At 70.7% G+C, this 57,671-nt stretch carries 42 protein-coding genes (1 of these 42 only partly in view); 29 read left to right on the top strand and 13 right to left on the bottom strand.

The annotated features are described in order from the left end of the window. The 3 genes in view from K8625_RS00695 to K8625_RS00685 are tightly spaced (at most 55 nt apart) and all read left to right on the top strand, a layout consistent with a single transcriptional unit that may run on beyond the window. Positions 1-278, top strand: partial view of a DUF1775 domain-containing protein gene (locus K8625_RS00695; RefSeq protein ID WP_223781552.1) — the 3' end only. The gene continues 445 nt to the left of window position 1, outside the view; 278 of the gene's 723 nt are visible here — the last part of the coding sequence; its start codon lies beyond the left edge, outside the window; its stop codon occupies positions 276-278. Positions 279-295: 17 nt separating this feature from the next. Then, positions 296-487: a hypothetical protein gene (locus K8625_RS00690; RefSeq protein WP_223781551.1), complete on the top strand. Its 192-nt coding sequence runs from the start codon at positions 296-298 to the stop codon at positions 485-487. A gap of 55 nt (positions 488-542) precedes the next feature. After that, positions 543-1,040 carry a hypothetical protein gene (locus tag K8625_RS00685; protein WP_223781550.1) on the top strand — a complete coding sequence of 166 codons (498 nt, stop codon included), beginning with the start codon at positions 543-545 and terminating at the stop codon, positions 1,038-1,040. Positions 1,041-1,047: 7 nt separating this feature from the next. Here K8625_RS00685 and K8625_RS00680 read toward each other — a convergent pair whose 3' ends face one another. After that, positions 1,048-1,995 (bottom strand): hypothetical protein, encoded by a 948-nt coding sequence (locus K8625_RS00680; protein WP_223781549.1) that lies wholly within the window; start codon positions 1,993-1,995, stop codon positions 1,048-1,050. Positions 1,996-2,146: 151 nt separating this feature from the next. On the opposite strand from K8625_RS00680, the gene K8625_RS44080 reads away from it, so the two are divergent. Next, positions 2,147-3,490 (top strand): thioredoxin family protein, encoded by a 1,344-nt coding sequence (locus tag K8625_RS44080; RefSeq protein WP_305070847.1) that lies wholly within the window; start codon positions 2,147-2,149, stop codon positions 3,488-3,490. 36 nt (positions 3,491-3,526) lie between these two features. Here the strand turns inward: K8625_RS44080 and K8625_RS44075 are convergent, their stop codons facing one another. Then, a complete protein-coding gene (locus K8625_RS44075) occupies positions 3,527-5,914 on the bottom strand; it encodes a YfhO family protein (protein WP_305070846.1) in 2,388 nt (795 codons plus the stop codon). Between the two features lie 84 nt (positions 5,915-5,998). Next, complete coding sequence (locus tag K8625_RS00665) at positions 5,999-6,445, bottom strand: hypothetical protein (protein ID WP_223748304.1); 447 nt, start codon at positions 6,443-6,445, stop codon at positions 5,999-6,001. Between the two features lie 304 nt (positions 6,446-6,749). Between K8625_RS00665 and K8625_RS00660 the strand changes: the two genes are divergently transcribed. The 19 genes from K8625_RS00660 (at position 6,750) to K8625_RS00570 (ending at position 41,196) form a co-directional block, all read left to right on the top strand. Then, positions 6,750-7,634 (top strand): RNA polymerase factor sigma-32, encoded by an 885-nt coding sequence (locus K8625_RS00660; RefSeq protein WP_141333508.1) that lies wholly within the window; start codon positions 6,750-6,752, stop codon positions 7,632-7,634. 600 nt (positions 7,635-8,234) lie between these two features. Then, positions 8,235-8,837 (top strand): Pvc16 family protein, encoded by a 603-nt coding sequence (locus K8625_RS00655; RefSeq protein ID WP_223781548.1) that lies wholly within the window; start codon positions 8,235-8,237, stop codon positions 8,835-8,837. Further along, complete coding sequence (locus tag K8625_RS00650; protein WP_223781547.1) at positions 8,834-10,273, top strand: hypothetical protein; 1,440 nt, start codon at positions 8,834-8,836, stop codon at positions 10,271-10,273. Before K8625_RS00655 ends, K8625_RS00650 begins: the two co-directional genes overlap by 4 nt. Positions 10,274-10,316: 43 nt before the next feature. Continuing rightward, positions 10,317-11,867, top strand: a complete 1,551-nt coding sequence (locus K8625_RS00645; protein WP_223748301.1) for a phage tail sheath C-terminal domain-containing protein — start codon at positions 10,317-10,319, stop codon at positions 11,865-11,867. 58 nt (positions 11,868-11,925) lie between these two features. After that, positions 11,926-12,378 (top strand): phage tail protein, encoded by a 453-nt coding sequence (locus K8625_RS00640; protein WP_046716005.1) that lies wholly within the window; start codon positions 11,926-11,928, stop codon positions 12,376-12,378. A 15-nt stretch (positions 12,379-12,393) separates the two neighbouring features. Then, positions 12,394-12,924, top strand: coding sequence for a phage tail protein (locus K8625_RS00635; RefSeq protein WP_046716006.1), 531 nt, complete (start codon positions 12,394-12,396; stop codon positions 12,922-12,924). A gap of 7 nt (positions 12,925-12,931) precedes the next feature. Next, positions 12,932-13,123, top strand: coding sequence for a DUF5908 family protein (locus K8625_RS00630; protein WP_223748300.1), 192 nt, complete (start codon positions 12,932-12,934; stop codon positions 13,121-13,123). Between the two features lie 2 nt (positions 13,124-13,125). Beyond that, the gene (locus K8625_RS00625) at positions 13,126-13,827 is read left to right on the top strand and encodes a LysM peptidoglycan-binding domain-containing protein (RefSeq protein ID WP_223781546.1); all 702 of its coding nucleotides are present in this window, start codon (positions 13,126-13,128) and stop codon (positions 13,825-13,827) included. Further along, the gene (gene vgrG / locus K8625_RS00620; protein ID WP_223781545.1) at positions 13,824-15,623 is read left to right on the top strand and encodes a type VI secretion system tip protein VgrG; all 1,800 of its coding nucleotides are present in this window, start codon (positions 13,824-13,826) and stop codon (positions 15,621-15,623) included. The genes K8625_RS00625 and vgrG overlap by 4 nt, the downstream gene beginning before the upstream one ends. Before the next feature lie 25 nt (positions 15,624-15,648). Continuing rightward, positions 15,649-15,951, top strand: coding sequence for a PAAR domain-containing protein (locus tag K8625_RS00615; protein ID WP_046716010.1), 303 nt, complete (start codon positions 15,649-15,651; stop codon positions 15,949-15,951). 6 nt (positions 15,952-15,957) lie between these two features. Continuing rightward, positions 15,958-16,383, top strand: coding sequence for a GPW/gp25 family protein (locus K8625_RS00610; protein WP_223748298.1), 426 nt, complete (start codon positions 15,958-15,960; stop codon positions 16,381-16,383). Between the two features lie 3 nt (positions 16,384-16,386). After that, positions 16,387-20,118 (top strand): baseplate J/gp47 family protein, encoded by a 3,732-nt coding sequence (locus K8625_RS44070; protein WP_305070845.1) that lies wholly within the window; start codon positions 16,387-16,389, stop codon positions 20,116-20,118. Between the two features lie 18 nt (positions 20,119-20,136). Next, positions 20,137-22,593, top strand: a complete 2,457-nt coding sequence (locus K8625_RS00600; protein ID WP_223781544.1) for a hypothetical protein — start codon at positions 20,137-20,139, stop codon at positions 22,591-22,593. Further along, entirely contained in the window at positions 22,590-27,785 is a 5,196-nt protein-coding gene (locus tag K8625_RS00595) for a contractile injection system tape measure protein (RefSeq protein ID WP_223781543.1), read from the top strand. Before K8625_RS00600 ends, K8625_RS00595 begins: the two co-directional genes overlap by 4 nt. Positions 27,786-27,789: 4 nt before the next feature. Next, the gene (locus K8625_RS00590) at positions 27,790-29,157 is read left to right on the top strand and encodes an ATP-binding protein (protein ID WP_223781542.1); all 1,368 of its coding nucleotides are present in this window, start codon (positions 27,790-27,792) and stop codon (positions 29,155-29,157) included. 92 nt (positions 29,158-29,249) lie between these two features. Continuing rightward, positions 29,250-30,860 carry a CocE/NonD family hydrolase gene (locus K8625_RS00585; RefSeq protein ID WP_223781541.1) on the top strand — a complete coding sequence of 537 codons (1,611 nt, stop codon included), beginning with the start codon at positions 29,250-29,252 and terminating at the stop codon, positions 30,858-30,860. 250 nt (positions 30,861-31,110) lie between these two features. Then, complete coding sequence (locus K8625_RS00580) at positions 31,111-32,952, top strand: OmpA family protein (RefSeq protein WP_223781540.1); 1,842 nt, start codon at positions 31,111-31,113, stop codon at positions 32,950-32,952. A gap of 13 nt (positions 32,953-32,965) precedes the next feature. Beyond that, positions 32,966-37,396 (top strand): DUF4215 domain-containing protein, encoded by a 4,431-nt coding sequence (locus K8625_RS00575; protein ID WP_223781539.1) that lies wholly within the window; start codon positions 32,966-32,968, stop codon positions 37,394-37,396. A gap of 104 nt (positions 37,397-37,500) precedes the next feature. After that, positions 37,501-41,196, top strand: a complete 3,696-nt coding sequence (locus K8625_RS00570; RefSeq protein ID WP_223781538.1) for a protein kinase — start codon at positions 37,501-37,503, stop codon at positions 41,194-41,196. A gap of 13 nt (positions 41,197-41,209) precedes the next feature. Here the strand turns inward: K8625_RS00570 and K8625_RS00565 are convergent, their stop codons facing one another. The 4 genes from K8625_RS00565 to K8625_RS00550 form a co-directional block, all read right to left on the bottom strand. Further along, the gene (locus tag K8625_RS00565; protein ID WP_223751397.1) at positions 41,210-41,569 is read right to left on the bottom strand and encodes a hypothetical protein; all 360 of its coding nucleotides are present in this window, start codon (positions 41,567-41,569) and stop codon (positions 41,210-41,212) included. A 173-nt stretch (positions 41,570-41,742) separates the two neighbouring features. After that, positions 41,743-43,362, bottom strand: a complete 1,620-nt coding sequence (locus K8625_RS00560) for a sigma 54-interacting transcriptional regulator (protein ID WP_223751396.1) — start codon at positions 43,360-43,362, stop codon at positions 41,743-41,745. Between the two features lie 220 nt (positions 43,363-43,582). Beyond that, entirely contained in the window at positions 43,583-44,332 is a 750-nt protein-coding gene (gene infC, locus K8625_RS00555; protein ID WP_223751407.1) for a translation initiation factor IF-3, read from the bottom strand. A gap of 219 nt (positions 44,333-44,551) precedes the next feature. After that, on the bottom strand, positions 44,552-45,109 hold the full coding sequence (locus tag K8625_RS00550) for a GNAT family N-acetyltransferase (RefSeq protein WP_223751395.1): 558 nt from the start codon (positions 45,107-45,109) through the stop codon (positions 44,552-44,554). A gap of 197 nt (positions 45,110-45,306) precedes the next feature. On the opposite strand from K8625_RS00550, the gene K8625_RS00545 reads away from it, so the two are divergent. Both K8625_RS00545 and K8625_RS00540 read left to right on the top strand, forming a co-directional pair. Continuing rightward, a complete protein-coding gene (locus K8625_RS00545) occupies positions 45,307-46,392 on the top strand; it encodes a nitronate monooxygenase family protein (protein WP_223751394.1) in 1,086 nt (361 codons plus the stop codon). Positions 46,393-46,532: 140 nt separating this feature from the next. After that, positions 46,533-48,305, top strand: coding sequence for a DUF6311 domain-containing protein (locus K8625_RS00540; protein ID WP_223781537.1), 1,773 nt, complete (start codon positions 46,533-46,535; stop codon positions 48,303-48,305). Between the two features lie 4 nt (positions 48,306-48,309). Here K8625_RS00540 and K8625_RS00535 read toward each other — a convergent pair whose 3' ends face one another. Both K8625_RS00535 and K8625_RS00530 read right to left on the bottom strand, forming a co-directional pair. After that, a complete protein-coding gene (locus K8625_RS00535) occupies positions 48,310-49,206 on the bottom strand; it encodes a bestrophin family protein (RefSeq protein ID WP_223781536.1) in 897 nt (298 codons plus the stop codon). Positions 49,207-49,279: 73 nt separating this feature from the next. Then, complete coding sequence (locus K8625_RS00530) at positions 49,280-50,329, bottom strand: serine hydrolase domain-containing protein (RefSeq protein WP_223781535.1); 1,050 nt, start codon at positions 50,327-50,329, stop codon at positions 49,280-49,282. A 99-nt stretch (positions 50,330-50,428) separates the two neighbouring features. Here K8625_RS00530 and K8625_RS00525 point away from each other — a divergent pair, with 99 nt between their 5' ends. After that, positions 50,429-51,010: a hypothetical protein gene (locus tag K8625_RS00525; protein WP_223781534.1), complete on the top strand. Its 582-nt coding sequence runs from the start codon at positions 50,429-50,431 to the stop codon at positions 51,008-51,010. A 61-nt stretch (positions 51,011-51,071) separates the two neighbouring features. Here the strand turns inward: K8625_RS00525 and K8625_RS00520 are convergent, their stop codons facing one another. Next, positions 51,072-51,494 (bottom strand): FixH family protein, encoded by a 423-nt coding sequence (locus K8625_RS00520; protein WP_223751389.1) that lies wholly within the window; start codon positions 51,492-51,494, stop codon positions 51,072-51,074. A 166-nt stretch (positions 51,495-51,660) separates the two neighbouring features. Between K8625_RS00520 and K8625_RS00515 the strand changes: the two genes are divergently transcribed. Both K8625_RS00515 and K8625_RS00510 read left to right on the top strand, forming a co-directional pair. Then, positions 51,661-52,290: a hypothetical protein gene (locus K8625_RS00515; protein WP_223751388.1), complete on the top strand. Its 630-nt coding sequence runs from the start codon at positions 51,661-51,663 to the stop codon at positions 52,288-52,290. An 11-nt stretch (positions 52,291-52,301) separates the two neighbouring features. After that, entirely contained in the window at positions 52,302-52,949 is a 648-nt protein-coding gene (locus K8625_RS00510) for an SCO family protein (RefSeq protein ID WP_223751387.1), read from the top strand. 27 nt (positions 52,950-52,976) lie between these two features. On the opposite strand, the gene K8625_RS00505 is transcribed toward K8625_RS00510, so the two are convergent. Then, positions 52,977-53,912 (bottom strand): LysR family transcriptional regulator, encoded by a 936-nt coding sequence (locus tag K8625_RS00505; RefSeq protein ID WP_223751386.1) that lies wholly within the window; start codon positions 53,910-53,912, stop codon positions 52,977-52,979. Between the two features lie 180 nt (positions 53,913-54,092). On the opposite strand from K8625_RS00505, the gene K8625_RS00500 reads away from it, so the two are divergent. After that, complete coding sequence (locus K8625_RS00500; RefSeq protein ID WP_223751385.1) at positions 54,093-54,353, top strand: hypothetical protein; 261 nt, start codon at positions 54,093-54,095, stop codon at positions 54,351-54,353. Between the two features lie 246 nt (positions 54,354-54,599). On the opposite strand, the gene K8625_RS00495 is transcribed toward K8625_RS00500, so the two are convergent. Further along, positions 54,600-56,327: a right-handed parallel beta-helix repeat-containing protein gene (locus K8625_RS00495; protein ID WP_223751384.1), complete on the bottom strand. Its 1,728-nt coding sequence runs from the start codon at positions 56,325-56,327 to the stop codon at positions 54,600-54,602. Between the two features lie 155 nt (positions 56,328-56,482). Further along, the gene (locus tag K8625_RS00490; RefSeq protein WP_223751383.1) at positions 56,483-57,469 is read right to left on the bottom strand and encodes an acetylserotonin O-methyltransferase; all 987 of its coding nucleotides are present in this window, start codon (positions 57,467-57,469) and stop codon (positions 56,483-56,485) included. Positions 57,470-57,671 lie beyond the last annotated feature (202 nt).

Below are 57,671 nucleotides of genomic sequence, written 5' to 3'. Positions count from 1 at the left end.
GAGACCACCAGCATGGCACCACGGACGCAGGCAGCGAGCCGCAGGCCGAGCCCGCGCCCGCCGTCTTCATCTACCCCGCGCGCACGCCGGGCTGGAACAAGTACGTCGTGCAGGAGCACGTGCATGACCTGAGCGTGTTCAAGGACGCGCTCATCGTCTGGTCGGGCAAGAGCGCGTACAGCGCCAACCCGGTGACGAAGGAGCTCATCGCGTCCGAGCCGGACACGACGCCGCTGACGGAGATTCATCCCGGCACGGAAATCTGGGTCAAGTACTGAGGCGGGAAGGAGGAACGATGAACCGCCATCTGTGCGCCGTACTCGCCGCCTGCGCCGTGCTCGGCGCGTGCTCGGACGACGACAAGAAGCCCTCGGGCCCGCAGCAGGACGCGGGCCCCCTCTCCACCCAGGGGCTCACGCCCTCCGCGCTGGAGCGCCCGCCGACGTCGGGGGGACTGCCCGCGGACCTGAAGCCACCCGGGCGATGACGCAGGACGCGCCCGCTTCCTTTCGAGGGAGCGGGTCCGCGATTATGACGGTCCCATGAACACACTCAGGGACTGGGGTCTTGGGGTCCTGCCATTCGCGGCGCTGGTCCTGCTCTGGCGATTCTCGGTCTGGCGCGAGCAGCAACAAACCCAGACGCTCTACCGCGCCGTCGACGAAGGGGCCGTGAGCGAGGTCCAGGCCCTGCTCGCGAAGCACGCCTTCCCGAACCTGCGCTCGGTGGTCATCGCGAGCGCCGTGGTCAGGGCCGTCGAATCCAGACAGCTCGCCGTGCTCGACTTCCTGCTCAGCCCCGAGCTGAAGCCCGTGTCGCTCACCCAGAAGCTCGGGTCCTTCCTTTACGACCAGTCGATGAAAGGGGGCTGGAGGGGCGTGGTGCTCTGGCGCTCACGTCACGCGCACCCGTTCCTGCCCTGGAGGGACCTGAGCAGGAGGGACAAGTTCCGGCTGAGGTCCATGGCCACCCGAGGTGCCGGGGAGGGGCCCTCGAAGGTCTTTCTTCGCCACCACTTCGGCCAATGGAAGGTCGTCTGAAACGACGTCAGAACTGTCCGGCGCGCGCCTGCTCGAAGGGCACGCGGTGCTTCACGTACATCGTGTCCATCATGTGGTTGCCGATGAGGTTCAGGTTGCCATCGGTGAAGCGGTGCACGACGGCGCCCTTGCCCGCGTCCTTCGCGAAGGCGATGGGGTCGAAGCTGCCGCCCAGGCCGGTGAGGGTGGGGACGGCATCCGCGTTGTTGATGTAGTGCACGTACTGGGGGCCGTCCGGGTAGCGCGTGGACGCCGCGCCGAAGGTCTCCACGCTCAGCTTGCCCATGAGCTTCTCGACCTGCGCGGAGGACATGCCGTCCTCGATGCGCAGCCGGCGCTCCACGTCGAACAGGGCGCGCGCGGTGATGAGGCCGCCCTGGCTGTAGCCCATGAGGTGGACCTCGCGGCCCGCCTTCAGCTCGCCGTAGACGGTGTCCGCCAGGGTGTCCACGGCGGGGTTCTTGCCCTTGTCCAGCTTGTCGCCCACGCACTGGGCCAGGTCCGCGACGAAGCCCTCGGTGGCGTTGTGGATGCCGATGACGCGCGCGTCCGCCTTCTCCGCGATGGCCCGCATCTCGCTGAGCTGGTTGGCGGCCGGCGTGAGGATGCCGTTGATGTAGAGGACGGTCTTGTCGGGGTTCGGGTTGTTCTGCGGCGTGACGCCGGGGATGTCCTTGAGCGGCGTGCCGGGCGGGAAGGTCTGGCCCTTGGCGCCCATCAGCTTGCCGTCCAGCGTCTTGTCCGGCCTGGCGTCGCCGCCGAACAGGCGCTTGACCTCGCTCAGGTGCGTGGCCTCGAAGACGTCCTTGCCCTGCTCCAGGAAGCGCGGGACCTCCTTCAGCCCGTTCTTCGCGGCCTCCACCAGCCCGCCCAGCGGGTTCTTCAGCGACGCGCGCTGGGTCTGCGACGGGGCGAGGGGCGTGGAGACGGGGCGGTTGCGGTCGATGGGGCTCATGAGGGGCTCCGGCCCATGGGGGTGCTGGGCGTTCCCATCATTTTCTCACACGGGCATCGGGAAGTTGCGTCGGGGCCCCACCTGCTGGGAACCGCGCCAGCACCCAGGGTGTCCGGGGACGGCATCGAGCCTGGCCAACCCTGGAGAATCCATGACGATGCGACCCGCCGTCGGCGCCCTGCTGCTGCTCTGGGGGTGCGCGACGTCCTCGACCACGACGCAGCGCGCCACGCCCCCTCCTGCACGGCCCGTCTTCCTGGAGGACGACTGGGAGGAGGCGCTGCGCGAGGCGAAGGAGGGAGGGCGGCCGCTCTTCGTGGAGGCGTGGGCGCCCTGGTGTCAGTCGTGTCGCTCCCTGCGCGCGACGGTGCTGACGTCCCCCGCGCTGGGCGCGTGGGCGGGCCGCTTCGTGTGGCTGACGATGAACACGGATGCGCAGAGCAGCCTGCCCTTCCTCCGGCGCTACCCGGTGGACACGTGGCCGACCCTGTTGGTGCTGGAGCCGGAGCATGGCGCGGTCATCACCCGCTCGCTGGGCGCGGTGTCCGAGCCCCAGCTGCTGGGCCTGCTGGCCCAGGCCGAGCGGACCTTCCAGCGCGGCCATGGGGACACGGAGCTGCTGGCGCGGGCGGATGAGCTCGCGCTCCAGGGTCGGCACGCCGAGGCGGCCCAGGGCTATGGGCAGGCGCTGACGGGGCTGGCGGCGGAGGACGCGCGGCGGGCGGGCACGGTGGTGTCGTGGCTCAAGTCCCTGTCGGCCTCGGGGTCGGCCGAGGAGTGCGTGCGGGTGGCGGAGAGGGAGCTGCCGGGACTTGCGCGCGCGGATGACCGCACGCGGCTGTTGTACGTGGGCATGGGCTGCGCGCTGGATGCCGACACCGAGGAGGCGCGAGACCGCTTCGCCGAGGAGGCCCGGCGGGGCCTCGACGCGCCCGAGGACGCGTTGAGCCCGCTGCAGCGCTCGTCGCTCTTCGAGCTGTCCTGTGAGGCGTACGAGCTGGCCGGGGACACGGCGGGCCTGCGAGGGATGACGGAGCGGTGGTGGACGTTCCTGGCGGCCCAGGCCCGGCACGCGAGGGGCGCCGAGGAGCGCGCCGCGCTCGACTCGCATCGGGTGATGGCGGCGGCGTTGAGGGACAGGCCCGACGAGGCGCTGGCCCTGCTGGAGCGCAGCGCGCGGGAGCTGCCCGGGGACTACAACCCGCCGGCCCGGCTGGCGACGTTGTACGCGATGGCGGGACGCCATGACGAGGCGCTGGCCTCGAGCGAGCGGGCCCTCGCGCTGGCGCCGCGAATCGCGCGGGGCACCGTGCTCGCAGGACACGCGCGCATCCTCCTGGCCCGGGGAGAGGGAGCCCGCGCGGAGCGGCTGCTCACCGAGGCCCTGGAGGAGTTGGACAGCACCCCCGGCATGCCCCGGGAGCATCTGCAGCGAAGGGCCCTCGAGCACGCGCTCCAGCGGGTCCGCGCGAGCAACGCCGCGCCGGCGAAGTGAGCCCCTGGGGCGCCGCGGAGCCGACGCGTCCGCGGGCTATGTCGTCGCCTTGCCCGTCGCGTGTCTGCCCATGCGCTCCAGCAGGACCCACGCGAGCAGCGTGCCCAGGGCGACGAGGAGCCCCAGGCGCAGCCCGGGTGTCCTGTAGCGCAGCTCCACCTGGTGCTGGCCCGCGGGGACCGCCACCGCGCGGACCGCGACATTGGCGGGGAGGATGGCCGTCTCCTGTCCATCCACCCACGCCTTCCATCCGGGCTGCCAGGCATCATTGATGACGAGCACCGCGGGCTCGGAGGCCTCCACTTCGGCGAGCAGGTGCTCGGGTGAGGGACGCTCCACGCGCACGGTGCCCGTCAGCCGCTCGGAGGCCTCGGGCAGGGGGCCGCCGGCGCACTCCACGACGGCGACATCGCGAGGCGGAAGCGGCCCCGTCAGCAGGAGACCCAGCGCCTCATCCTTCCCCGCGACACATCGGGGCCGGGCGAGCAGCACCCTCGCCAGCGCCTCCGGATGCTCCACCAGCTTTGTCTCGAACAAGGGGTCCTCGGCGAGCACCCGGACCGTGGGGGGCAACACCACGCCGGAGCCCGCGCGCGTGCTGTGCACCGAGAAGGGCGTGCCCAATCTGGGCGCGAGCTCCCCGTACCAGCGCGACACATCCCGCCTCAGCCCGCGCACCCGCACGCTCTCCCCGGGCATGTAGCCATTGGCGCTCTCCAATCCCCAGAGCGTCGCCGTGTCCGGGAGCAGCCCCGTCGTGAAGCCGAGGCTCAGCCGGCCGTGATGGTCGAGCCCCGGAACCGCCCTCGCGTTGCCGATGGCGCGGACCGACGACCCCACCCGCACCGGCTCGCCAGCGGGCACCCGCTCACGAATCCGGTCCGCGAAGGGCGGCGACAATTCCAGCAACTCCGCCGGCGCGAGCACGTACAGCGGCTCGTGCGCCCACACCAGCGCGCCCAGCTCCAGCGCCACGAAGACCCCGGCTCGCAGCCTGGCCGCCCCCCACGGCCAGGCCAGGGCCGCGCACGCCAGCGCGAGCCCCGCCGTCACCGCGCCCGCCCACACGACGTTGCCCGACAGCCCCCCCACGACGACTGGGGGAACCTCCGGCCAGCGCGGCGTCAGCACGCCACGCGTCCACCACCCGTCCGCCGCCTCCCCCAACGCCACCACGGCCCCCAGCGCGCCCAGCACCAGCCCCGCGCCCACGACGGCGCGGCGCGCGCCGTCCTCCACCAGGCAGTGCTTCCAGCCGAGCCCCGCCGCCACCGCCAGCCCCAGCGTGACGAGCGGCACCAGCTTCTCCGGGTAGCGGAAGGGGCGCCACAAGGGCAGCACCTGGTACACCCAACCATAGAGAGGGAGCGAGTCTCCCAGGCAGAGCGCGAGCAGGAGCACCCACGCCCCCGCGAGCACCCACGCCCTCGGCCGCCGCGCACAGGCCCAGAGCCCCGCCAGCGCCAGCACACACGCGGGCGCGCCCACGTAGATGGAATCCACCCAGACCCGGCCGAAGCCTCCCGAGGGAACGAGGTTCCAGACGACGAGGTCCGGGACGCCGCGCAGCCCGTGCTTGTCCGCCAGGTACGGCCCCATCAACAGCTCCCCCAGCCGCAAGGGGTGGAGCGAGAAGCGCTGGGCCTCCACCACCGAGCGCGCCCCCGGCTCGCCGGACAACACGAGCCCCGCGGCCGGGAACAGCTGCGGCGCGGACAGCAGCGCGCCTGTCACCACCAGCGCCGCACACGTCGTCACCCGACGCCGCCAGCCGCCCGCCTCGGGGTCCACCAGCGCCACCAGCACGACGAGCGCGTTCGTCATCGCGAAGCCCTGCGCGTCCCCCGCGAAGGCCACCAGCACCAACAACCCCGCCCCCACCGCCAGCCGTCGCGCCGAGGGCGCGCGCAGGAACCGGACCGCGCCCCAGAGCGCCGCGGGCACGGTGCTCGCCGCCAGCAGATAGGTGGGGTTGTTGGTGATGCACACCAGGTAGCCACTGAAGGCGAAGCAGCACGCGCCGAAGAGCGCGCCCGGTCGCGGCACGCCGTACTCGCGCAGGAGCGCCCAGACCCCGAGCATGGCCACCGGGTAGCAGGACAACACGGTGAGCTTCACCGCCGCGCCCAGGGGCAGCACCAGGTGGAAGAGCGACGTGGGGTGGAATGCGCCCGACAGGAAGATGCCCAGGAAGGACTGCCCGAAGCCGTCGTACGCGTACCACTCGGGCAGGTCGAACGCGGACACGCGCTCGGCCCAGAAGGCCCGCATCGGATAGAAGGCGCGCAGCGTGTCGCCCGCGATGAAGACGTCGCTCGAGAAGGCGGCCCGGGCGAAGAACCCCAGCGCCACCACCACCATCCCCGCGAACACCACCCAGGCGCGCCCGCTCGGGACGGCCGCCTGCTTCGATTCGTCCGTCATCGAGCCCCTGGCTTCAAGTCGTCCTCCGGACGCCAGACGGGCTCCTTCTTCTCATGACGCCCGGGCCACGGGTAGCCCCGCGCCTCAGTGCGGTGACGGAGGCAGCGGCTCCGGGGGTTCACCCGAGACCTTCTGCTCCACCTGTCTTCGCACCAGCCGCTTCGTCGCCGTCTCCTCATCCTCGGTGCGCTGACGCCGGCGCACCAGCCCCTGGCTCTCGTCCACGAACCAGAAGAGCACCCGGTAGAAGGCCGCGATGACGGTGACGAGCAACGCGGAGAGAAACCACCTCAAGCCCCACCCCACCCAGCCTCCCACCACCACGTCGATGGCGTACGTCCCCGTCAACGGCACCAGCACGAAGGCCACGTAGTGGGACACGCAGTAGGGACACGACACCAGATACCCCCACCACGTCTCCTTGCCCCCCAGCCGCGCCCGGAGCGGCGCGAAGATGCGCTCACGCGCGACGGTCTGCGACACCCCCATCACCACCGCCGACACCGCGAAGAGCTGGAACAGGTCCGCCATCCCCCCAAGGTGGCGACGATCCCACCCACCCGAGACGCCCCGCGCACAGCCGCCTCCCCGCTCGCCCGCGCTCCTCCCGACACCCACTCCCAGGCTCCGTCGACTGGAAGACAGTCGGAAGAGTCTTCGGATCCGCCCCCTGTAAAAACGAAAGAGGTCCGCCCTTAAGCACCCCTGGGCCTCGATGCAAACCCCTGGACTCATTGGAAAATGGCGCAAGTGGCCCGTGGCATGCGCATTGCGAAGGAGCCCACCCGTGCCGCCGAGGCGCGGCTCCCAACGGCCCCCTTCCCCGAGAGACGCCATGCAGGATTCTTCCCACTTCTCCTCCCCGGACTCCCTCTCCACGTACCTCTCGGAGATCAACCAGTACCCGCTGCTGACGCAGCCCCAGGAGCAGGAGCTGTCGCGGCGCTTCCGCAAGGGCGACCTGATGGCGGGCCACCAGCTGGTCACCAGCAACCTGCGCTTCGTGGTGAAGGTGGCCTACGAGTACCGCTCCTACGGCCTGAAGATGTCGGACCTCATCCAGGAGGCGAACATCGGCCTGATGAAGGCCGTGCAGAAGTTCGACCCGGACAAGGGCATCCGCCTCATCTCCTACGCGGTGTGGTGGATTCGCGCGTACATCCAGAACTGCATCCTGCGCAACTGGAGCCTGGTGAAGCTGGGCACCACGCAGGCGCAACGCCGCCTCTTCTTCAGCCTGGCGCGCACCCGCCGCGAGCTGGAGCGCATGGGCGCCGGCGACGCGAACATCGTCAACGCGGAGGAGATCGCCCGCAAGCTGAACGTGAAGGCCTCCGAGGTGCGCGAGATGGAGCAGCGCATGGGCGGGCGTGACCTGTCGCTCGACGCCCCCGTGGGCGAGGACGGCGACGCCACGCACCTGGACTTCGTCGAGTCCGCCACCGCCTCGCACGAGGACGAGGTGGCCGACCGCCAGCAGGCGGGCCTCACCCGGGAGCTGGTGCAGCGCGCCCTGCGCCGCCTGGACCCGCGCGAGCGCTTCATCATCGAGAACCGGGTGATGGGCGACTCCGAGATGACGCTCAGCGAGCTGGGCGAGCACTTCGGCTTCTCCCGCGAGCGCGCCCGCCAGCTGGAGATTCGCGCCAAGGACAAGCTCAAGGCGGAGCTGGCGCTGCTCATGGCCGACGCCGGCCTGGACGCCGCGTCGCTCGCCTGATTGCTTCCCATCGGCCCCTTCATCGGGGACGCTGAACCACACCGAGTCCGTCCTTCGAAAGAAGGGCGGACTCATTCGTTTGCGGGGCCCTACCTCCGTCCCCCCCCCGCCCGAACGCGCGCGCGGCCGACAATCCGGCCCGGGCGGCGCTGACTCACCCTCTCCCGTCGACGCCCGGGCCGCCCCACCCGACCCGCGCTGTCCGGGAACACCCGCCGCCCGGACCCTCCAGGTGCGCCCCGGCTGACGGGCCTTTGGCCCCGTGCGTCCCTCGGGGAGGGGAATGCCGCGCGTCGGAATCACCGCGCCCCGCCACCCCTCCCCGCGCGGCCTCCTTCCCCAGACGCCAAAGACAGACACGACGGGTTTCAACAGACATCCTCCCCGCCACGTCTGCCCAATCCCCCTCGTTTGACACACAGGCTTTACCTGTTACTGTGACTTCACTCCGCGAGCAGAACCCTCGCGTGAGCGCATTCAGCGGCAACGACGTCGCGCCCTCTTCCGGTGCGCCCTCGTGAAGAAGCCCGGCGGCCCTCCGGGTCTCACTCCACCTTTGAAGACAGACGTGCCCCGGGGGCGCGCTGAGAGAGGTATGTCTTGGGCAAGATTGGAGGCACCTTGGAGCTCATCCGCGCGCGGCTGGATGAGTTCATCCGCAACGCGGAGCTCGCACCCCGGCAGGAGCCCTGGGTGGTGCTCTCCAACCTGACGGACCCCGAGGGCCGTCCGGCCGCGCCCGCACGTGACGCGGTGGTGATGTACCTGGCCAACCTCCAGCACGAGACCATCATCAGCACGTACAACCGCAACGCCCCCATGTCGCAGGACACGTACGGCATCGTCTCTCCGCCGCTCTACATCGACCTCTTCGTCCTCCTGTACGCCAACTTCGAGGACCAGGCGTACGCGGTGGGCCTGGAGGCCATCTCGCAGGTCATCAGCTACTTCCAGCAGACGCCCTGGTTCACCCAGCAGAGCCTGCCCGGGCTGGACCCGGACATCGACAAGCTCACCTTCGAGTTCGTCAACCTGGACCTCCTGGGCCTCAACCACCTGATGGGGCTGGCGGGGGTGAAGTACCTGCCGTCCGTCTTCTACAAGGTCCGGATGATTCCCTACCGGGGCACGGCCATGCAGGCCCAGGTGCCGGCGGCCAAGGGTGTCGAGGCGCCAGGGCAGCCCCGGGAGCAGGAGCCATGAGCCGCGCCCGCCGCGCCTACGAGCGCGCCCTGGACGGCCCCTCGCGGCTGAGGCCCGGCCCCCGGCAACAGCCCGGCCCCGCGCCCCACGGCAACGACGGGCCCGCCCGCCGCTACGCCTACGAGCGGCTGGTGACGGTGGACCTGCGCCACACGTACTTCAACGGCTCGGATGACCGCTGCCCGGTGCTGCGCTGCCAGCCCACGCCCGACACGCGGGTGAGGATGCGCGACTGGGGCCTGCTCTTCCTCGACGAGGGCACGGACTTCTCCGTGCTCTTCGACTCCAACCGCCTGGACGCCTTCTTCTCCGCGGTGGAGCGCAGGAGCCAGCAGGGACAGTGGACGTGGCTGTCCTTCGTGCTCGTCTCCGACACGCCCTACTTCGTCAACTTCACCGACCTGCCCAGCGACTTCCAGCCCAACCTCTACAACCTCTACTTCAACAACCTGGGCGCGCACTTCGTGGGCAGCCCCCCGTCCCCCACGGACCAGCCGCTCCACTGCGAGGGCGCCCTCACCCCGCCCATCCTGCTCAACCCCGGTGAGCACGTCACCGCCGACAGCCGGCAGCGCGTGGTGGGCACCCAGGTGCAGGTGGTGCTGGTGAGCGACGCGGTGGACCGCGTCGTGGTGATGGACGTGTCCGGGGAGCAGGTCCTCTGCAAGCCGTGCAGCATCCCCAGGTCCCTGCTGGCCCAGCGAACGCCCTACCTCATCACCTGCGCGCAGGTGGCGCAGGCGCGCGCGAAGGGGCCGGGGGAGGAGCAGCGCGTGGGCTCGGTCCTCTACCTGGACCTGGTCGCCGTACCAGAGGGGCTCTACACCCTGCGGCAGCTCGCCGCCGACGGACAGGTGCTGGACCAGGAGGTCGTCCTCTACACGCAGGCGTACCCCGCGCCGCTGGGCTTCATCGACCTGGTGCTGGCGAAGCCCTCGCCGCAGGACACGGGGCTGTATCCCCTGTGCGACGTGCCTCCGCAGGGAGAGGGCGCGCGCGTGGTCCCGCTGGAGCTGCAGCTGCGCTTCGAGCGGCGCAGCACGCGCTGGTGCTACTTCGTCGTCCCGCCCAAGGGTGTCACCTACGAGCAGCTGCGCCTGGTCGACACGGACACGTCCCAGCCCGTCACCTTCTCCGGCCCCGTCCCCGTCCCCGTCCCGGGCGCGGGGGTGACCCAGTGCTTCATCGCGGACCAGGACCTGCCGCTGCAGGAGCTCTCCAGCTTCATCTTCGAGCTCAAGGGGCTGAGGACCCAGGGCCTCTTCGAGAACACGCTGATGTCGCGCGTGCCCGTCGCCACGCCCGCGCTGGTGCTGCCCCGGAGCGGACCTGCGCCCGGCAGGCCCCGGAGCACGCGCCCCACCCGGCGCTCCGGTGACTCGCGGGCCGCGCCGGAAGCAACGCGCGACTACTCGGACATCTTCCTGAACCTCTGAAACCCCAGAGCAGCAGCAGCGCCACCCACGAAACGAGGACCCGATGGCCACCCGACCCGCACGCAAGACTCCCGGCGTCTATGTCACCGAGCTGGACGCCTTCCCACCCTCCGTCGTCGGCATCCAGACGGCGGTGCCCGCCTTCATCGGCTACACCCAGACGGCCCAGCTGAGCGGCAAGCCCGTGCTCAACAAGCCCATCCTCATCAACTCGCTGGCGGACTACCAGCAGGTGTTCGGCGGCGCGCCGGACCCGCTCTTCCGGCTGGAGGAGGTCACCGACACCGCCAAGCAGAAGGCCGGTGACTACGACTTCAAGGTGTACGACGCGGCCACGCCCACCTGGAAGTACTACAACCTGGTCAACTCCACCGGCACCCAGTTCAACCTCTTCAACAGCCTGCGGCTGTTCTACGCGAACGGCGGCGGCACCGCGTACATCGTCTCCGTGGGCGACTACACGGCCACGCTGGGCGCCGACGCGCTCAAGGGCGGCCTGGACGTCATCGCCGAGCAGGTGGGCCCGACGATGCTCGTCGTCCCGGACGCGGTGAACCTCACCACGCTGGCCGACTACCAGAAGGTCTCCTCGAAGATGCTCGACCAGTGCGGGCAGCTCAAGGACCGCGTGGCGCTCCTGGACGTGTGGGGCTCCGCCACCGTCACCAAGGACACCCTCACGCAGGTCATCACCGACTACCGCGGCATCCTCGGGGACAAGTTCCTCAACTACGGCATGGCGTACTTCCCCTTCCTGCACACCTCCGTGCAGGAGGTGAGCGACTTCGACTACCGGAACATCACCCTGGAGGCGACGCTCAAGGACATCCTCAAGCTGGAGAGCGCCAACCTCTACGCCACCAACCCCACGCGCAAGACGGCGGTGGACGCGGACATCGACAAGATTGGCACCGTCACGCTCGAGGAGGAGGTGCTGGCGCTCAACCAGAACCTCACCGCCGCGCTGCCCCTGCTCACGGACATGCTGCGCGTCATCACCGGCAAGGACGACGTGCTGCCGTCCAGCGGCGCCATGGCGGGCATCTACACGTGGAACGACACCAACCGGGGCGTGTGGAACGCGCCGGCCAACGTCAGCCTGACGTCCGTCACCAGCACCACCTTCAAGCTCAACAACGACCAGCAGGCGGACCTCAACGTCCCGGTGGACGGCAAGGCCATCAACGCCGTGCGCGAGTTCGTGGGCCGAGGCTCCGTGGTGTGGGGCGCGCGCACGCTGGACGGCAACAGCAACGACTGGCGCTACATCCAGGTGCGCCGCACGCTCGTCTACGTGGAGCAGTCCATCAAGAGCTCGCTGGACCGCTTCGTCTTCTCCGCCAACGACGGCAGCACCTGGGCGTCGGTGACGTCCATGGTGTCCAGCTTCCTGCAGGGGCTGTGGTCGCAGGGCGGCCTGCTCGGCGCCACCGCGTCGGATGCCTTCAGCGTGGAGTGCGGTCTGGGCAGCACCATGACGGCCCAGGACGTGCTCGAGGGCTACATGGTCGTGCAGGTCACCCTGCAGATGATCCGCCCGGCGGAGTTCATCGAGCTGACCTTCAAGCAGAAGATGGAAGGCGCCAGCGCGTAGCGCCTTCGTGCCGTTCCACGACTGATTCCACCCGATTCAAGCCGAACGAGGAGCCGCCATGGCAGGAGAAGTTCAGAACGACATCTGGCCGTTGCCGAAATTCTATTTCTCCGTGCAGCTCGGGGACGACACCTCCGTGAGCTTCCAGGAAGTGGATGGCCTGGAGACGGAGACGCAGGTCATCGAGTACCGGCACGGCAACAACCCCAGCTTCTATCCCATCAAGATGCCCGGCCTGGCCAAGGTGGGGAACGTGAGGATGCGCAAGGGCATCTTCGTGAACGATGCCCGCTTCTGGGACTGGTACAACGAAATCAAGATGAACACGATTGCCCGGCGGACGGTCATCATCAGTCTGCTGGATGAGCAGGGCGCGCCGAAGATGACGTGGACGCTGAACAACGCGTGGCCCACGAAGCTCTCCGGCACGGACCTCAAGTCCGAGGGCAACGAGGTGGCCGTGGAGACGCTCGAGCTCGCCTTCGAGACGCTGGTCGTCGCCGCGCCTTAATCCCCTCTCATCGCCATGTCCGAACCCTACTATCCGCCAGGCGCGTTCTACTTCAGCGTCTCCGTGCTCGGCTCCGCGACGCTGCTCGCGGCGGCGAGCGATCTGGACGCGTCGTTCCAGGAGATCTCCGGCATCGAGGCGCGCTGGGACACCGAGGACGTCACCGAGGGCGGCGAGAACCGCTTCATCCACAAGCTGCCCAAGGCGGCCCGGTACTCCAACCTGGTGCTCAAGCGGGGCGTGGTGACGCGGGACTCGTTCCTGGCGGAGTGGTTCGGACAGAGCGTGGGCTCGGGGCTGTCCCTGCCCCTGCTCCCGCAGAACATCCTGGTGCTGCTGCTCAACGAGGAAGGCCTGCCGCTGGTGGCGTGGGGCTTCGTCAACGCGTGGCCGCTGCGCTGGCAGGTCTCCCCCATGAGCTCGCAGGAGAACCGCATCCTCACCGAGTCCTTGGAGCTGTCCTACAACTACTTCGAGCGGGTGAACCTGGGCAGCCCGGCCTCCGTGGCCATCAAGCTGGCCCAGCTCACCTCTCGGTTGATGTGAGGCGCGCATGCCGCTCGAGGTCAACGAGGTGGGCATCCAGGTCAGCGTGAAGGGCGGCTCGGGCGAGGACGGCCTGGAGGTGTCCAGCACGCCGGTGGCGGACTGCAACCACGCGGAGGAGAAGGCGGAGAAGGAGCGGATGATGGAGGAGTGCGTGCGGCGCGTGCTCCAGGTGCTCAAGGCCCAGCGGGAGCGTTGACCATGGGGTTCTCCGGCAGCCTCGAGAAGATGATGGTCTTCGCCTACCAGAAGTCCGACTTCACGTCGGAGGTGGGCCGCTACACCGTGTACATCAACCCGGCGTCGTACTCGCACACGTACTGCGTCAAGTACAACGACGTGCAGCCGCAGGGCAGCAGCGGGGGCTCGCCGGAGTTCAACCGGATTCCCTCCGACACGGTGGAGCTGGAGCTGGTGTTCGACGGCACGGGCGTGGTGCCCAGCCCGCTGCCGGGGCTGATGCCCTTCACCGACGACGGCATCTCCGAGCAGGTGTCGAAGTTCAAGAACCTGGTCTTCACCTACAACGGGAACATCCACAGCCCCAACTACCTGAAGCTGTCGTGGGGCACGTTCCTGTTCAAGTGCCGGCTGTCGAAGCTGAGCATGACGTACACGCTGTTCAAGCCGGACGGCACGCCGCTGCGCGCCCGGGCCAAGGGGACGTTCCTCGGCTACAACGACGAGGTGGAGCTGGCGCTCCAGGCCCGGATGAGCTCTCCGGACCTGACGCACGTGCGCACGGTGAAGGCGGGGGACACGCTGCCGTTGATGTGCTTCCGCATCTACGGCACCAGCACGCTCTACCTGGAGGTGGCCCGGGTCAACGGACTGGTCGACTTCCGGCGGCTCACGGTGGGCTCGCAGCTGGTCTTCCCGCCGCTGAAGGAAGGCCAGACATGAGCACGCCCACTCCGGCGAAGGACGCGGGCGCCCTGACGACGTTCGCCATCCAGGCGAACGGGGCGCTCATCCCCTCCACGTTCCGCGTCGTCTCGGTGGACACGTGGCTGGGGGTCAACAAGCTGCCGCGCGCGAAGCTGGTGCTGTTCGACGGGGATGCGTCCACGGGCACCTTCCCCATCAGCGCGACGTCCACCTTCCTGCCCGGGGCGCGGGTCACCATCTCGGCGGGCTACGACGGGGACAACACGCGCATCTTCGAGGGCGTGGTGTGCCGGCAGGGGCTGGACATCGACGCGGCGTCGGGCTCGAAGCTGGTGGTGGAGCTGAGCGACGAGGCGCTGAAGATGACGCTGGAGCGCAAGAGCGGCTTCTTCGAGAAGGTGAAGGACAGCGCGCTCATCCAGACGCTGCTGTCGCGCAACGGGCTGTCCGGGAGCGTGGAGGCCACCACCGGCGTGCACGACGAAATCGTCCAGTACTACGCCACGGACTGGGACCTGATGGTGACGCGGGCGCAGCTCAACGGCCTGGTCGTCATGGCGGACAGCGGGAAGGTGACGGTGGCGGAGCCGGACACGCGCCAGGCGCCGGTGCTCGCGGTGGCGTACGGCACCACGCTGCTGGACCTGCAGGCGGAGCTGGACGCGACGACGCAGTTCGATGCGTCCTCCATCAAGGGCTACACCTGGGACGCGGGCGCGCAGAAGCTCATCGAGTCGGGGCCTCGCGCGGTGTCGGTGAAGGAGCAGGGCAACGTCTCCTCGGCGGAGCTGGCCAAGGTCTTCGGCGCGAAGAAGGTGGTGGTGCAGACGGGCGCGGAGCTGACGTCCACGGACCTCCAGGACTGGGCCTCGGCGGAGCTGCTCCTGTCGAAGCTGTCGAAGATTCGCGGCACGGCGCGCTTCCAGGGCAGCGCGCTCGCCAAGGTGGGCAAGACGCTGGAGCTGGGCGGGCTGGGGCCCCGCTTCAACGGCACGGCCTTCATCAGCGGCGTGCAGCACCACATCGAGGACGGGCGGTGGCTGACGACGGTGGACTTCGGGCTGTCCTCGCGCTGGTTCACGTCGGAGGCCCCGGACATCGCGGCGCCCGGGGCGTCCGGGCAGCTTCCTCCGGTCAAGGGGCTGCAGACGGGCGTGGTGAAGCAGGTGGCCAAGGACCCCGGCGGGGAGCTGCGCGTGCTGGTGGGGCTGCCGCTCTTCCAGGACCCGAGCCAGGGCGTGTGGGCGCGGCTGGGGATGTTCTACGCGTCCAAGGGCGTGGGCGCGCTGTTCTATCCGGAGGTCGGCGACGAGGTGGTGGTGGGCTTCATGAACGAGGACCCGAGAGACCCCATCATCCTGGGCTCCGTGTACAGCAAGCAGCGCGCGCCCGCGACGGCGCCGGACGAGCAGAACACGAAGAAGGCCGTGGTGACGCGCTCCAAGCTGGAGCTGTCGTTCGACGACGAGAAGAAGGTCATCCTCATCAAGACGCCCGGCGGCCACACGGTGAAGCTGGACGACACGTCCGGGGCCCTCTCGCTCCAGGACAGCAACGGCAACACGGTGTCGCTGTCCAAGGGGGGCATCGCGCTGGACAGCGCGTCCGACGTGAAGATTTCGGCGAAGCGCAACGTGGCGGTGAAGGCGGGTGGGAACCTGACGCTCGAGGCCACGGGGAATGTCTCCGTGAGCGGCGCGCAGGTGACGAACAAGGCCTCGATGAAGTTCGCGGCCAGCGGCAACGCGCAGGCCGAGGTGACGTCCAGCGGCGTCCTCACGGTGCGCGGCACGCTGGTCAAAATCAACTGAGTGCCGTGCCTGAAAGGAGTGCCTCATGCCTCCCGCAGCCCGACTCACCGACTTCCATCAGTGCCCCATGACGACGCCCGTGGGGCCCGTGCAGGTGCCGCACGTCGGGGGCCCCATCGCGGGCCCTGGCGCCGTCACCGTGCTCATCGGCGGGCTGCCCGCGGCGAAGGTGGGCGACATCGCCATCTGCGTGGGGCCTCCGGACGCCATCGTGAAGGGCTCCATGACGGTGAAGGTGATGGGGCTGCCCGCGGCGCGGCTGGGGGACAAGACGGCCCATGGCGGCACCGTGCTCGTGGGCCTGCCCACGGTGATGATTGGAGGGTGAGGCGCCATGGAGACCAAGGCCCCTTCGTTCCTCGGCACCGGCTGGAGCTTCCCGCCCACGTTCTCCCGGAGCACCGGCGGCGTGATGATGGCCAGCGGCGAGCTGGACATCCGCGAGAGCCTCTGGGTGCTCCTGTCCACGTCGCTGGGCGAGCGCACCATGCTGCCCAACTACGGCTGTGAGCTGCGGCAGATGGTGTTCCGCGGCGTGAACACCACGCTGACGCGGCAGATACAGGACTACGTCCAGCAGGCCATCCTCTACTGGGAGCCGCGCATCGTCGTGGACGCGGTGACGGTGCAGAAGGACGCCTCGGTGGACGGGCTGCTCTCCATCACCGTGTCCTATGTCGTCACGCAGACGAACTCGCGCAGCAACCTCGTCTATCCCTTCTATCTGCAGGAGGGGAGCATCCCGGTCACGGGGCCCTAGACCATGGCTCCGCTCGACAACAAGGTCGCCCTCAACGACGCGCCCAGTCAGCTCACGCGGTGGCTGCGCGCGCTGGAGGACGGGTATGCGCCGGTGGACGGGCGCACGCGCTCGGAGCTGCTCGACTTCGCGCCGCGCTTCGGGGCGCTCGTCTACTTCTATGACTTGAAGAACCAGCGCGACGGGAACTGGTCGGAGTTCTTCCTCGCGGACCCGGTGATGGTGCTCGCGTCCATCGACGCGCTGGACACGGACTCGGTGGAGGAGCAGTTCCTGCGCACGACGCGGGAGGTGGACCTGTCGCGGACGCCGGAGCGCGCCTTCCAGACGCTCTCGGAGGGCTTCGAGCTCATCCTCGGGCTCGCGCGTCGGTTCGACCTCTGGCTGCGCGGCGCGGGGCTGGGCGCGCAGGGCGAGGCGGCGCGGCTCCTGGGGCAGGACCTGGTGAAGGCCGTCGAGGGGCCGCTGTCTGGGGCGCTGCGCTCGCTGGTGAGCCTGGCGAAGGGCGCGGCCGGGCCGCAGGCCTTGGGGCGGCTCATCCGCTTGGACGTCGCTGGGATGTCGCCGCTCTGGGGGCTGGAGGACCTGCCGGCGGATGGCTCGGCGTATCGCGGCGCGACGAAGGAGGCGCGGGCGCGCTCGGCGATGGCGAAGCTGGAGCCGCTGCTGGGGGCCTTCCTGGATTCGCTCTCGCAGCTCCAGGGGCTCGCGCGGCAGGTGCTGCCCTCGGTGCTGGCGAATGGAGACCATCCTCCGCACCTGGCGCTCTACATGGCGTTCGTGCGGCTCTTCCGCACCGCGCAGGACACCGTCAACTCGGTGTCGGGGCGGTATGCGTCGTTCTATTACCGCGACGTGCTGCGCCTGCGACCTCGCGGCGCGCTGCCGGACAGCACGTACCTCACCTTCACGCTCGCCGATGACGAGGCGGTGCGAAGTGAGGTCGTTCCCCGAGGCACCCTGTTCCCCGCGGGGAAGCGTCCGGACGGCCAGGACATCCTCTTCGCCTCGGACACCGCGGTGGGCGTCTCGCGCGCCACCGTGGCCCGACGCCTCGCGCTGCGGGTGCTGAGCGGACCGCTGGTTCCGGAAGTCGCGGCGCCCGTCGAGGGCGCGACGCCACTCACCGTCGTCAAGCAGGTGCTCGTCTCGGAGATGCCGCTCGAGCCGGATGCAACGCCGGACCCGGCGGTGGAGCCCCTTCCAGGCTGGGCGACATTCGGCGCCGTGCGGGAGGGCGTCACCGCCACCACCGTCACCGGCCCCGCGACGCTCGGCTTCGCGCTCGCCTCCGGCTACCTGAGCCTGACGGGCGGCAGCCGCGTGGTGACGTTGAACGTGCCCCTCTCGCCCGAGTCCGCTCGCCTCCTGAGCTCCCGACTGGAGGCGCTCGCCGAGGCCACCGGCCTCGATGCGAGCACCGTGTTCCTGCAGGTGCTGCGCGAGTCGTTCACCCTCCAGGTCTCCATCGAGGAGGGCTGGCTGACGGTGGAGCGCTACGAGCCCATCCTCCCCGCGAATCTCGGGCCCGTGGGCGTGGTGCCCGTGGTCACGTTCTTCGGGCTCTGGTTCGAGCTGCCCCCGTCCGCGCCCGCCGTGGTGCCCAACGGCGCCGCGCCCGCGCCGGACCTGCCCATGCTGCGCGCCTTGCTGAACCCCGAGCCCGTCGCCCTGCGAAACGGCGTCGAGGTCCATCCCGTGTCGCTGCTCGACGCGGTGGCCTTCCAGAACCTGGAGCTGCAGGTCCACGTGCGCGAGCTGACGGGCGTGAGCATCGAGAACACCCAGGGCGAGGTGGACCCGAGCACTCCGTGGGCCCTCTTCGGTGCGTCGCCCGTGGTGGGCTCGTACGCGCGCCTGCGTCACACCGAGCTGTTCGTCAAACGCCTCGACACGCTCTCGCTCGCGCTCGACTGGTTCAACCTCCCCTCGGACACGGAGGGCTTCGCGGGCTACTACCGCGACTATCGCGTGGGGCCGGACGGGCTGCCGACGGAGGACCTCTTCGACAACACGAGCTTCAGCGCGGACCTGCGCGTGCTCCGCCCCGGCGCCTGGACGCTCCAGCCCCTCGTGCTGCCCGACGCGCCGCCGTGCCCCGGCTCTCCCCCGAGCGAGGACGCCCCCCGGGAGGGCGTGCGCTGCTGCCTCTTCCGCACGAAACCGGACTGCGACACGCCCCCGCCCGAGCCGCGCGGCACGCTGTGCCAGGACACCGTGCTGAAGCAGTTCGACGTGGCCCCCGGCACTCCACCCGACTACTACGACCCGGCGACGAGCGCGCTCGAGCTGCGGCTGGCCACCCCGTCGTATGCCTTCGGTGACTCGCTCTACACCGTCAACGTGCTGAACGCGGTGCTGGCGGAGCTGCCCGACGGCTCTCAACCCTCCACGAAGGAGTCGCGGCTCCTCAAGGACATCAAGTACCCGAATCCCCCCTGGCTGCCCCAGGTGCGGACGCTGGCAGTGCACTACTCCGCGCACTGCCTGCTCGACGAGGCGCGCTTCTTCCACCTGCTGCCCTTCGAGGGCTTCAAGCAGGTGACCGTCGACGCCCAGCGGCCCGTCGCGCTGCTCCCCCACTTCAAGGCCCCCGCGAACCTGTACCTCGGCTTCACCGGCCTGGACGAAGCCCAGGGCCTCACGATGCTGTTCCAGCTGAGCGGCACCTTCACCGGGACGGGCGAGGTCCCCACCGTGCAGTGGGAGTGGCTCACGGCGACGGGGTGGCGCCCGCTGCCTCCGGACCAGGTCCTCTCGGACTCGACGCGGGGACTGCAGGGCACGGGCATCCTCACCCTGGGCCTGCCCACCTTCACCTCGCGAGGCAGCACGCTGATGCCGAAGGTCGCCGACGAGGGCGACTACCAGTGGCTGCGCGCCTCCGTCCCACAGGAGGCGGACGACTTCCCCCGGACGCTCGCGCTCACGCCGCACGCGGTGACGGCGACGCGCAGCGCGCCCGGCGTCGATGTGGACACGCCCGTGCCCGCCGGGAGCATCACCCAGTCCGTGCAGGCGCTGCCCGACATCGGCGGCATCTCCCAGCCGATGGCGTCGTTCGGAGGACGTCCGCCGGAGACGGCGCACACGTTCGAGGTCCGCGCCTCGGAGCGCCTGCGCCACAAGGAGCGCGCGGTGCTGGCGTGGGACTACGAGCGGCTGGCCCTGGAGCGCTTCCCGTCCCTCTGGAAGGTGAAGGCCCTGCCCGCGCACGCGCCCCGTCAGTCCGGCGTGCCGGGCGCGGTGCTCGTGGTGGTGGTGCCCGGGCGCGACGCGTCGGCGTCGGCGGACCCGACGGTGCCCCAGGCCACGTCCGAGCTGCTCGAGCAGGTCGAGCAATTCCTCGCGGAGCGCGCCAGCGGCTTCGCGCAGGTCCGCGCCGTCAATCCCCTCTACGTCCGCGTGAAGGTGGACGCGGCGGTGCGCTTCCGCGCCGGAGAGGAGACGGGCGCGAGCCTGGAGCGGCTCGACCGCGAGCTCGTGGAGTACCTGTCCCCCTGGTACTTCGATGCGTCCCGCGCGACACGGCAGGGCGAGTACGGCTCGAGCGCGGACGTCTCCGACTTCATCCAGACGCGCCCCTATGTCGAGGAGCTGCTCTCGCTGGAGCTGGAGCACTCGCCGCGTCCCGAGACGCTGGAGTCCGACTGGTACTTCCTCACCTCGGAGACCCGGCACGCGCTGAGCGCCGCGGACGCGCCCGCCGCCCTGCTGGCCGCGGATGGCTACTGAGCCCTTTCGGAGCACACCATGGCAGAGCCCGTCACCGTCACCGCCACGCCGCCCACGAACGTGGGCCTGGACTACGCCGCGCTCGAGAAGGCGGGCACCGCGCTCCTCCAGGAGCTCTCGGGGAAGATATGGACGGACTACAACGCGAGTGACTCCGGCGTCACCACGCTGCAGCAGCTCTGCTATGCGCTCACGGAGCTGTCCTACCGCGCGACGTTCCCGCTCGCCGACCTGCTGGTGGACCCCGTCACGGGCGTCATCGAGCCCGCGCGACAGGGGCTCTTCCCCGCGCTCGACATCCTCCCGTGCGACCCGGTGACGGAGCGCGACTACCGCAAGCTGCTCATCGACCGCGTGCCCCAGGTCGCCAATGTCTGGCTCACCCCCGTCACCACCGGAGAGGTCCAGGGGCTCTACGACGTGAGGATTCTCGCGCCGGGGCGCGACGACTGCGCCACCGACGAGCGCTCCCCCGACGCCATCATCGACGCCGTCCGCCGCGTCTACAGCCGGCACCGCGCCCTGTGCGAGGACCTCCGCGACGTCTCGCTCCTGGAGCCGCTCGACGCCGTCGTCACCGCCGAGGCCAGCATCGACGAGCGTCGGACGCCCGAGGACATCCTCGCCGCGCTGTTCTTCCGCGTCGGCAACCTCCTCGCGCCCGAGCCGCGTCGCGAGTCACTCAAGTCCCTGCTCGACGCGGGCCGGACTCCGGATGAAATCCTGGAGGGGCCGCTGCTGCGCAACGGCTTCATCGCGGACGCGCAGCTGCAGCCCAAGGCGGCGTCCATCGCGCTCCAGGACCTCATCCGCGTCATGGCGCAGACGCCCGGCGTCTCCAGTGTCCGAGGGGTGAGCCTGCGCGCGGGTGGCCAGGTCGCCACCGGACCGGACGGCGCGCTGTCGGTGGCGCCGGAGCAGGTGCTGCGGCTCGACACCCGCACGGACGCGAAGCGGGGCGGGTTTTCGATTCGGCTCTTGCGCAACGGCGTGGAGGTGAAGCCCCATCCCGCGCGCGTGCGCCGTGAGCTGGAGCGCCTGTGGGCCGAGCAGCGCCGCACCTATCCGCTGGGGAGCCAATACGAGGAGTACCTCGGCATGCCCCGAGGTCAGCGCCAGGACTTCCGCGCGTACACCTCCATCCAGACGCAGTACCCCATGGTCTACGGCATCGGGTCCGCGGGCCTCCCCGAGGGCGCACCGCCGCTGCGTCAGGCCCAGGCGCGCCAGCTCAAGGGCTACCTGCTCGTGTTCGAGCAACTCCTCACGGACTTCTTCGCGCAGCTCGCGCACGTGCGGGACCTGTTCTCCGGCGACCCGGACCTGCAGCGGACGTACTTCTTCCAACTGCTCACCGACGCGGTTCCGGATGTGGAGCCGTTGCTCGCGGAGCCTTCGGAGGGAGGGGACTCGCCGGGCTATGCGCTCGGACTGGAGGAGCTGGTCGCAAGCCAGGACCCCGTCACCGCGCGCCGCAACCGGTTCCTCGATGTGCTGCTGGCACTCTGCGGGGAGCAACTGGACGAGGACTCCGTCGCGGGCACGTCGTGGGACGGCACTCCGGACGCGCTCCAGGCCGAGCGGGTGCTGCGCGCGAAGCTCGCGCTGTTCGAGCACCTGGTCGAGAGCACGCATTCGCGTGGACGCGGTATCGACGCGCTGGAGCGCCCCGGGCCGCGGAACGTCGCGGGCATGGCCATCAAGAGCCGCATCCAGCTGGGGATGCCCGTCGCGGACTCGCGCACGCTCATCGATGGGCTGGATGAGCATGGGTTGAATCTCTCGGACTCGGCGAGCACGGCGCCGGAGAGCCGCGCGCTGGCTCGATATGAGGACATGCTCGAGGAGCGCTTCACGCCCGTCGCCTCGCTGCCCGCGCCGGAGAGTCCTCCCGCGCCGCCCCTGCGCTCCCAGCTGCTGGGGGGCGAGTTCCTGAGCGCGGCGGGCGCGGTGGAGCACTTCCGCGTGGGGACGCTGCCGGGGGAGTCCTCGTTGTCCCTGGTGTGCAAGGCGCCTTCCGAGGCGGGCTGGCACCTGGCGGGGAAGTTTCCGACTGTGGAGAGCGCGGTGGCGCGGGCGCATGCGCTCGTGGAGCAGGCGCGCCAGCTCAACCGGCAACGCTCGCAGCTCTACATCGTGGAGCACCTGCTGCTGCGGTCCGCCCGGCGCGAGGGCGAGGACGCCTTCCCCTACAACTTCACGGTGACGGCGGTCATCTCCACGGCGACGGGCGAGTGGCGTGAGCCGGAGTTCCAGTCGTTCGCGCGCGAGGTCATCCGGAGCAACGCGCCCGCGCTGGTGGTCGCGGAGTGTCTGTTCCTCGGGTCCTCGCGCATGGCGGCCTTCGAGCGGCTCTACTGGGCCTGGAGGAATGCGCTCCGGCAGGCAGATGAGCCCGGGCTCTCGCTGGCCTCGGCGCGGCTGAGGGACTTCCTGGAAGCGGCGGCCCGTGAGTCCGGGGCGGACATCGCATGACGGGCTCGCGGCATCATCTCCGCAAGCAGACGCTGCGGGTGACCTTGGCGTCGGAGGAGCAGGCGCTGGCGCTCCAGCCCCGGCTGAGTGACTTCAACCGGCGTCGGCTGCTCGCCATCATCGAGAAGGTGTTCGACGCGGTGGATGTCCCCGGGCTGCACCTGCGCCTCGACCGACTCGATGTGGATTTGGGGACGGTGCCGTTCGACGACTTCGAGCAGGTGGTGGAGGAGCGGCTCTCCCTGCGACTCCAGGAGGCCGTGGAGCAGGCGGTGCGGGAGCGGCGCTCGTCGACACGGGCGGAGGACCGGCCTCGGACCGAGGAGGAGCTTCGGCTGGAGTTGCTGGAGCATTACCTGCTGCATGGCACCCTGCCCTTCTGGGCACCGCATGGCGTGGCGTTCTCGTTCGGCGCGCTCTTCGCCGAGCTTGCCCGGAGCTCTCCGGCCTCGCTGGTGCGGCTGGTGGGCAAGCACGCCACGCTCGGGCGGGTGTTGGACCGGTTGGTGTTGCAGCTCGACCAGCGGCAGTTGGAGCAGCTCGTGATGCTCCTGGAGCCGAAGCACGCGGCGTTGCTCATCGACTACATCGTCAGCCTCCAGGCGCTCCATCGCATCGAGCCGGTGTTGCCGCTGAGTGACCGGGCGCTGTCACGGCTGCTCTGGTCGCTGACGCTGACGTACCTGGTGAAGGACGCGGGCTCGCAGTTCAACCGCAAGAGCGCGTTGAAGCTCCTGCTCGAGGGGGTCTCGGAGAGCCAGGGCCTGGACTATCCGGAGCTGCTGACGACGCTGGACTCCGGGTTGGAGCAGGTGCGGAAGCGGCACCCGGTGCTGGCGTCGCTGTCGTCCGTCATCGGGGAGCTGGTGCGCGAGCTGCCGCTCCCCGAGGTCGAGGAGGTGGAGACTCCGGTGCTCGATGAGGAGTTGGCGACCACGGAGTCGGCGTCGGCGCGGTATGAGCTGGCGGAGGCGCTTCGGTATTACCTCCGGCATGGGGAGCTGCCGTGGGCCACGCTCGTGCGCATGCCGGAGCTGACGGCGGAGCGGATCGTCGCGACGCTGCCGGAGCTGCCTCGCTCGCTGCAACGGCGGGTGCTCGGTTGGGAGCAATCGGGTGGCTCGTTGGCGCGGCTGGTCCGGGCGGTGCGGCGGATTCCCGAGGAGGTGCTGTCGAAGCTGCTGGTGCGGCTGATGCCGCGCCCCGGAGATGAAGGGAGTCCGCTGCGCTCGGCGCTGCCCGTGTTCGCGGCGCGCGCCGAGGACAAGCCGCTGTTCTTCGCGCGCCTGCTCGTGGCGCTGCTGGATGGGAAGCCGGTGGTCCTGGAGGAGCTCTCGGCGACGCGGGTTCCGGGAGGCACGGAGGATTGGGGAGTTCGTGACGCGGACCTGTCGCGGTGGGAGGCACATGCACTCAAGTCCGCGCTGGTGAGCCGGCTTCGCTTCGGGGCGAAGGCAGGGCCGACGGTGGAGGCGTTGCTCGGCGCGCTGTTGACGTCGTTTCCCGAGGACAGTCGGCACTTCCTCCTGGCGCTGCGGGACACGGAGGACTTGCGGACGGTGCTCGTCGACCGGAGTGGGGAGGATGTTCTCGGCAGGGCGATGGACTTGCTGCGTCCGCGCGAGTCCCGGTCGATGCGGGCGTTGCTCCGGGCGATGAGCGAGCTTCCGGAGCGGGTGCTGCCGGGCGGAATCGAGGGTGCGCGGCAGACGGTGTTCCATGAGCTGCTGTTGCTGGGAGAGACGGCTCCGCTTTCCCGGAGCACCGTGAGCCGACTGCTGCGGAGACTGTTCGGGGCGGAGATGCCCCTGGAAGCCCAGGGGTTCTTGTCGCGCGTCATCGCGGACTGGGGCGCATCGGGAGGCGTGCTCCAGAAACATGCGGAGGTCTTCGGTGCGGCGCTCGACCACCTTCGTGAGCGAGGTGGCACGTCACATTCCGGAGACGTTGATGGTCCGCTCAGGGAGGCTCCTCGCGACGAGGATGGCGACGTACGGTGGCGCGCGGGCGAACGAGCTCCGCACGTTCATGCGGCCACGAGTTCGCGCACGCCGGACGGCATCCGTACCGACCACGGAGACTCGGCCCCTCGCGTGCAGATTGTTGAATCCGGCACCCACAGCCACTCGGTCGCTCTCTGGCGAGACGCGGCATCCTTCGACCGCGGCGACGCATCCTCGCTCGGAAAGAGCAGTGTCTCCGTCGACCACGCTCCGCATGGACAAGACGAAGCAGCCTTCAACCAAGGCGGCCCCACATCACGCGAAGAAGACACCGTTCCTCCGGGCCTCGGCCATGCGGCCTCGCGCAGACAGGACAGAGAATCCGTTGCCCGAGGAGCTCCAGCCGCAAACGAGCAGGCGGAGGAAGGTCTCGACCACGGCGACTCCGCTTCACGCGAGCACGGCAAGGTACCTATCGGCCACGAGTCCGACTCTCATGAACGAGCAGGGAGTTCTGACAGCCGCAGCGACGCACCTTCGCGTCCAGGCGACGCGGCAGCTATCGGCCACGAATCCGAATCGCACGAACGAACAGGGGCATCTGGCGATACACCTTCGCTCGCTGGAGACGAGGCATCCCTCGGCCACGAGTCCGACTCGTATGAACGAACCGGACGTTCTCGTAGCCGCAACGACGCACCTTCGCTCTTGAGCGACGCGGCATCCCCCGGCCACGACGTATCAGGCTCACGTGCTTATCTCAGCTGCAGCGACGCCGATTCGCTCGCTCGGGACGAGGCATCACTCAGTCATGACAGCTCAGACTCTCGTGGACTCGCCGGGACATCCCCCAGCTACACCGACGCAGCTTCGCGCGTGCCAAGCGAGGTACCCCTCCACGTCGAGGGTGCAGACTCGGGCGGACGAGCCGGCCCCCTTCTCAGCCACACCGACGCGGCTTCGCGAGCACCAAGCGGGGTACCCCTCCACTTCGAGGGTGCAGACTCGGGCGGACGAGCTGGCCCCCTTCCCAGTCACACCGACGCAGCTTCGCAAGCACCAAGCGGGGTGCCCCTCCACTTCGAGGGCGCTGCCCCAGGCGGACGGGCTGGCCCCCTTCCCAGTCACACCGACGCGGCTTCGCGAGCACCAAGCGGGGTGCCCCTCCACTTCGAGGGCGCTGCCCCAGGCGGACGGGCCGGAACACCCCTCAGTCACACCGACGCAGCTTCGCAAGCACCAAGCGGGGTGCCCCTCCACTTCGAGGGCGCTGCCCCAGGCGGACGGGCTGGGGCATCCCTCAGTCGCACCGACTCGGTTTCCCGTGCCCAAGTCGCGCCCGCTCCTGGCGATGACAGCGTCCGCTCGCACGAACAAACCCAGGAACTCCTCAGTCGCAGCGACTCAGCTCCGCATGCTCACGACGAGGCACCTTTCGGCCACGACGACCCCAGTTCGCACGAACGAACCCAGGAACTCCTCCGTCGCAGCGAGGCGTCCGCACGTGCGCGGACCGATGCGCTCGCCGTTCACAGCGACTCGGTCCCACCGGCGCGGGACTCGGCGCCTTTCAGCAACGACGGCGCAAGTCGGCACGCACAAAGCGAAGTCCCCTCCAGCCTCAGTGCCCTCGATGCGCGCGTGAGCGACTCAGCGCCTCCCAACGTCGACACGGGAGGTGCCGCGCATTCCGGGCCCGCGACACATCCAACGGTGCACCACACGGATGCACCACCTCCCGCGGCACACGCATCACTCCCCACAGAGCACTTCGCGCACGGCCACACGGACGCAATCGCCGCGACCGTGAAGCACGTCCATCACGAACGTGGCGACCTCCACGCAAGAGACACACAGCCCTCCGACACAGCCCCACGGGCGCGGGCCACACCTCTTCAACCCGGTGACACCTCCTCGCGCGCGGAGTCAGCCCCCCTCCATCGCCCCACCGCATCGCAAGCAAGCGGTCATCGGCCATCCACCGCGCGAGTTGCCCACCCGCTCGATGCGCCGCTGAGCCCCTCCGAGTCCGCCCCACTGCCTCCACGCCCTGGCACGCACGACAGTCCGGAAGCACGCGAAGCCCTCTTCGCCTTCCTGCTCGCCGAGAGCGCGGACCGCTACGCGGGACTCTCCGACGACGCCCTGCTCCGCCTGCTCCAATCACTCCTCGACGAATCCCCGGACGTGCTCCACGGCTTCATCCGCCGTCACGTGCACCGCCGCCACCTCCAGGAACACTGGGCCCGCATCCTCCCGGACCCGCTCCTCGCGCGCATCGCCGCGGTGCTCGCGCCGCGCCTCCACACCGCGCTCCTGTCCACCGTCGAAATCCTCATCGCCGCCTGGCAGGACGTCGCTCCCTCCGACGTGCCCTCCCTCACGGAGCGCTCCGCGTTCTGGCGCTTCGTCCTGGAGCTGCTCGGTAAACGCCCCGGAGCAAGCCTCGGACTCGAGCAACTCATCGCCGCGTTCCTCGAGCACTTCTCCACCCGCCTGCGCGGCGCCCACCCCACGCACCGGGACTCACGCGGCGTCGCCGAGCGACTCCTGGAGCGCGCCATCGAACTGGCCCACCACGAGTCCCTCCCCCGCCTGGCCGCCGTGCTCCACCAGCGGCGCTCCACCTTCCTCGCCGCCTGGACCACACCACCCCGCCCGCCCGCGCGCGCCACGAAACCCTCGCGTCAGCGCACCTCCTTCCAACTCGGCGCGGACGAGCACGGTGCCAACGACGGCAACCCCATCTACATCGAGAACGCGGGCCTCATCCTCACCAGCCCCTTCCTGCCCCACCTCTTCCGCGAGCTGGGCCTCACGCACGTGGATGACCAGGGAAAGACACGCCTGGACCCCGAGCCCGCCACGCGCGCCGTGCACCTGCTCCAGTACCTCGTCGACGGCCGCACCAGCGCCCCCGAGCCCCTGCTCGTCCTCAACAAGATTCTCTGCGGCCTCTCCGTCCCCACCCCCATCCCCAGCGGCATCGAGATGACCCCACAGGAGCAGTCCCTCTGCGACCGGCTCCTCAAGGCCCTCATCGCGAACTGGACCATCCTCTCCGGCACGTCCGTCGCGGGCCTGCGAGAGACCTTCCTCCAACGCGAAGGACGCCTCGAACAACTCGAGGACCGCTGGAAGCTCCAGGTGCAACGCAAGACGCTCGACGTGCTCGTCGACCAGGTCCCCTGGAGCCTCTCCATCCTCACCCACCCCTGGATGCCCCAACCCCTCTACGTCTCCTGGTAGCGCCATGGACCTCCGCTCGCCCTCCACCAACGCCGAGTGCCTCCGGGCCGAGGTCGCCTGGCTCACCCAGTGGCTGGACCTCCGACTCCAACAACACGCCGGAAGCCCCCTCCCCGCGCCGCTCCTCGACACCCTCCCGCCGCCCCCCCTCCCCACCCTCGAGGCCCCCTACGCCGAGCTGCTCCGCGAACTCCACTGCACCCCCGCCGAGCGACTGCTCCTCATCCTCGCCGCGCTGCCCCACCTCCAGCCCGCCGCGCTGGACCCGCTCTTCCTGCGCAACCAGGCCCTGGACCGCCGCTTCACCGAGTTCGGCGGCGTCGTGGGCCAGTCCCACGGCGGCATCCTCCCCACCGGCGAGACTGCGCTGTTCCTGCTCGCCGGAGACGACCTCCAGGCGCGGCTGACGCACCTGCCCCTCTTCCACCCCGACCACCCGCTGTTCGCGCGCCGCGTGCTGCGACTGGAGCGCCGTCACCCGGAGGAGCCCCCGCTGTCCGCCGCGCTCCAGCTCACCCCCGAGGCCCTCGAGCGCCTCACCACCGGCGCCCACTACCAGCCGCCCTTCGGCCCGGAGTTCCCCGCGCAGCGCATCACCACGATGCAGGGCTGGGAGGACCTGGTGCTCGACGCGCCCCTGCGCGACGACGTCGAGGACATCATCACCTGGGCCCGCCACCAGGGGACGCTCCTGGAGGACTGGGGCCTGAAGAAGCAGCTCAAGCCCGGCTACCGCACGCTCTTCCACGGCCCTCCCGGCACCGGCAAGACACTCACCGCGACCCTGCTCGGCAAGGCCACCGGCCTGCCCGTCTACCGAGTCGACCTCTCCAAGGTGGTGTCCAAGTACATCGGCGAGACGGAGAAGAACCTCGCCAGCCTCTTCGACCACGCGCAGCTCCAACGTTGGATCCTCTTCTTCGACGAGGCCGACGCCCTCTTCGGCAAGCGCACCGAGTCACGCAACGCCAATGACCACGCGGCCAATCAACAAATCTCCTACCTGCTCCAGCGCATCGAGGACTTCCCTGGCATCGCCATCCTCGCCAGCAACCAGCGCGCGCACTTCGACGAGGCCTTCGCCCGCCGCTTCCAGTCGATGATTCACTTCCCCATGCCCGGCCCCGCGCAGCGCCTGCGGCTGTGGGAGGCGTGCTTCAAGGACAAGCCCTTCCCGCTGGCCCCCGACGTGGACCTCGCGAAGCTCGCCCGCGAGCACGAGCTGTCCGGCGGCGCCATCATCAACGTGCTCCGCCACGCGTGTCTCAAAGCCGTCATCCGCATGCCCCAACAGCTGCGCGCCGCGGACCTCCTCCACGGCATCCACCGCGAGCTCCACAAGGAAGGCCGCTACACCCTCCCCTCGCGATGAAACCTGCTCAACACGCCGTGTCAGGGAACCTTGATTGACGAATCAATCCCTCTCTACCGTGAGCGACCCCTCGCAGTCCGGTGAGGTGCTCCATGGCGCAGCGTCTGCTCTCGCGGTGGTTCCCCCGTTCGTCCCTGTTCGTCGCATTGTTGATACCCGTCCTCGCGACGGCGGCGGTACCCTCGCCGCTCCCGGTTGCCCACGGCGTGCTCACGGCCGCGGCGACGACGGGCTTCAAGTTCGTGGACATCCCGGTGGGCGACGGGGTGGTGCTCAAGGCCAACCACATCGCCCCGACGACGCCCGGTCCCCACCCGGCCGTCGTGTTCATCTCCAGTTGGGGACTCAACGACCTGGAGTACCTGGCCCAGGCCAAGGCGTTGGCCGAGCGGGGCTACGTGGTGCTGTCGTACACGCCTCGGGGCTTCTGGGCGTCGGGGGGTGGAATCGACACGGCGGGCCCGGCGGACATCGCGGACACCTCGCGCGTGCTCGACTGGCTGGTGGCGAACACGCCGACGAACGCGGCGCGCATCGGCCTGGCGGGCGTGTCGTACGGCGCGGGCATCTCCCTCATCGCCTCCGGCTTCGACTCGCGCGTGAAGGCCGTGGCCGCGCTCTCCGGATGGACGGACCTGGTGGCGTCGCTGTACGGCGGTGACACGCGCAGGCCCCAGGCGGTGGCGCTGCTGGACCTGGCCGCGCGCTTCCTCGGCCGTCCCAGCCCCGAGCTGCGGACCCGCATCGACGACTACTTCGCCAACCGGGACATCGAGGGCCTCAAGCAGTGGGGGCGCCTCCGCTCCGCCTCCACCTACGTGGACCGCATCAACGCCAACGCGCCCGCCATCCTCATCGCCAACGCGTACGGCGACAGCATGTTCCCTCCCAACCAGCTCGTCTCCTTCTTCAGCCAGCTCACCGGCCCCAAGCGATTGGAGCTCGCGCCCGGGGACCACGCCGTCGTCGAGGCCACGGGCCTGGTCGGCCTGCCCAACCCCGTGTGGACCAGCGTGACGCGGTGGCTGGACCAGCACGTCGCCGGCATCGACACGGGCATCGCCAACGAGCCGCCGCTCGTCCTGCGCACCTACGACGGCGACGTGGAGGGTTATTCCACCTGGGCCGCTGTCTCCTCCAGCACCCAGCGCCTCGGCCTGGGCGCCATCCGGCTGCTCGATGGCACCGGCACGCTCGGAGGCGCCCCATCCACGAGCGGCGCGCGGACCCTCTGGGGCGGCGTCGATACCATCGCCGACGCGGGGGTGCCGCTGCTGACCAACGGTCTGCAGGCGCTGACGGGAATCCCTCCCATCGTGTGGCTGCCGGGCGTCAACCGGCTGCGCGCGGGCGTGTGGACCTCGCCGCCGTCCTCGCGCGAGCTGTCCCTGCGCGGCGCCGCCACGCTGCGGCTGCGCATCACCCCGACGACGGCCTCCGGGACCGTGGTCGCCTATCTCTATGACGCCGTGGGGGACTTCGGCGGCCTCGTCACCCACGTGCCGCTGAGCTGGCACGGCGCCACGCCAGGCACGCCGCTCGACCTGGACCTGGTGTTCCCCGCCACCGCGTATGACGTCCCGGCCTGGCATCAGCTCGCGCTCGTGGTCGACACCGAGGACCCGCTCTACCTCGGCGCCAACACCCTCAACGCCACGCTGACCGTGGGCGGACCCTCCTGGTTGGATTTGCCGCTGCGCTAGCGTGAGGTGTTCCCACCCTCTCGGAGGGGGAGACTCCGGAAGGGTATGCCAGCACCCGCCCCCTTCGCTGACACGTCAATGTCGCGTCGGTGCGGGCCAACGGACCTCCTGACACGTCAGCAAATCCTCGCAGGTCCTCGCGTCCCATTCGGTGACGCGATGGCCCGTGCCATGCAACTGTGCATACCCACACAGTCGTGGCAGAAGGCCGTGCGCGCGCTCAGTGCGACGCCCGGACGTGGAGGAACCCTTGAATTCTCGAAGTCATCATTCCCTGCTCGGAGGGCTGGCCGTTCTCTGGGCCCTCTCCGCTCAAGCGCAGGTCCAGCGGATTCCCAACCTGGAGCTGGAGCGGTTGCAGCTCAACCCCGGCGCCAAGGACAGCCTGGTGCTGTCCACCGGTGACTTGCTCCCGGACGGCACCTTCCGGCTGGGGCTCACGGCCCACTACGAGCGCAAGCCGCTGGTGCTGCTGCGCAACGACGATGAAGTGGGCACCATCATCTCGGACCGCGTGACGGTGCACCTGAGCGGCGCCTACGCCGTGACGGACTGGTTGGAGTTGGGTCTTCAAGTTCCCATCGTCTCGCAGTGGGGCCCGGACACGACGGCGCTCGGCTTCCAGACGCCGTCCACGCTCGCGCTGGGCACGCCGTGGGCGCAGGCGCGCGCGGGGCTGTTGTCCGAGGCGCGCGGTGGCCCGCTGGACGTGGGCCTGCACCTGGGCGCGGCGCTGCCTTTGGGCAGCAAGGACACGCTCACGCGGGACCAGGGCTTCGTCTTCACCCCCCGCCTGGGCCTGGGCAAGAAGGTGGGCGACGGCTGGCGCGTGGGCGCGGACGTGGGCGCGCTGGTGCGCACCAAGAAGTACGCGCTGACGCCCAACGCGGACCCGCTGCAGGACGAGCTGGGCGTGGAGATGAACGGCGGCGTCAACGTGACGGCCCACCTGTTCGGCCTGCGTGAGGAGCTGGTGGTGCGCGGCACCCTGCCGTTCGCGGACGCGCCCGAGTCGATGGAGGTGCTGCTGGGCCTGCGCTCGCCGGTCAAGGCGGGCACCGAGTTCTACGTCATGGGCGGCCCGGGCTTCGGCCGGACGCCCGGAACGCCCGAGTTCCGCGTGCTGGCGGGCGTCAACTTCGGCCCCCGCGACGATGCGCCCGCATGTGTCGCGGGCCAGCCCCACGAGCCCGCGCGCTGTCCCGACCTGGACGCGGACGGCGACGGCGTGACGAACGCGCAGGACCGCTGCCCCACCACGCCCGGCCTCGCCGAGCTCAACGGCTGCCCGGACGGGGACGACGACAAGGACGGCATCCCCAACCTGGCCGACAAGTGCCCCGCCCAGCCGGAGAACATCAACGGCTTCCAGGACGAGGACGGCTGCCCGGATGACCCGGACTCCGACAACGACGGCGTCACCGACTCCAAGGACGCGTGCCCGAAGGAGCCCGAGGACAAGGACGGCTTCCAGGACGAGGACGGCTGCCCGGACCCGGACAACGACAACGACGGCGTGCTCGACGCCAAGGACGCCTGCATGAACGAGGCGGGCCCGAAGGAGAACCGCGGCTGCCCGGACAAGGACCGCGACAACGACGGTCTGGTGGACCGGCTGGACAACTGCCCGGACGAGCCGGGACCGGTGAAGAACCACGGCTGCAAGCAGAAGCAGCTCGCGCAGATTGGCGAGGGCCAGATTCGCATCCTCGAGGCCGTCTTCTTCGAGAACAACAAGGACCTCATCAGCCCGCGCAGCTTCAAGCTGCTCGACGGCGTGGCCGCCATCCTCGTGTCGCACCCCGAAATCGAGAAGGTGCGCGTCGAGGGCCACACCGACAACACGGGCAAGGCCGACTACAACCTGGACCTGTCGCAGCGCCGCGCCGAGGCGGTGGTGAAGTACCTGGAGGGCAAGGGCGTCAAGCGCGAGCGGCTGGAGCCGCGCGGCTTCGGTCCCCAGAAGCCCATCGCGGAGAACACCACCAAGGCCGGCCGCGCCAAGAACCGCCGCGTGGAGTTCCGCATCGTCGGTGACGCCGATGGCGTCGAGACGAAGAGCGGCGAGCCCACCGACACCCTCGAGAAGTGAGGAAAGACCTTCCATGCCATCATCAGACACGCATCCCATCGCCATGAAGCGGGCCCGGACGGGCCCGTCCGTGGCCGCGCTCGCCCTGGCGCTCATCACCACCCTCACCGGCTGCCAGGAGCAGCAGCCCACCGCGCTCGTCTCGACCGAGGCGCCCCGCGCGCAGCGCTCCGAGCTGGCCGCCCCCGTCGTGGGTGACGGGCGCATCCAGCCCGGAGAGGAGTGCGACGACGGCAACACGGTGAGCGGCGACGGCTGTTCCGCCACCGGCACCATCGAGGCAGGCTACCTGTGTCACGTCCCCGGACGGGCCTGTTCGCTCGCGTCGCTGTGCGGCAACAACGAGGTCAACCCGGGCGAGGCCTGCGACGACGGCAACACGACGCAGGAGGACAACGGCTGCTCGACGACGTGTGATTTGTCCCTGTGCGGCAACGGCGCGTTCAACAACCGCCAGTGGCCCAACTTCGACCAGGAGGTCTGCGACGACGGCAACCGCACCGAGGGCGACGGCTGCAACCGGATGTGCGAGGTGGAGCCCGGCTTCGCCTGCTCCGGCACGCCCAGCCGCTGCGTGAGGGCGGGCATCGCCTTCTTCAACACCGGCGTGGACCAGAACAACCGCCGCCTGGAGTCCGGCGCGGACCCGCACTGGTTCTATTCCGGCACCACGACGGGCGCGGCCATCGGCGCGCGCAGCGCCCAGGACTGGCCGCAGGAGATCCAGACCGCCACCTTCATGGTGGCCCCGCTGGGTGCCCCCACCTGCGTCTACCAGGACTTCATCATCCCCTCGACGACGAACGTGGCGCAGTTCCGCATGCGCATCGCCACGTTCAACGACAACTCGTTCGACGGCGCCACCGTCAACGGGCAGGCCTTCACGCCCGTCACCGTGAGCGAGCCCCCGGGCTCGCCGTGGCAGAAGAGCATCATCCGTGAGTTCGGCACCACGGCGGCCTGGAGGACGGGCCTCAACCGGCTGGAGCTGTGCAACGAGAACGAGGCGTCGCCCCCCAACGCGTTCCGCTACCTCTTCGTGGACGCCTACGACGACCGCTGCGGCGACGGCGTGGTGTCCCCCCGCGAGGAGTGCGACGACGGCGACACGTCCAGCGGCGACGGCTGCAGCGCCACGTGCGGCATCGAGCCCGGCTACGGCTGCAGCGGCCAGCCCAGCTCCTGCGCGGCGACGTGCGGCAACGGCCTGCTCAACTCCGGCGAGCAGTGCGACGACGGCAACCTCACCCCGAACGACGGCTGCAACGCGTCCTGCCGCGTGGAGTCCGGCTACGCGTGCCCCACCCCCGGCCAGGCCTGCGTCGCCACGTGCGGCAACGGCGCGGTGGACCCGGGCGAGCTGTGCGACGACGGCAACAACATGTCCGGCGACGGCTGCTCGAGCGCGTGCCGCGTGGAGAACGGCTACGAGTGCTCGGGTGCGCCCTCCAACTGCGCGCCCACGTGCGGCAACGGCGTGCTCAACCCGGGCGAGCTGTGCGACGACGGCAACACGAACCTGGGCGACGGCTGCTCCAACGCCTGCACCCTGGAGCTGGGCTACACCTGCCCCACCGTGGGCCAGCCGTGCGTGAAGACGTGCGGCAACGGCACCGTGGACCCGGGCGAGACGTGCGACGACGGCAACCTGGACTCGGGTGACGGCTGCGCCACCGAGTGCAAGCCGGAGCCGGGCTACTCGTGCAGCCGCCCCGCCAGCGGCCCGTCCGTGTGTGTCGCCACCTGCGGCAACGGCGCGGTGGACGCCAACGAGGAGTGCGACGACAACAACACCGCCAGCGGCGACGGCTGCAGCCAGGGCTGCGCGGTGGAGTCGGGCTACCAGTGCTCCGGCGCGCCCTCCACGTGCACCACCGTCTGCGGCGACGGCATCCGCGCCGGCGCGGAGACGTGCGATGACGGCAACACCGTCGCGGGTGACGGCTGCTCGGCCACCTGCGCCGTGGAGCCGGGCTACAGCTGCCCGCCCCCGGGCAACGTGTGCAGCCAGACGTGCGGCAACGGCGTCGTGAACCCCGGCGAGACGTGCGACGACAACAACACCACCTCCGGCGACGGCTGCTCCAACACGTGCGCCCAGGAGCCGGGCTACACGTGCAGCGGTCAGCCCAGCACCTGCGCCACCACCTGCGGCGACGGCACGGTGGCCGGCGGCGAGGTGTGCGACGACGGCAATCTGGAGTCCGGTGACACCTGCTCGCCGCGCTGCCTGTGGTCCAACGGCCAGCCCTGCGCCGCGTCCGGCGTCTGCGACAGCGGCCTGTGCAACCCCTACTCGAACGTCTGCATCAGCGCCAACGTCTGCGGCAACGGGCTGTTGGACGAGGGTGAGCAGTGCGACGACGGTGACACCACCGCCAACGACGGCTGCTCGGCCACCTGCACCGTCGAGACGGGCTACAGCTGCGCGGGCCAGCCCTCCGCGTGCGCGGTGACGTGCGGCGACGGCATCAAGGCCGCCGCCGAGGCGTGCGACGACGGCAACACCACCGCGGGCGACGGCTGCTCGGCCACCTGCACCATCGAGGCGGGCCACGGCTGCAAGAACACCGGCGTGCACGCCCTCTACACGCGGCTGGGCCGCTCGCAGTGCACCAACGTGTCGGACATCGCCCAGCCGGACCTGGCGGCGCTCGCCGCCGAGGCGGCGCTCACCGTGCCGGGCCGCTACCGCGCGGCCTATGTCTCCGGCGCGGTGAGCTACTCGGGCACCGACAACTGGTACCCGGGCCTGTTCGGCTTCAACCACGTCACGGGCGCGGGGACCCAGCGCTTCACGCTGGGCCGCCTGCCGCTGTCGGGCCCGGCCTCCGCCACCCGCGACGCGGCGATGGGCCTGGGCTTCGGGCATCACCAGGACTTCGACGCGCTCTCGGGCGAGGTGCGCCTGGCGCTCGTCGACACCGACTGCGCCGACAACAACAACACGGAGACGCAGGTGGCCTACCGGGTGGACTCGCTGTCCATCTGCCAGCTCATCCCCGTGCTGACGGACCCGGCGCCGGGCGGTGTGACGGACCCGGTCATCGGCGGCACCGGCTCGCCGGGCTCCACCATCGACGTCTACGTCGACGGTGGCACCACGCCGGTGTGCACCGTGGTGGTGGACGCCGCCGGCCGCTGGACGTGTGACCTGGGCAACATCCCCGAGGGCACGCACTCGGTGGTCCTCACCTCCACGGAGGTGGGCGCCACGGAGACGGCTCCGCCGGCCACCATCATCGTCGAGCTGACCCCGCCGACGACGCCCGTCATCACGGGTCCGGCCAATGGCTCCACGGTGTCCACCGGCACGCCGCCCATCAGCGGCACGTCCGACCCGGGCACCACCGTCACGGTGCGCGAGGGCAGCACCGTGGTGTGCACGGCCACCACCGACGCCAGCGGCAACTGGAGCTGCACGCCGACGACGCCGCTGCCGGACGGCTCGCACACCCTCACCGCTACGGCCGTCACCCCGGAGGGCAGCCCTAGCGAGACCTCCGCTCCGACGACGTTCATCGTGGACACCACCGCCCCGGGCGCGCCGGTCATCTCGGGCCCCGCGGGTGGCTCCACGGTGTCCACCGGCACGCCGCCCATCAGCGGCACCTCGGAGCCCGGCGCCACGGTGACGGTGCGCGAGGGTGGCACCGTGGTGTGCACGGCCACCGCCGACGCCAGCGGCAACTGGAGCTGCACGCCGACGACGCCGCTGTCCGAGGGTCCGCACACCCTCACCGCCACGGCCACCGACGGCGCGGGCAACACCAGCCCGCCCTCGGCGCCGGTGACGTTCACCGTCAGCACCACCGTGCCCGGCGCGCCCGTCATCACGGGGCCCGCCAACGGCTCGGTGCTGGCCGACGCCACGCCCGCCATCTCCGGCACCGCCACGCCGGGCGCCACGGTGACGGTGCGCGAGGGCACCACCGTGGTGTGCACGGCCACCGCCGACGCCAGCGGCAACTGGAGCTGCACGCCGACGACGCCGCTGGCGGATGGCTCGCACGCCGTCACCGCCACGGCCACGGACCCGACCTCGGGCAACGAGAGCGGGCCCTCCAACGTCGACACGTTCCGCATCGACACGCAGGCGCCGGACACGTCCTTCAGCCGCACGCCGGGCGCAAGCTCCGGGAACACCGAGTCCCCGTTCGCCTACGCCTCCAACGAGGAGGGCGTGACGTTCGAGTGCAGCCTGGACAACGGGCCCTACGTCGCCTGCCAGGACACCTACGACGTCCGCGAGGGTGAGCACGTCCTGCGCGTGCGCGCCATCGACAGCGCGGGCAACGTGGACCCGACGCCCGCCGAGCACCGGTGGACGGTGCTCAACTCGCGCGCCTTCGCGGGCGGCGGTTGCAGCGCGGCGCCGGCCTCGTCGGCGGGCCTGGCCCTGCTGGCCCTGCTGGGCCTGCGCCGCCGCAAGGCGCGTCGGTAGTCCGTCTTCCAACGCCGGGGGGTCCACATCCCTTCCCCCAGTCCCCTGCCCCGGGGACTCGTGGACCTCCCGGCGGGTCTCCCCGCCTCGTCGCGCAACCCCGTATGCTGGGGGCCGTGGACAAGGCGGGGAAGACGCAGGAGAGGTACGAGGAGGAGCTGCTCCTCGCGCTGGACTACGGGCTCGTCTCCGCCCAGGAGGCGACCGCCCTGCGCGAGGAGGCGCTCGGCCTGGGCAGGAGCCCGCTGGAGCTGCTGCGCGCTCGCGGCGGGGTGAGCGAGCACACGCTGAGCACCCTGCGCGAGGAGCTGGGCCCCCCGTTGGAGGACACGGCCAGTGGGGGCGCCCCGCTGGAGGCCACCACGCTGGACCCGCGCACGCCCCCGGTGGCGCCCCCCGTCGCCGCCCTGGAGGATGACGCGAGCGAGGCCCCCGTCTTCCCGGTGCCGGACTGGAACCGCTACCAGCCGGTGCGCTTCCTGGGTCAGGGAGGCATGGGGCAGGTGTTCCTGGCGTACGACCCGCTGTTGCGCCGCAACGTCGCGCTCAAGTTCGTGAAGGGCGGAGACCCGGAGCTGGCCAGGCGCTTCCTGTCGGAGGCGCGGGCCCAGGCCCGGGTGCGCCACGAGCGGGTGTGCGAGGTGTACGAGGTCGGCGAGGTGCAGGGGCGCGGCTACATCGCCATGCGCTACGTGGACGGCCAGCCGCTCGGGCAGCTCGCCGCCACGCTCACGCCGGAGCAGAAGGTGCTCGTGCTGCGGCAGGCCGCCGAGGGCGTGCACGCCGCCCACCGCGCGGGCCTGGTGCACCGGGACATCAAGCCCGGCAACATCCTGGTGGAGCGCACCGAGGACGGGGGTTACGCGCCCTTCGTCATGGACTTCGGCCTGGCGCGCGACTGGCGCGAGGAGGCGGGCCAGAGCGGCGTGGTGATGGGCACGCCGCACTACATGGCCCCCGAGCAGGCCCGCGGGGACACGTCCCGGCTGGACCGGCGCGTGGACGTCTACGGGCTGGGCGCCACGCTGTACGTGCTGCTCACCGGCCAGACGCCCTTCGCGGGGAGCGGCCAGGACGTCATCACCCGCCTGCAGACGCAGGAGCCGCTGCCGCCGCGCGCGGTGGACCGGGACATCCCCGAGGACCTGGAGGCGGTGGTCCTCAAGTGCCTGGAGAAGGAGCGCTCGGCCCGGTACGACTCGGCGCGCGCGCTGGCGGATGACCTGGAGCGCTTCCTGGGCGGGGAGCCGGTGCAGGCGCGGCGGGGCGTGGGCTACCGGCTGCGCAAGAAGGCGCGCAAGCACCGCGTGGCCTTGAGCCTGGCGGTGGCGGCGCTGACGGTGGTGGCACTGGCGCTGGGGCAGGCGGTGGTGGCGCGCAAGGAGGTGGCCGAGCGCGAGCGGCTCACGCGCAGCTTCACCGAGCGGGTGGAGCGCATCGAGGCGGCCGCGCGCTACTCCTTCCTGTCGCGCCTGCACGACACGCGCGAGGACCAGCAGGCCCTGCGCGCCAGCATGGACGCGCTGGAGGTCGAGGTGCGCGAGGCGGGCGAGCACGCGGTGGGCCCCGGGCACTACGCGCTGGGCCGCGCGCTCCTGGCCCTGGGCGACGTGGAGGGCGCCCGGGCGCGGCTGGAGTCGGCGTGGCGCCACGGCTACCGCGAGCCCCGCGCCGCCTGGGCGCTGGCGCTGGTGCTGGGAGACCAGTACCGGGAGAAGCTGCTGCTGGACGTCGAGCGGAGGAGCCAGGAGCAGCGCGAGGCGCGCCGGCGCGAGCTGGAGCAGCGCTACCGCGACCCGGCGCTGGCCTACCTGCGCCAGGCCGAGGGGCCGGACGTGCCCGCGCCGCCCTTGTACGTGAAGGCCCTGTTCGCCTTCCATGAAGGCCGTCACGAGGAGGCCCTGGCGCACCTGGACGCCATGGGCAACACCTGGCCCTGGTTCTACGAGGCGCCCCTGTTGCGCGGCGACGTGCACCTGGCCCGCGCCACCGCGCGCTGGCACCAGGGCGACAGCGCGGGCTCCCAGGCGGACCTGGAGGCGGGGCGGCGCGCGTATGCCCAGGCCATCTCCACCGCGGAGAGCCAGCCGGACACGCACTACGCCCTGGGGCGCCTGGAGCTGGCGGCGCTCGTGATGGAGCTGTACGGCTCCGGCGACGTGCAGCCCCCGTACGAGCGGGGCCTCGCCGCCCTGGGACGCGCGCTCCAGGCCGCGCCCGGACACCACCGCTCGCTCATCGTGCTGTCGCGGCTGCACCGCCGGCTGGGAGAGCAGCACGCCAACCAGAACGCGACGGACGTGGAGGCGCTCTTCGGCAAGGCCATCGACGCGGCCAGGGCCGCGCTGAAGCTCGCGCCCCCCGCCGAGCGCGTCACGCTGGACCTGGCCATCATCCACCGGCTGTGGGCGCGCCACCTGCAGCGGCTCTCCCAGGACCCGCGCGAGCAGCTGGGCCACTCCATCGAGGCCTTCGAGCAGCTGGGGCCCGAGGAGCGCGACTACGCCTTCCACGCCAACCTGGGCGTGACGCATCAGGTGTGGGCCGACTACGAGAGCGGGCTCGGGCTGGACTCGCTGGAGCACCAGGGCAAGGCCATCGACGCCTACCTGGCCGCCATCCGCCTGCGCGACACCCAGGCCGACGCGTGGATCAACCTGGGCAACGCCTACCGCGCGAGGGCGGGCCTCACCCGGGCGCCGGACGCGCAGGGGGACCTCACCCGCGCGCTGGAGGCCATCCAGCGCGCGCTCGCCCTCAACCCGCGCAACGTCATCGCCTGCTACCAGGGCGCGGACGTGTCCGAGCAGCTGGCGCGCTGGCGCCAGGAGCACGGCCAGGACCCGAGGCCCGACCTGGAGCGGGCGCTCGCGCTCTACCGTCAGGGCCGCGACATCAACCCCAAGCTGCCCCAGCTCGCCAACGGCCTGGGCGCGGCCCTGCTGTGGTGGGCCGAGCAGCGCTGGGAGGAGGGCGAGGACGTGGAGGCGCTCCTGACGGAGGCGCGCGAGGCCTTCGAGCAGGCGCGCGAGGCGGCCCCCCAGCAGAGCTACGCCTACAACAACCTGGGCGAGGTGGAGGCGGTGCGCGCGGGCTTCCTCCTGACGCGCGGGCAGGACCCGTCCTTCGGCCTGAAGACGGCGGAGGCCGCCTACCGCAAGACGCTGGAGATGATGCCCGGCGACGCGGACATCTGGACCAACCTGGCCCGCGTGCACGTGCTCGCGGCCACGCACGCGCTGCAGGAGCGGCGCGACGTGGCGCCCCGGCTCACCCGCGCGCAGGAGGCGCTGGACCGCGCCCGGCAGCTCAACCCGCGCCTGGGCTACGCGTGGCGCTACCAGGGCGCCCTCTTCGACGTGCACGCGCGCGAGCGGGTGCGCCTGGGCACCGCGAAGGAGGAGGACTTCCGACGGACCGAGGACGCGCTCGCCCAGGCGGTGGCGCTGTCCCCCCGGCGCCAGGAGTACGTGCTGGCGTCGAGCGAGCTGGCGCTGGCCTGGGGGCGCTGGAAGGCGCGCCAGGGCGGGGACGCGACCGGGAAGCTGACGCGCGCCCTGGAGGGCGTCGAGCGAATCCTCGCCGCCCGGCCGAAGTGGGCCCGGGCACGGCTGCTGCGCGCCGGGCTCCTGTGGGCGCTGGCGGAGGGCACCGCCGTCCCGGAGCAGCGTCAGGCGTGGACGGCGCGCGCCCGCGAGGACGCGGAGCAGGCGCTGGCGAGCAACCCGCACCTGGCCTCGACGTGGAAGGCGCGGCTGGCACCGGACCTGGAGCTCTCCGTCCGGCCCGCCGCGCCCTGAGACCCACGCCCGATTACTTCTTCGGGTCCTCGGGCGGGTCCGTCGTCACGTCCAGGCCGCCCTTCTTCGTCTCCGCGTTGGAGCCGATGAAGCTCGCGGCCTGGGACGGCGGGGGCGCGGGAACCACGACGTCGAACGGGTAGAGGCGCTTGAGGCACGTCTGCGTCACCTGCTGGTCGCTCTCCTGCGCCAGCGGATTGGACGTGTCCAGGGTGAAGGAGCCCGGCCCCGAGAGGCAGGTGGTCCCGTCCTTGAAGACCACCAGGGCGGAGGAGATGCCTTGCAGCTTGAACTCCACCTCCTCGCCGTGCTTCACGATGTTCGAAGGGCTGTAGATGATGTCGTCGGACGTGATGGTGACGGTGACAGTCATGGGCCGTGACTCCTTCCGGGTTGGAACCGCAGATGCGCGGTGTGGGTTGCAGGCACCGTACCAGAGGCGACCGACGTGTCCGTCCCTCGGAGCGGGTGCTTCACCCGCGCACGGCGCGCGCACGCGGACACGTCAACGACGTGTCACCCCGGGGACTGACGTGTCCGGCGCGCTCACGCGTCCGACAGGCCCAGCTCGCGCACGCGGCGCTGGAGCGCGCGGCGGGAGACCTCCAGCCGCTGCACCATCTTGTCCAGGTCTCCCGCGCACTCCTGGAAGCAGCGGGTGATTTCCTCCGGGCTCAAGTCCCGCGCGGTGCGGATGAGCGAGCTCTTGTCGATGAGCACGTAGACAGACGGACGGGGGATGCCGAGGAAGTCCGCGGTGGCCTTGAGGTCCCACGAGCACGCGCGCAGCGCCTCGAGCAGCTCGTCCTCCCCCACCTCCGAGGGCTTGCGGCGCGAGGACTTCGCCTCCCCCGCCGCCTCGGGGACACCCGCGCCGGCCGGGGCCAGCACCCGCCCGGGCACCGGCAGCGACTCGGCGTCCAGCGTCTGCTCCAGCCGCGAGTCCACGCGCAGGCCGGGCAGGCCGCGGCTGCCGATGACGAGCTGCCGGGTGATGTTGCGCAATTGCCGCACGTTGCCGGGCCACGCGTAGCGCAAGAGCCGCACCGCGACGGACGCGGGCAGCCAGGGCGCCGCGCGCGGGTCCGTGGGCGACAGCCGCCAGCCCTCGCCCGTCGTCTCCAGCTCCTGCCGGGCGAAGTGGAGGAACAGCGGGCCGATGTCCTCGCGCCGCTCGCGCAGGGCAGGCACGCGCAGCTCGAAGCCCGCCAGCCGGTGGAGCAGCGGCGCCTTGAACAGGCGCTCCTCGATGCGCGCCTCCAGGTTGGAGTCCGTGGCGGCCACCAGCCGCACGTCCACCGGCACCGGCGTGTGCCCGCCCACCGGGTACACCTCGCCCGTCTCCAGCACGCGCAGGAGCGCGGCCTGCACCTCGGCGGGCGCCTCGCCCACCTCGTCCAGGAACAGCGTGCCGCCGTGCGCCGCGCGGAAGAAGCCGTCCCGGTCGCGGCTGGCGCCCGTGTACGCGCCGCGCTGCGCGCCGAACAGCTCCGCGGCCACCAGCTCCTTGGAGAGCGCGCCCAGGTTCACGCTGACGAACGGCCCCGAGCGGCGCGGCCCCTGCTCGTGGATGGCGCGCGCCACCAGCTCCTTGCCCGTGCCCGTCTCGCCGCGGATGAGCACCGGCACCGCCAGGTCCGCCACCCGCAGGATGTCGTCGCGAAGCTGCTGGATGGACTGGCTCTGCCCCACCAGCCCCAAATCCCGGTGGACCGACGGGGCGGCCGTGGACGCCAGGTGCAGCAGCAGCACCACGCGCTCGGCGAGCACCAGCGGCACCCCGGCCACCAGCTCCTCCTGGGTGAACTCCCGGCCCCCGGCCACCGACTCGCCGGCCACGCACACCTGGGTGCCATCCTCCGGCACCCGCAGGCGCAGCCCCCCCTGGGCCGCGGGCTCGAAGAGCACCGGCGTCCGGCTGAGGAAGGGGTCTCCCAACGGCAGCGCCAGCAGCCCCCCGGGCCGCGAGAAGTCCGGGGCGTTGCGCGACAAGGCCGCCGTCCGGCCCACGCTGGCGAGCACCTCCAAGAGGAGCTGCTCTCCGATGCGCTGGGGGTGGGGATGAGACACGACAGTCAGCGCTGGCACACTCCGCGGGGCCGTCGCGGGTGGGCCTTTCGTCTGCACGGCGGTCGTCGACATGTCGGCGGCGAGCTTCTGCTGCATGGGGCTGAGTTCGGTTTACAGGCGCTTCCAACCTATCAGCCTACACCGGCTCGACAGGGGTTGTTCGCCTGGACCGCTTTCACCGGACAACCCTGCGCCTGTCCGCCTCATGCCTCCCGCCGCGCCACCTCATTCCAGGGAGACTGGAAGAGGACCGGCGCGGCCCGGGAGCGTCTCCCCTACGCGGTGGAGGTCATCCACCGCGTGCGGGGCGTCTTCTTCAGGGGGTGGTGCCCGCCGGGGTGGACGCGGGTGCGGACGCGTTCTCCTCGGTGGTGGTGCTGGTGCTCGCCGCGGCGGGCGCGGCGGGCGTCTCGGCGGCGGGCTTCTCGGCGGAAGGCTTCTCCGCGGCGGCCTTCTCGCCGGGCGGCGGGCCGCGCTTGGCCTCGGCCGCGGCGGCGCGGACCTGCTCGCGGGCGCGCTGGGCCACCTTCGGGTTGGGCGCCAGAATCATGAACATCAAGCGCCCTTCCATCCGCGGCGGCTGCTCCACCACGGCGACATCCTTCAGGTCCTTCGCCACGTCGTCGAGGATGGCGGTGCCCTGCTCCTTGTGCGTGATTTCACGCCCGCGGAACTGGATGACGACCTTCGCCTTGTCGCCCTCTTCGATGAAGCGGCGCGTGTTGCGGACCTTGAAGTCGTAGTCGTGGTCCTCCGTCTTCGGACGGAGCTTCACTTCCTTCAGGTGGACCACGACCTGGGCGCGCTTGGCTTCCGAGGCCTTCTTCTTCTCCTCGTACTTGAACTTGCCGTAGTCCATGATCTTGCAGACTGGCGGCGAAGCCATCGGGCTGATCTCGACGAGGTCCAGCCCCTCGGAGCGCGACTTCTCGAGCGCGGCCTCGAGCGGCATGACGCCGAGCTGCTCGCCGCCCGAGCCGATGACGCGGACTTCGCGGGCGCGGATGCGGCGGTTGGTCCTCTGGTCGCGGCTCTGGCCGCGGCTGCTTCTCTGATCACGAAGAATGTTGCGCTCCTTCGAAGGGGTGTAGGACCTGCTACCCAAGGGTGTGGCAGGTCGCGAAGTTACGGCATGGCTCGGGTGAACCGAACCTCGAATCTAATCGCTCCCTTGCCCGGTGAGAAAGGGAGCTGGCGGGGTGAACACGCCCCCGGGGCGAGGACTAGCCCACCGGCGGACATAACACCAGGGCCCCCGTCGTGCCCTGGAATCCCACGCGTGGGGTCAGCCAATGGACGGAGCCGCGCGGCGGGCCCGCCACTCCTCGCGGGTCTGCCCCCACAGCTCCACCGTGGCGGCCTCGAAGGGGGCGGGGAGTCTGCCGGGCCCCCTCAGGCGCGAGCCCAGCCGGAGCGCCACCTGCTGGGAGGGGGCGTTCTCCGGGGCGATGGAGTGGATGATGTCCGTCCAGCCCAGGTGGTCCACCGCCCAGTCCATGGCGGCGCTGGCGGCCTCGGTGGCGTAGCCACGGCCCCACGTCTCCTTCAGCAGGGACCAGCCGACCTCGGTGCCGGGCCAGCCCTCCGGGCACCAGGGCCCCACCCGGCCAATCCACCGGCCCGTGGAGCGCTCCAGGACGGAGAACATGGAGAAGCCCTGGAGGGCCCAGCCTCCGGCCATCCCGCACATGCCGCGCCAGACGACGGAGCGCGGCTGCACCCCGCCGATGTGCCGCGCCGAGTCCGGGTCGGACATCAGGGCGACGAAGCCCTCGAAGTCCTCGAGCGCCGTGGGGCGCAGGATGAGGCGCGCGGTTTCAATCCTCGGTCCGGGTGCTTGCATGGTGTCCCTCGCGAAGAGCCAAGGCGCGGGAGGGTGGCACCCGCCCCCCACCGGGGCAAGCGCCGTGGCGGCCTGCTCCCACAAGGCGGGCTTCTTCGCGCCTTTATTGGAAAGGGGGCATGGCGGGCCGTCTACCCGGACAGGGCGGGGGCGCCTCGCTACGACAGGGCACCTGGAACGACGACGAGGGCTTTTCCATGTGGACCGACACGCGCGTGGCACGGAAGCTGGGGACCCGGCTCCCCCTGGTGCAGGGGCCGTTTGGCGGAGGGATGTCCTCGACGCGGCTGGCGGCGGCCGTGTCCGAGGCGGGGGGGCTCGGCTCGTTCGGTGCCCATCACCTGAGCGCCGAGAACATCGAGGCCACCGTCCGCGAGCTGCGGGGGCTCACCTCGCGCCCGTTCGCCATCAACCTGTGGGTGCCGCTGGAGGGTGAGAAGGCGCTGCGCCCGACGCCCGCGGAGTTCCAGGCGGCCGTCGACCGGCTGAAGCCCTGGTACGACGAGCTGGGGCTGGCGCAGCCCACGTACCCGAGCGCGTTCTCCCAGGACTACGAGGCGCAGGTGGAGGCGGTGCTCGCGCTCAAGCCGCCGGTGTTCAGCTTCATCTTCGGCATCCCCTCGGCGCGGGTGCTGGAGGCGTGCCGGGCGGCGGGCATCCTCACGGCGGGCACGGCGACGAACGTGGACGAGGGGCTGGCGCTGGAGGCCGCGGGGGTGGACCTCATCGTCGCCTCGGGCAGTGAGGCGGGAGGCCACCGGGCCTCGTTCCTCCGGCCGGCGGAGGAGTCCCCGGCGACGACGGCGCTGGTGCCCCAGCTGGCGGACCGGGTGAAGACGCCGCTCATCGCCTCGGGTGGCATCGCGGATGGGCGCACGGTGGCCACGGCGCTGGCGCTGGGGGCCGAGGGCGTGCAGGTGGGCACGGCCTTCCTCGCGTGCGAGGAGTCCAACGCGAGCGACGTCTACCGGCAGGCGCTGCGCCAGGAGTCCGCTCGGGGCACGGTGCTCACGCGCGTGTTCTCCGGACGCTACGCGCGCGGCATCAAGAACCGCTTCCTGCGGGAGATGACGCCGCACGAGCGGGAGGTGCCGCCCTACCCCATCCAGAACTGGCTCACCCAGCCGCTGCGCCAGGCGGCGGCCCGGCAGGGACGCGAGGACCTGCTGTCGCTGTGGGCGGGACAGAACGCGCCCCTCATCCGGCACACGCGCGCGGCGGCGCTGGTCGACTTCCTCGAGAAGGACACCACGCGTGTGCTGGGACGGCTCGCGGGACTGTAGAGGCCGGGCGCTCACGCCTCCGTCACCCGCGCCGGACGACGGGCCTTCAAGCCTCGTCACGACGACAGCGCCCGAGGTGGAGCGCTCCGCTGCCCGCCCCGCCTTGACGGGGCGGGAAGTCCCGTGCTCAAGCACCGCCCATGTCGGACGCGAGTGACTCCAGCACCGCCCTGTCCCCCGCAGCCCCGGCGTCCCCTCCCCCGGAGACGTCGCGCCGACCCCCCTTCGTCCGGTGGTGCGACGAGCAGCAGGGACCACTCCTGGCAGCGCTCGCGGGGCTGCTCACGTTCCTGGCGACCCTCGGCGCCGGAGCGCTCCAGCCTGGGAAAATCGGCTGGCTCATCCGCGACGACTTCAGCCAGCACCTGATGGGGTGGCTCTACTTCCGGCAGGCCCCGCTGGGCTTCCCGCTGGGGTCGACCCCCCATTACATCCATCCGCTGGGGACCTCACTCGGGTACACGGACTCGATGCCCTGGGTGGGCCTGCTGCTGCGGCCCCTCTCCCCGCTGCTGCCCACGACCTTCCAGTACGTCGGCCCGTGGCTGTGCCTGTGTCTCATGCTGCAGGGCGCGGCCGCGGCCTGGGTCGCCCAGCGTCTGGGCGCCTCCAAGCAACAGCAGGCGTGTGTCGGCGCGCTGCTGGTGCTGTCCCCCACGCTGCTGTCGCGGATGGCCCTGTCGCACGTCGCGCTCTGCACCCACTGGCCCCTGGTCCTGCTCGTGGGGTTGCACCTCATCCCCCAGCCAGACGCGCGCGCGGCACGCCAGGCCCTCTGGCTCGCGCTGGCGCTCTGCGTGTTCACCGCGGGCATCCACCCCGTCATCGCGGTGATGACGCTGCCACTCGCCATCTGCCTCTGCGTGCGCACCGCGCTGGAGCGACAGCTGCCCGTGAAGGTGCCGCTGCTCGCGGCCGTGGCGTGTGTCGCGGCCATGCTGGGGCTCTTCTTCGTGTTCGGCTACCTGGGCACCCGAACTCCCGTGGGCGCGGGCGGCTTCGGCGAGTTCTCCGCGGACCTCAACACGCTCTTCAACCCGCACGGCCACCACTACAACTGGTCGCGCCTGCTGCCCTTGCTGCCCCGGCTCGGGGGACAGTACGAGGGGTTCGGCTACCTCGGCGCCGGAGGGCTGCTCGGGGCCCTGCTCGCGGCCGTCCTGCTCGCGCGCCAGCCCACGCCGCACCTCGCGCTGTGGCGACGCTGGCTCCCCGTGAGCGTCTTGTCCGTGGGGCTCGCCTTCTTCGCCCTGTCCTCGCGGGTGACCTTCCTGGGCAAGGACGTCGCCGACCTGTCCGCGCTCTATCGGCCCGTGCTGCCGTGGGTCGAGGCGTTCCGCTCCTCGGGGCGCTTCATCTGGCCGCTCTACTACCTGGTGCTCCTGGGCGGAGCGCTGGTCCTCGCCAGGAGGCTGAGCCCCGCGCGTGCTCCCCTGCTCGCGGGCCTGCTGCTCGGCCTCCAGGTGATGGACCTCAACCTGGGCGAGGGCCGACAGGCGAACCAGGGCGCGGGCCGCTGGGGCACGCCCCCCTCTCCCGAGCTCACCGCGGCGTCGAAGGGACGCGAGCACCTGGTCCTCTACCCACCGCAGATGCATGACAGCTCCGGCCGTGGCTGCCGCGCGGGCCCCATGGACTACCACCGCTGGGCCTACCGCGCGTACCTGCTGGGCCTCACCTTCAACAGCGGCTACGTGACACGGCTCGACGACGCTCGCGCCCAGGAGTACTGCCTGGGCCTGGACGCGGACATCGCGGCGGGCCGGTTGGACTCGCGCACCGTCTACCTGTCCATCCCCGCGCGCGTGGCCCAGCTCCAGCGAATCCCGGGCACACGCTGTACGCCCGAGGATGGCCTCTGGCTGTGTGTCCGCGACGCGCCCTCGGACGCGGCGCCCGTGACGGGCCGCTGAGGGCTCACGTCGTCGGGGGCGGCTGCGTCGGCTGCGGCTGCGCGGGGATGATGGCCGTCAGGTTGGCGTAGATGGTGGAGCAGATGAGGTCCAGCGGCAGGTCGTTGTCGTCGTGGCCGAAGGGGTCCTCGATCTCGACGCCAATCTCCTCGATGCCGAAGAACACGTACGCGACGCAGAACGTGGCCAGCACCGTCAGCCCGCCCAGCGCGTCCAGCAAGGCGAAGGGCAGCGTGTAGCAATACACGAGCAGCGCGCGGCGCAGGTGCATCACGTACGCGAAGGGGATGGGCGTCTTGCGGATGCGCTCACAGCCGCCGAGGTAGTCGAGGAGGAGCTGGACGTTCTGGTCCAGCTGCATCTGCACGTACTCGGAATAGCGTCCCTCGCGGCGGCCGGCGTCGAGCAGCGAACTCAGCTTGCGTGTCACCGCGAAGGGCACGTGCTGGGCGCCCATCACCTGGGCCACCTCGTCCGCGGGCAGCTCCTGCGCCAGCGGGCCCAGCGACGCCTTGCCTCGCAGCGACGACGCGGAGGCGAAGGGGAAGGCCGCGGTCCACCTCAGAATCGCGGTGTAGAGGACGGGCTGGGACTGGAGGAAGACGCCCGAGGCGCGCGCCAGGTTGCGCGTCTCGTTGACGATGCCGCCCCAGAGCTTCCGGCCCTCCCAGAAGCGGTCGTAGGAGGAGTTGGTGCGGAAGACGAGCAGGAGGCTCAGCGAGATTCCGGCCAGGGTGTGCACCGTGGCGGGGATGGCCACCGAGCGGACGTGGGTGTGGAAGAGGGCGACGCCCAGGGACCACAGGACGCAGACCATGACTCGGGCCACGATTTCGCGGACCATCGAGCCCTTGAGGTAGTGGAAGTAACTCCACCAACGATGCGGGTCGTACTCAACCATGGTGTCGGTGGGCGTAACCTGCCACGCCCTCGTCATGAGGCCGCAACCTTTTTCGGAAGGGGTGTCGCGCCAACTACTCCGGCGGCTGTGCGATGAGGCGGGAGAGGAGCGCGAACCCCGGCCCCTCCAGGGGCACGCGCCCCCGGAGTGCGGCGAACAGCGACCACCCGTGGTCCGCCAGCAGCACCACGCCCGTATCCGCCGTGGGCGCCAGGCCGATGAAGCCCACATAGCCCCCCATGACCGACGAGCACCACGCCACGGTGTGGCCCCTCACCTGGGAGAGCGACCAGCCCAGCCCCATGCGCACCTTGCCCGCTTCCGCGCGGGGAACCCAGGTCATCGAGAGCGCACGCGCCAGGCCCGCGTCCTCGCGGCCGAGGCACGCGTCGAGAAACTTCAGCAGGTCGAGCGTCGTGGAGTGGAGCGCGCCGGCGCCGGGGAGCGCGGGGAAGGTCCATCCGGGCACGGGGCGGCCTCGCGCGGTGTGGCCCGGCAGGAGCCTGGGCGCCAGCTCCTCCGTCACGCGCGTCGAGGTGTCGTTCATCTTCAGCGGCTTGAAGAGCCAGTCGCGGAGCGCGTGCCCGTAGTTGACGCCCGCGCGGCGTGAGAGCGCATGTCCCAGCACGCCCATGCCGAGCAGGGACTCGGAGAAGGGGCGCGGGGGTGGAGCGGTCGGGTGGTAGCCGCGCAGGAAGTCGCCGAAGCGCTGGGCGGAGTAGTGACCGAACGGGTCCTCCGGTCGCGACTCGGGCGCGTCCAGGTTGGGCGGCAGGTGGGGCATCCCGGCGGTGTGGGTGGCCAGCTGCTCCAGGGTGATGCGCCCCGCGTCGGCGTCGGGAAGCAGCGCGCGGGGAATCACCTCGCCGAGCGTCATGTCCAGCCGCGCCTGGCCCTTGTCCACGAGCAGGGCGAGCAGCGCGCCGGTGAAGACCTGCGTGAGGCCGCCCAGGCCGAAGAGCGCCTCGTAGGCGGGAGCGTTGCCCTGCTTCCGGTAGGTCTGGACATGCCACTCACCGCGCCAGGTGACGCCGGCGCACAGCGATGCCGAGCGGTAGCTCCGCACATAGCGGCGGGTCTCCTCCTCGATGAAGTCGACGGCGATGGACGGGGGTGGGGTCACCAGGCTCCTCTACACCAAGGCCGCGGGGGTCCGCAGCGTCACTTCCCGGTTGCCCGGACGTGCGCGCCTGTCCATCGTGGGCGGCAAAGGAGATGGAGAATGCTCGCAGGTCTCGCGGCGGATGGAACGTATGCGGCAGGGGCTCGCCACACGATGGACATGAGCGCCGAGGACGCTTGGAGGAACTGGGCCGAGGGCTCGGGCCTGGGGCGGTGGCTCTCCTCGCCGCGCGCGGCGTTGAAGGAGGGTGAGCGGACGACGCTGAAGGATGGGACGGAGGTCCTGGCGGTCCGGGTGCGTGCGCCGGCCCTGCTGCGCATCCGCCTGACGCGCGCGGACTGGCCGCGACCGAGGACCGCGCAGCTCCGCGTCCTCCCGGCCGCGCGAGGGCACACCGTCGCGTTGCACATGGAAGGGCTCCCCGACGCGGCGTCGCGCGCCGAGTACATCCAACAGTGGAAGAAGGCGCTGAGCGGCCTGGAGACGACGCCCGCGAAGAAGTCGGCGGCGAAGAAGACTGGCGCCAAGGCGGCCTCGAAGCAGAAGACAGGCGTCAGGAAGGCCCCGGCGAAGAAGGCCAGCGCGCGCAAAGTGGCGTCGAAGAAGACCGGCACCAAGGCGACCTCGAAACAGAAGGCAGGCGCCAGGAAGACCCCGGCGAAGAAGAAGGCGAGCACCTGAGCCGCTTCCCTCGCGGACGTCTCAGTCCTCGCCCGACCCGGGCACGGTCCTCACGCGCACCTCATCTGCCCAGCTTGAGCGTCACGCTCGCGGTGTCCTGCTCCCGCCCCGCGAGCGTGAAGCGCAGCTCCCACGTCCCCGGCATGAACAGGTCGAGCTCCGACACCTCGAACACGCCATCCGAGCGCGACGTGACGCGCGGGGCCTCATCGATGCCATGTCCCATGGACGGCATCCACGGCTGCACGCGCAACTCCAGTCCCTGAGCGAGCTTCCCGTTCGCCGCATCCGAGACGCGAACGGTGAAGCGCTGTGGCCCGCGTTTGAGCGGCGTCGCCGTGGACAGCACCTTCACGTGCCACCGTCCCGAGGCACTCTGCGTCATCCCCACCACGGACTCCGCGGTGCTCGCCTCGGCCTGCGCGCGCGGCGTCGCGAACGCCGGCGCTCCCGACAACATCATCCACACGACCCATGTCCTCACGTCGACGCTCCATGGACGCGTGTCTTCATCACGCCCCACGGTGACTGTAGCCAGACAAATCCTCCGTCCCCTTGCGACATGTTGCCGCAACCAGGCATGCGTCCCGCGCCCTGCGACAATTCACCGCGTTCGCCACGACAGAGCTTGAGTCAATGTCGTCAGCACGATGTCCGCGCCCGCTCATCCGCCGACGCATCGTCGCCCGTCCTCGGCGATGCTCTGGTTCCTCACGCTGCTGGAGTGGCTGGGCATCCTCCTCTTCGTGCTGACGTGCGCCGCGCTCGTCGGCGTCATCGGGAAGACGCTGCACGAAGGACGTCCAGCGACGACCCATCCCACGGTCCTCCCCGACTACGGCCCCCTGCCCGCCTTCTCACTGAGCGACGACGCGGGCCGCCCGCTCGAGAACAAACACCTCCGAGGCCGCGTCACCCTGCTCCACTTCCTCTCCGAGTCCGAACTCCAGCCCGCTGGCCTGCTCGCGGTGCACACGAGCCTGGAGGCCTCCGGGCTCGGCGTGGACGTCCTCCTCGTCACACGGGACGAACCACCCGTCCCCCTCCCCAGTCCCCTGCCCCGCGGCTGGCGCAGGCTGTGGCGGGGAGACGCCCTGGAGCAGGCGATGCGCGCGGTGACGCGGGGACATCCCGCCGAGGACGCCACGTCACTGCTGCTCCTGGTCGACCCCCTGGGCTCCGTGCGCGGCATCTACACGAACGCCCTCACCCACCCCGAAACCGCTCGTCAGGTGGAAGAGGACGCTCGATGCCTCGACACCTGCGGGCTCCAGCACTGAGCACCCCGCCCATGAACACCAGGCCCCGCCGTCGCCTCCTCCCCGTGCTCGCCATTGGTGCGAGCCTCAGCCTGCTCGTCGTGGGCGCGTGGCCCTGGCTCCAATCACGGACCCTCGAGGCGAAAGCCCGAAGCCTTCCCGACTTCGGTCCCCTGCCCCACTTCGAGCTGCGGGACCAGGAGGCCCGCGCCTTCACCCAGGCCCAGCTGGAGCGCCGCGTCGTCGTCGCGGACTTCTTCTTCACCCGCTGCCCCACCGTCTGCCCCCTGCTCACCGAGCGCATGGCCCGGCTCCAGCGACGCGCCCGCGAGCAGGACGTCCCGGTGCACTTCGTGTCCTTCAGCGTGGACCCACGCTACGACACGCCCGAACGGCTCGCTGCCTACGCCCGGGACCACGCCCTCGACACCGCCAACTGGAGCCTCGTCACGGGCCCCCTGGAACAGGTGGAGACCACCGTCCTGAAGGGCTTCCGCGTCATGATGGGCCGTGCCGAGGAAGCCGACGAGGACGACTTCCTCTCCCTCTTCCACGGCGAGCACTTCGTCCTCGTGGACGCCGCGGGCCGGCTCCGCGGCTACTACCGCGTGACGGAGGACCCCCAGGGGCTGGAGCAGCTCCTGGAGGACGCCTCCGCCCTCGCCCACGCCGCGCGCTGACGGACCGCTACGCCTCACGCCACCCGCTCACCGTCCCGAGGCCGCCTGACGGACCTCACCGCGCGCGCGGAACGGCGCGAACAGCTCCACCGCCCAGTCCACGAAGGCGCGCAGCTTGGCGTTCATGTGCCGGTTCTGCGGATACACGATGAAGACCGGGAACGGCTCGCATCGCCACTCGGGCAACAGCCGCACCAGCGCGCCGCTCGCCAGATGCGGGCGCACGACGAACTCCGGCAGCTGCGTCACGCCCAGCCCCGCAAGCACCGCCGTCAGATGCGCCGTGCTCTCGTTCACCGCCACGCTGGCGCGCCCCAGCACCTCCAGCCGCTCCTCGCCCTGGAGGAACGACAACGGAATCACCCGCCCCGTCCGCGTGGAGAAGTAGCTCACGATGTCGTGGCCATCCTGCAAGTCGGTGGGCTGCGCCGGAGTGCCCCTTCGCTTCAGGTAGCCCGGCGTGGCGCAGGACACGAACTCCAGCTCACCGATGCGCCGACCGACCAGGGCCGGGTCCGGCAACACGCCGCCGCGAATCACGCAGTCCACGCCATCCCCCACCAGGTCCACCGAGCGGTCCCCCACCCCCAGCTCCAGCTGGATGTCCGGGAACTTCTCCCGGAACGACGGCAGCGCGGGGATGAGCAGGAAGTTGGACACCGACGAGCCCGCATCCACCCGCAGACGTCCCCGGGGCCGGGTCCGCGCGCTCGACACGTCCGCCTCGATGTCCTCCAGGTCCGCCAGCAGCCGGGACGTCCGCGCGTAGTAGGCCGCGCCCTCCGGCGTCACCGTCACCCGCCGCGTGGTGCGCTGGAGCAGCTTCACTTGAAGGTGCGCCTCCAACCCCTGCACCAGCTTCGTCACGGAGGGCTTGGGCATCTTCAAGGTGTCCGCGGCCCGGGTGAAGGTGCCGGCCTCGACCACCCGGGCGAACACCCGCATCGCGGTGAGCTGGTCCATGACGTCGTCCTCGAAGTGTCCAGGGAGGGAGTCCCGGGGACCCCATGATTCTTACCCGAATGAAAACATCCGTGTCCCCAGCCATCGCCTGTCGACAAGGCTGGAACAGCCGCCACCCTGAAACCCATGTCACCGGATGATGTTAGTCTTTGGGCTTCCCTTCACGAAAAGGCGGTCCCCATGAAGACGTGGCTCGCGGTGACGTTGGGCGCAGTGGTCGGACTCGCGGCGGCGGTGGTTCCTCCGGCGGCCGTCGCGGGCGCCTCGGAGCAGGAGCACGAGCAGAAGGACCCCTCGGCCTATCCCGGCCCGTGCTTCCTGGAGCTCATCTGCGAGAACGGCTCGGTGCTCCGGTGCAACGGCACCTGGGAGTGCGACTACGGGAGCAACTGGATTCGCTGCGACGGCGCCGCCTGGGGCTGTGACGGCTCCAGCACCTGACCCACCGGAGTGCTCCCGGGAGCCCGTGGCGGCGCCCGGGAGCACCCCTCCCGCGACTGACGGGCGACGCGCTCGAGCCGGAACGGCGTCCCCGACTCGCTCATGGTGAAGCAGCCCGAGCCGTTCGGCGCGTACTCGAGGGCCTCGCCCTGACCCTCCACCGTGTCCGTGAGGGCAACGGGGTGGCCGCGAAGGCCGTCTCGAAGGCCGCGCCCGGAGACACCGTCTGGAAGGCTCACGGCCTGCTCACGGCGCGACGTCGAGGAGCCCCACGCCCTTCGTGTGCCACTCGGTGCCGGGGGCGGTGCGCAGGTCATCGGCGGGGGGCGGCAGCAGCTCCCAGAGGGCGGCGTTCTGGGGCGGCACCTTGTTGGTGTTCTGCGCGCGCGCCCGGTAGAGCTGGCCGTCGTGCATCACCAGCGCGCCCGCGGCGTACGTCACCTCCGGTGAGTTGGGGGCACGGATGGCGCGGTCCGTCCACATCTCCAGCGCGCGCGTCGCGGTCCCCGCCGGCAGGCCGGTGTTCACGAAGGTGAGCGCGGGGACGGCGCCGTTCACGTTGCCGGTGGCCGTCACGGTGCCCACGGTGCCGGTGCCGCCCGTGAGCCCCGCGATGAGCCGGCGACCGCCCTCCCAGCGGTTGTCCTTGAAGGTGATGGGCGAGGTGACGGTGTTCGCCTTGCTGAGCACCACGCCCGGGTCCGAGGAGGTCGGATAGACGCTCTGGTAGCCGAACTCCAGCCCGCGGAAGGCGTTGCGCTCCCAGAGGAACCTCGAGCCCGTCCCCACGGTGCCACCGAACCAGATGCCCAAAGACAGCGTGTCCGCGAAGTAGTTGTCGGTGAAGTCCACGTCGAGCGGCCCGTCGCCCGACTCGGGCTGGGCGAAGAAGTTGAGCAGCGCGCCCGCGCCTCCCACGAAGACGTTGTGGTGGAAGCGGATGCGGCCCGAGCGCACCGTGGCCTGGGAGTTGTTGTCCTGGTACTGCTGGAAGACGGCGCGCCAGTCGATGGCCCCGAAGGCGAAGACGTTGTGGTGCACCTCCGCCCCGTCGCCCAGGCTCTGGACCTGGAGCGCCTCGCTGCCGGTGCGCACCAGCCGGTTGTTGTAGACCTTGAGGTTCGTGGCGAGCGGCGTGGGCGCGCCCTGCGTGGAGCCGAAGTAGATGGCCTCGCTCGCGGTGTCGTGGATGTAGAGGTCGTGCAGCTTGATGTCGTTGAGCGGCGGCGCCACGCCCCCGCTCGCCGCGCGGTTGATGCGCACGCCGGCGAAGCCCGAGCGGGTGATTTCCAGGTACTCCAGCTCGAAGCTGTGCGCGTCCCCGATGCCCACGCCCATGTGGCCTTCACTCAGGAAGATGCCATCGCTCAGGATGCCGTAGCGGTTGCGCGACGTGGCGTACTGGCCGCAGCGGTGGCCCGGGAAGTCCGCGTGGCCGGTGCCCGAGTCCGGGTCATACCGGCCGGTGAGCACCCAGTTCGAGCCGCCGCCCATGGACCAGATGTAGCCCTGCGTGCTGCCCGCCTTGGGACGGATGACCACCTGGCCGCCCTTGTTGGTGATGACCAGCGGCCGGCTCGCCGGGCGCTGCGGCAGGTTGCCCAGGTTGATGAGCGTGTAGTTGCCCGCGGGGATGTAGAGCCGGTCCAGCGTGCTCCAGTCCACGTCGGGGTAACGCGTCTGCACGTTGGGGATGTACATCTCCCCGTTGGTGGCGTTGGGCCCCGGCAGCGTGAGGGTGTTGCCCGGCGGGCCGAAGCGGCCGAACGGCTCGCACGCGGCCTCGGTGACGCCGCCACCATCCGGGTTGCCCGCACCGCCGTCCGCGGGAGGGTTGCCACCGTCCGGCGTCAGCCCACCATCCGCCGTCCCCGCGTCCCCCAGCGAGTCGGGGCCCTCATCGGGCGGGTCCTCCGAGGAGCAGGCCGACGTGAGGCAGACGACGAGACACAGCGCCCAGAGACTCCGAATCATGAGGTGGCTCCTGAGGGGAAAGGAGGCCACCAGCCTAGCCCGACTCCACGCGGAGTCCGCGCGACCTGCACGCGGACCCGCGGGTCAGTTCTTGTCACACAGTGACATCTTCAACGAAATGGAGGGTTTACCTCCTCCCGCGTCGGGAGGACGGCTCACGCCACCTTGCCCACGATGATGGAGTACGGGCCCTGGGTGGGGACGACGCGGTCCAGCTTGAAGCCGCCCTCGGCGAAGAGCACGTCGTACTGGACCTGGGTGCGCTCGCGTCCGCCCGCCAGCGACAGCATGACGATGTCCATCACCAGCGCGGGGTGCAGCTCCGGCCCCTCCGGCAGCATCATCTCCAGCACGAGCAGCTCCGCGTGGGCCGGCGCCGCCTGGCGGATGTTGCGCAGGATGGAGATGGCCTGCGGGTCCGCCCAGTCGTGGAGGATGTTGCTGACGATGTACGCGTCCGCGCGCGGCAGCGGCCCGACGAAGAAGTCACCGCCCTGCTTCTGCATGCGGGCATGCGCCTGCGCGTGCTCCACGACGTGGGGCAGGTCGAACAGCGTGCCGCGCGAGCGGGGCGTCGCGTCGAGCACCGCCGACAGCACGTGGCCGCGGCCACCCGCGATGTCCGCGATGTGCTCGTAGCGGTGGAACTCCATCGCCTGGAGCATGGCCGCGATGGCCATGTGCGACTTGCCCGTCATCGCCGCGTCGAAGATGCGCGCGTCCTCCGGGTGGGACTGGAGATACGGCCACAGGCCGCCGGGCGTCACCGTGTCGCACGCCGTCTGCCCCGTGCGCGCGGACACCGTCAGCGCCTGGGCGCTGCGCCAGTTGATGTCGTCGTTGAACATCATGACCAGCGCCTTGAGCGAGTGCGGGTGGTTGGCCTTGAGGTGCTCGGAGTAGTCCGTGTGCGCCCAGCCCTGCGCGCGCCGCTCGAACACCCCCTGCGCCGACAGCAGGCGCAGCATCCGGTGCAGCGAGTCCGCGTGCGCCCCCGTCGCCTTCGCCAGCTCCTCCGTGCTCATCGGCGTCGTCCCCAGCACGTCCGCCACGCCGAGCTGTGCAACCGCATACAGACACCGCGGGGCCAGATACGACGTGGTGAGGTTGAAGATGAACGCTGGGGCGGGAAGTCGTTGCATGTGCGCTCCTGGTCGGCAGGCCTTCAATTGCCTGCAAGCTGAAATTCTACCTGGACCCGGGAACGACCCAGACACTCCCGCATACCGCCCTGCCTTCAAATGAACACAGATGCTGTATCCCATGACAATGACTGACATGGCGCACTCCGTCACGGAGCGTTGACTAAGGGGTTGTCGCCAGCCCCGCGGGGAGGGGCCATTC

The organism is Myxococcus sp. AS-1-15 (assembly GCF_020037055.1).
GTDB lineage: Bacteria > Myxococcota > Myxococcia > Myxococcales > Myxococcaceae > Myxococcus > Myxococcus fulvus.
This window is presented reverse-complemented; position numbering and strand designations above follow the sequence as displayed.

Excerpts from the sequence above, each read along its gene's own strand:
- K8625_RS00510 (WP_223751387.1), top strand. The coding sequence starts at position 52,302 with ATGAACACCAGGCCCCGCCGTCGCCTCCTCCCCGTGCTCGCCATTGGT.
- K8625_RS00570 (WP_223781538.1), top strand. The coding sequence starts at position 37,501 with ATGCTGGGGGCCGTGGACAAGGCGGGGAAGACGCAGGAGAGGTACGAG.
- K8625_RS00590 (WP_223781542.1), top strand. The coding sequence starts at position 27,790 with ATGGACCTCCGCTCGCCCTCCACCAACGCCGAGTGCCTCCGGGCCGAG.
- K8625_RS00575 (WP_223781539.1), top strand. The coding sequence starts at position 32,966 with ATGCCATCATCAGACACGCATCCCATCGCCATGAAGCGGGCCCGGACG.
- K8625_RS00640 (WP_046716005.1), top strand. The coding sequence starts at position 11,926 with ATGGCAGGAGAAGTTCAGAACGACATCTGGCCGTTGCCGAAATTCTAT.
- K8625_RS44075 (WP_305070846.1), bottom strand. The coding sequence starts at position 5,914 with ATGACGGACGAATCGAAGCAGGCGGCCGTCCCGAGCGGGCGCGCCTGG.
- K8625_RS00680 (WP_223781549.1), bottom strand. The coding sequence starts at position 1,995 with ATGAGCCCCATCGACCGCAACCGCCCCGTCTCCACGCCCCTCGCCCCG.
- K8625_RS00565 (WP_223751397.1), bottom strand. The coding sequence starts at position 41,569 with ATGACTGTCACCGTCACCATCACGTCCGACGACATCATCTACAGCCCT.
- K8625_RS00660 (WP_141333508.1), top strand. The coding sequence starts at position 6,750 with ATGCAGGATTCTTCCCACTTCTCCTCCCCGGACTCCCTCTCCACGTAC.
- K8625_RS00595 (WP_223781543.1), top strand. The coding sequence starts at position 22,590 with ATGACGGGCTCGCGGCATCATCTCCGCAAGCAGACGCTGCGGGTGACC.
- K8625_RS00615 (WP_046716010.1), top strand. The coding sequence starts at position 15,649 with ATGCCTCCCGCAGCCCGACTCACCGACTTCCATCAGTGCCCCATGACG.
- K8625_RS00690 (WP_223781551.1), top strand. The coding sequence starts at position 296 with ATGAACCGCCATCTGTGCGCCGTACTCGCCGCCTGCGCCGTGCTCGGC.
- K8625_RS00550 (WP_223751395.1), bottom strand. The coding sequence starts at position 45,109 with ATGCAAGCACCCGGACCGAGGATTGAAACCGCGCGCCTCATCCTGCGC.
- K8625_RS00540 (WP_223781537.1), top strand. The coding sequence starts at position 46,533 with ATGTCGGACGCGAGTGACTCCAGCACCGCCCTGTCCCCCGCAGCCCCG.
- K8625_RS44080 (WP_305070847.1), top strand. The coding sequence starts at position 2,147 with ATGACGATGCGACCCGCCGTCGGCGCCCTGCTGCTGCTCTGGGGGTGC.
- K8625_RS44070 (WP_305070845.1), top strand. The coding sequence starts at position 16,387 with ATGGCTCCGCTCGACAACAAGGTCGCCCTCAACGACGCGCCCAGTCAG.
- K8625_RS00525 (WP_223781534.1), top strand. The coding sequence starts at position 50,429 with ATGCTCGCAGGTCTCGCGGCGGATGGAACGTATGCGGCAGGGGCTCGC.
- K8625_RS00545 (WP_223751394.1), top strand. The coding sequence starts at position 45,307 with ATGTGGACCGACACGCGCGTGGCACGGAAGCTGGGGACCCGGCTCCCC.
- K8625_RS00515 (WP_223751388.1), top strand. The coding sequence starts at position 51,661 with ATGTCCGCGCCCGCTCATCCGCCGACGCATCGTCGCCCGTCCTCGGCG.
- K8625_RS00645 (WP_223748301.1), top strand. The coding sequence starts at position 10,317 with ATGGCCACCCGACCCGCACGCAAGACTCCCGGCGTCTATGTCACCGAG.
- K8625_RS00490 (WP_223751383.1), bottom strand. The coding sequence starts at position 57,469 with ATGCAACGACTTCCCGCCCCAGCGTTCATCTTCAACCTCACCACGTCG.
- K8625_RS00505 (WP_223751386.1), bottom strand. The coding sequence starts at position 53,912 with ATGGACCAGCTCACCGCGATGCGGGTGTTCGCCCGGGTGGTCGAGGCC.
- K8625_RS00560 (WP_223751396.1), bottom strand. The coding sequence starts at position 43,362 with ATGCAGCAGAAGCTCGCCGCCGACATGTCGACGACCGCCGTGCAGACG.
- K8625_RS00610 (WP_223748298.1), top strand. The coding sequence starts at position 15,958 with ATGGAGACCAAGGCCCCTTCGTTCCTCGGCACCGGCTGGAGCTTCCCG.
- K8625_RS00585 (WP_223781541.1), top strand. The coding sequence starts at position 29,250 with ATGGCGCAGCGTCTGCTCTCGCGGTGGTTCCCCCGTTCGTCCCTGTTC.
- K8625_RS00650 (WP_223781547.1), top strand. The coding sequence starts at position 8,834 with ATGAGCCGCGCCCGCCGCGCCTACGAGCGCGCCCTGGACGGCCCCTCG.
- K8625_RS00495 (WP_223751384.1), bottom strand. The coding sequence starts at position 56,327 with ATGATTCGGAGTCTCTGGGCGCTGTGTCTCGTCGTCTGCCTCACGTCG.
- vgrG (WP_223781545.1), top strand. The coding sequence starts at position 13,824 with ATGAGCACGCCCACTCCGGCGAAGGACGCGGGCGCCCTGACGACGTTC.
- K8625_RS00500 (WP_223751385.1), top strand. The coding sequence starts at position 54,093 with ATGAAGACGTGGCTCGCGGTGACGTTGGGCGCAGTGGTCGGACTCGCG.
- K8625_RS00635 (WP_046716006.1), top strand. The coding sequence starts at position 12,394 with ATGTCCGAACCCTACTATCCGCCAGGCGCGTTCTACTTCAGCGTCTCC.
- K8625_RS00630 (WP_223748300.1), top strand. The coding sequence starts at position 12,932 with ATGCCGCTCGAGGTCAACGAGGTGGGCATCCAGGTCAGCGTGAAGGGC.
- K8625_RS00685 (WP_223781550.1), top strand. The coding sequence starts at position 543 with ATGAACACACTCAGGGACTGGGGTCTTGGGGTCCTGCCATTCGCGGCG.
- K8625_RS00535 (WP_223781536.1), bottom strand. The coding sequence starts at position 49,206 with ATGGTTGAGTACGACCCGCATCGTTGGTGGAGTTACTTCCACTACCTC.
- K8625_RS00625 (WP_223781546.1), top strand. The coding sequence starts at position 13,126 with ATGGGGTTCTCCGGCAGCCTCGAGAAGATGATGGTCTTCGCCTACCAG.
- K8625_RS00665 (WP_223748304.1), bottom strand. The coding sequence starts at position 6,445 with ATGGCGGACCTGTTCCAGCTCTTCGCGGTGTCGGCGGTGGTGATGGGG.
- K8625_RS00600 (WP_223781544.1), top strand. The coding sequence starts at position 20,137 with ATGGCAGAGCCCGTCACCGTCACCGCCACGCCGCCCACGAACGTGGGC.